This is a genomic window from Kordia sp. (assembly GCF_965283645.1).
In the GTDB taxonomy this organism is placed as follows: Bacteria; Bacteroidota; Bacteroidia; order Flavobacteriales; family Flavobacteriaceae; genus Kordia.
Genome location: NZ_CBDIPG010000001.1, coordinates 1,946,372 through 2,004,042 on the forward strand (window position 1 = coordinate 1,946,372; position 57,671 = coordinate 2,004,042).

General features: G+C 33.3%; 57 protein-coding genes (2 of these 57 running past the window's edge). 32 read left to right on the top strand and 25 right to left on the bottom strand.

Annotated elements, in window-relative coordinates; all coding sequences use genetic code 11:
• Nucleotides 1–1,295 carry the 5' portion of a Na(+)-translocating NADH-quinone reductase subunit A gene (locus ACQ654_RS08450; protein ID WP_430409884.1) on the bottom strand. 55 nt of this gene lie to the left of the window's left edge, so only the first 1,295 of its 1,350 coding nucleotides appear in the window; its start codon is at nt 1,293–1,295; its stop codon lies beyond the left edge, outside the window.
• 188 nt (nt 1,296–1,483) lie between these two features.
• Here ACQ654_RS08450 and ACQ654_RS08455 point away from each other — a divergent pair, with 188 nt between their 5' ends.
• Together ACQ654_RS08455 and apaG are read left to right on the top strand one after the other, a co-directional pair.
• Nucleotides 1,484–2,743, top strand: coding sequence for a DUF5103 domain-containing protein (locus ACQ654_RS08455; protein ID WP_430409885.1), 1,260 nt, complete (start codon nt 1,484–1,486; stop codon nt 2,741–2,743).
• 120 nt (nt 2,744–2,863) lie between these two features.
• Nucleotides 2,864–3,250 (top strand): Co2+/Mg2+ efflux protein ApaG, encoded by a 387-nt coding sequence (apaG, locus tag ACQ654_RS08460; protein WP_430409886.1) that lies wholly within the window; start codon nt 2,864–2,866, stop codon nt 3,248–3,250.
• Between the two features lie 14 nt (nt 3,251–3,264).
• Here the strand turns inward: apaG and ACQ654_RS08465 are convergent, their stop codons facing one another.
• Together ACQ654_RS08465 and ACQ654_RS08470 are read right to left on the bottom strand one after the other, a co-directional pair.
• On the bottom strand, nt 3,265–3,897 hold the full coding sequence (locus tag ACQ654_RS08465; protein WP_430409887.1) for an FMN-binding negative transcriptional regulator: 633 nt from the start codon (nt 3,895–3,897) through the stop codon (nt 3,265–3,267).
• A gap of 71 nt (nt 3,898–3,968) precedes the next feature.
• Nucleotides 3,969–4,931 (bottom strand): hypothetical protein, encoded by a 963-nt coding sequence (locus ACQ654_RS08470; protein ID WP_430409888.1) that lies wholly within the window; start codon nt 4,929–4,931, stop codon nt 3,969–3,971.
• A gap of 106 nt (nt 4,932–5,037) precedes the next feature.
• Between ACQ654_RS08470 and ACQ654_RS08475 the strand changes: the two genes are divergently transcribed.
• Complete coding sequence (locus ACQ654_RS08475) at nt 5,038–5,634, top strand: hypothetical protein (RefSeq protein WP_430409889.1); 597 nt, start codon at nt 5,038–5,040, stop codon at nt 5,632–5,634.
• An 18-nt stretch (nt 5,635–5,652) separates the two neighbouring features.
• Here ACQ654_RS08475 and ACQ654_RS08480 read toward each other — a convergent pair whose 3' ends face one another.
• A complete protein-coding gene (locus ACQ654_RS08480; protein WP_430409890.1) occupies nt 5,653–6,666 on the bottom strand; it encodes a DUF6695 family protein in 1,014 nt (337 codons plus the stop codon).
• The gene (locus tag ACQ654_RS08485; RefSeq protein WP_430409891.1) at nt 6,659–7,387 is read right to left on the bottom strand and encodes an NRDE family protein; all 729 of its coding nucleotides are present in this window, start codon (nt 7,385–7,387) and stop codon (nt 6,659–6,661) included. Before ACQ654_RS08485 ends, ACQ654_RS08480 begins: the two co-directional genes overlap by 8 nt.
• Nucleotides 7,388–7,587: 200 nt before the next feature.
• Between ACQ654_RS08485 and pruA the strand changes: the two genes are divergently transcribed.
• A complete protein-coding gene (gene pruA, locus ACQ654_RS08490) occupies nt 7,588–9,213 on the top strand; it encodes an L-glutamate gamma-semialdehyde dehydrogenase (protein WP_430409892.1) in 1,626 nt (541 codons plus the stop codon).
• A 100-nt stretch (nt 9,214–9,313) separates the two neighbouring features.
• Here the strand turns inward: pruA and ACQ654_RS08495 are convergent, their stop codons facing one another.
• Together ACQ654_RS08495 and ACQ654_RS08500 are read right to left on the bottom strand one after the other, a co-directional pair.
• Nucleotides 9,314–9,466, bottom strand: coding sequence for a hypothetical protein (locus ACQ654_RS08495; protein ID WP_430409893.1), 153 nt, complete (start codon nt 9,464–9,466; stop codon nt 9,314–9,316).
• Between the two features lie 167 nt (nt 9,467–9,633).
• Nucleotides 9,634–10,938 carry an Omp28-related outer membrane protein gene (locus tag ACQ654_RS08500; RefSeq protein ID WP_430409894.1) on the bottom strand — a complete coding sequence of 435 codons (1,305 nt, stop codon included), beginning with the start codon at nt 10,936–10,938 and terminating at the stop codon, nt 9,634–9,636.
• 229 nt (nt 10,939–11,167) lie between these two features.
• On the opposite strand from ACQ654_RS08500, the gene ACQ654_RS08505 reads away from it, so the two are divergent.
• Complete coding sequence (locus ACQ654_RS08505; protein ID WP_430409895.1) at nt 11,168–11,656, top strand: TlpA family protein disulfide reductase; 489 nt, start codon at nt 11,168–11,170, stop codon at nt 11,654–11,656.
• A 45-nt stretch (nt 11,657–11,701) separates the two neighbouring features.
• Nucleotides 11,702–13,381, top strand: coding sequence for a DUF6029 family protein (locus tag ACQ654_RS08510; RefSeq protein WP_430409896.1), 1,680 nt, complete (start codon nt 11,702–11,704; stop codon nt 13,379–13,381).
• Between the two features lie 85 nt (nt 13,382–13,466).
• Here the strand turns inward: ACQ654_RS08510 and rsmG are convergent, their stop codons facing one another.
• Complete coding sequence (gene rsmG / locus ACQ654_RS08515; protein WP_430409897.1) at nt 13,467–14,096, bottom strand: 16S rRNA (guanine(527)-N(7))-methyltransferase RsmG; 630 nt, start codon at nt 14,094–14,096, stop codon at nt 13,467–13,469.
• A 118-nt stretch (nt 14,097–14,214) separates the two neighbouring features.
• On the opposite strand from rsmG, the gene ACQ654_RS08520 reads away from it, so the two are divergent.
• Nucleotides 14,215–15,267: a fatty acid desaturase gene (locus tag ACQ654_RS08520; RefSeq protein ID WP_430409898.1), complete on the top strand. Its 1,053-nt coding sequence runs from the start codon at nt 14,215–14,217 to the stop codon at nt 15,265–15,267.
• 56 nt (nt 15,268–15,323) lie between these two features.
• On the opposite strand, the gene ACQ654_RS08525 is transcribed toward ACQ654_RS08520, so the two are convergent.
• On the bottom strand, nt 15,324–16,049 hold the full coding sequence (locus ACQ654_RS08525; protein ID WP_430409899.1) for a hypothetical protein: 726 nt from the start codon (nt 16,047–16,049) through the stop codon (nt 15,324–15,326).
• Nucleotides 16,050–16,149: 100 nt separating this feature from the next.
• Between ACQ654_RS08525 and ACQ654_RS08530 the strand changes: the two genes are divergently transcribed.
• Nucleotides 16,150–17,331, top strand: a complete 1,182-nt coding sequence (locus tag ACQ654_RS08530) for a pyridoxal phosphate-dependent aminotransferase (RefSeq protein ID WP_430409900.1) — start codon at nt 16,150–16,152, stop codon at nt 17,329–17,331.
• 575 nt (nt 17,332–17,906) lie between these two features.
• On the opposite strand, the gene ACQ654_RS08535 is transcribed toward ACQ654_RS08530, so the two are convergent.
• The 3 genes from ACQ654_RS08535 to trkA all read right to left on the bottom strand — a co-directional run bounded on the left by ACQ654_RS08535 (nt 17,907) and on the right by trkA (nt 21,118).
• A complete protein-coding gene (locus tag ACQ654_RS08535) occupies nt 17,907–18,164 on the bottom strand; it encodes a hypothetical protein (protein WP_430409901.1) in 258 nt (85 codons plus the stop codon).
• A gap of 104 nt (nt 18,165–18,268) precedes the next feature.
• Nucleotides 18,269–19,759 carry a TrkH family potassium uptake protein gene (locus ACQ654_RS08540; RefSeq protein WP_430409902.1) on the bottom strand — a complete coding sequence of 497 codons (1,491 nt, stop codon included), beginning with the start codon at nt 19,757–19,759 and terminating at the stop codon, nt 18,269–18,271.
• Between the two features lie 9 nt (nt 19,760–19,768).
• Nucleotides 19,769–21,118: a Trk system potassium transporter TrkA gene (gene trkA, locus ACQ654_RS08545; protein ID WP_430409903.1), complete on the bottom strand. Its 1,350-nt coding sequence runs from the start codon at nt 21,116–21,118 to the stop codon at nt 19,769–19,771.
• Between the two features lie 305 nt (nt 21,119–21,423).
• Between trkA and ubiE the strand changes: the two genes are divergently transcribed.
• Together ubiE and ACQ654_RS08555 are read left to right on the top strand one after the other, a co-directional pair.
• Nucleotides 21,424–22,152, top strand: coding sequence for a bifunctional demethylmenaquinone methyltransferase/2-methoxy-6-polyprenyl-1,4-benzoquinol methylase UbiE (gene ubiE, locus ACQ654_RS08550; protein ID WP_430409904.1), 729 nt, complete (start codon nt 21,424–21,426; stop codon nt 22,150–22,152).
• Nucleotides 22,153–22,157: 5 nt separating this feature from the next.
• Nucleotides 22,158–22,877, top strand: a complete 720-nt coding sequence (locus ACQ654_RS08555; protein ID WP_430409905.1) for a porin family protein — start codon at nt 22,158–22,160, stop codon at nt 22,875–22,877.
• Between the two features lie 102 nt (nt 22,878–22,979).
• Here ACQ654_RS08555 and ACQ654_RS08560 read toward each other — a convergent pair whose 3' ends face one another.
• Nucleotides 22,980–23,708: a TrmH family RNA methyltransferase gene (locus tag ACQ654_RS08560; RefSeq protein WP_430409906.1), complete on the bottom strand. Its 729-nt coding sequence runs from the start codon at nt 23,706–23,708 to the stop codon at nt 22,980–22,982.
• Between the two features lie 38 nt (nt 23,709–23,746).
• Between ACQ654_RS08560 and ACQ654_RS08565 the strand changes: the two genes are divergently transcribed.
• From ACQ654_RS08565 to ACQ654_RS08595, 7 genes are all read left to right on the top strand, one after another.
• Nucleotides 23,747–26,287: a BamA/TamA family outer membrane protein gene (locus ACQ654_RS08565; RefSeq protein WP_430409907.1), complete on the top strand. Its 2,541-nt coding sequence runs from the start codon at nt 23,747–23,749 to the stop codon at nt 26,285–26,287.
• Nucleotides 26,288–26,350: 63 nt separating this feature from the next.
• Nucleotides 26,351–27,445, top strand: coding sequence for a DUF695 domain-containing protein (locus ACQ654_RS08570; protein WP_430409908.1), 1,095 nt, complete (start codon nt 26,351–26,353; stop codon nt 27,443–27,445).
• Nucleotides 27,446–27,739: 294 nt separating this feature from the next.
• Nucleotides 27,740–28,807, top strand: a complete 1,068-nt coding sequence (gene fbaA, locus ACQ654_RS08575; protein WP_430409909.1) for a class II fructose-bisphosphate aldolase — start codon at nt 27,740–27,742, stop codon at nt 28,805–28,807.
• Nucleotides 28,808–29,162: 355 nt separating this feature from the next.
• Entirely contained in the window at nt 29,163–30,020 is an 858-nt protein-coding gene (gene accD / locus ACQ654_RS08580) for an acetyl-CoA carboxylase, carboxyltransferase subunit beta (protein WP_430409910.1), read from the top strand.
• 168 nt (nt 30,021–30,188) lie between these two features.
• Nucleotides 30,189–30,797, top strand: a complete 609-nt coding sequence (locus ACQ654_RS08585) for a hypothetical protein (RefSeq protein WP_430409911.1) — start codon at nt 30,189–30,191, stop codon at nt 30,795–30,797.
• A gap of 185 nt (nt 30,798–30,982) precedes the next feature.
• Nucleotides 30,983–31,252 carry a 30S ribosomal protein S15 gene (rpsO, locus tag ACQ654_RS08590; RefSeq protein WP_430409912.1) on the top strand — a complete coding sequence of 90 codons (270 nt, stop codon included), beginning with the start codon at nt 30,983–30,985 and terminating at the stop codon, nt 31,250–31,252.
• 165 nt (nt 31,253–31,417) lie between these two features.
• Nucleotides 31,418–33,658, top strand: a complete 2,241-nt coding sequence (locus tag ACQ654_RS08595; protein WP_430409913.1) for a polyribonucleotide nucleotidyltransferase — start codon at nt 31,418–31,420, stop codon at nt 33,656–33,658.
• 115 nt (nt 33,659–33,773) lie between these two features.
• Here ACQ654_RS08595 and ACQ654_RS08600 read toward each other — a convergent pair whose 3' ends face one another.
• Genes ACQ654_RS08600 through ACQ654_RS08615 form a run of 4 tightly spaced genes read right to left on the bottom strand, consistent with a single transcriptional unit; the run spans nt 33,774 to nt 37,603 of the window.
• Nucleotides 33,774–34,154: a GtrA family protein gene (locus ACQ654_RS08600; RefSeq protein WP_430409914.1), complete on the bottom strand. Its 381-nt coding sequence runs from the start codon at nt 34,152–34,154 to the stop codon at nt 33,774–33,776.
• A 39-nt stretch (nt 34,155–34,193) separates the two neighbouring features.
• A complete protein-coding gene (locus tag ACQ654_RS08605) occupies nt 34,194–34,787 on the bottom strand; it encodes a CDP-alcohol phosphatidyltransferase family protein (RefSeq protein ID WP_430409915.1) in 594 nt (197 codons plus the stop codon).
• A 1-nt stretch (nt 34,788) separates the two neighbouring features.
• The gene (locus ACQ654_RS08610; protein ID WP_430409916.1) at nt 34,789–35,238 is read right to left on the bottom strand and encodes a CDP-archaeol synthase; all 450 of its coding nucleotides are present in this window, start codon (nt 35,236–35,238) and stop codon (nt 34,789–34,791) included.
• 58 nt (nt 35,239–35,296) lie between these two features.
• A complete protein-coding gene (locus ACQ654_RS08615) occupies nt 35,297–37,603 on the bottom strand; it encodes a phosphotransferase (protein WP_430409917.1) in 2,307 nt (768 codons plus the stop codon).
• A 185-nt stretch (nt 37,604–37,788) separates the two neighbouring features.
• Between ACQ654_RS08615 and ACQ654_RS08620 the strand changes: the two genes are divergently transcribed.
• The 4 genes from ACQ654_RS08620 (at nt 37,789) to ACQ654_RS08635 (ending at nt 41,439) form a co-directional block, all read left to right on the top strand.
• Nucleotides 37,789–38,550, top strand: a complete 762-nt coding sequence (locus tag ACQ654_RS08620) for a 7-carboxy-7-deazaguanine synthase QueE (RefSeq protein ID WP_430409918.1) — start codon at nt 37,789–37,791, stop codon at nt 38,548–38,550.
• A gap of 135 nt (nt 38,551–38,685) precedes the next feature.
• Nucleotides 38,686–39,549, top strand: a complete 864-nt coding sequence (locus ACQ654_RS08625; protein WP_007096854.1) for a sigma-70 family RNA polymerase sigma factor — start codon at nt 38,686–38,688, stop codon at nt 39,547–39,549.
• A gap of 141 nt (nt 39,550–39,690) precedes the next feature.
• On the top strand, nt 39,691–40,350 hold the full coding sequence (rpe, locus tag ACQ654_RS08630; RefSeq protein WP_430409919.1) for a ribulose-phosphate 3-epimerase: 660 nt from the start codon (nt 39,691–39,693) through the stop codon (nt 40,348–40,350).
• 432 nt (nt 40,351–40,782) lie between these two features.
• Nucleotides 40,783–41,439 carry a sensor histidine kinase gene (locus ACQ654_RS08635; RefSeq protein ID WP_430409920.1) on the top strand — a complete coding sequence of 219 codons (657 nt, stop codon included), beginning with the start codon at nt 40,783–40,785 and terminating at the stop codon, nt 41,437–41,439.
• On the opposite strand, the gene ACQ654_RS08640 is transcribed toward ACQ654_RS08635, so the two are convergent.
• A complete protein-coding gene (locus ACQ654_RS08640; protein ID WP_430409921.1) occupies nt 41,436–42,182 on the bottom strand; it encodes a zinc-dependent peptidase in 747 nt (248 codons plus the stop codon). The genes ACQ654_RS08635 and ACQ654_RS08640 overlap by 4 nt on opposite strands.
• Before the next feature lie 202 nt (nt 42,183–42,384).
• On the opposite strand from ACQ654_RS08640, the gene ACQ654_RS08645 reads away from it, so the two are divergent.
• The 3 genes from ACQ654_RS08645 to ACQ654_RS08655 all read left to right on the top strand — a co-directional run bounded on the left by ACQ654_RS08645 (nt 42,385) and on the right by ACQ654_RS08655 (nt 45,559).
• Complete coding sequence (locus ACQ654_RS08645) at nt 42,385–42,903, top strand: hypothetical protein (RefSeq protein WP_430409922.1); 519 nt, start codon at nt 42,385–42,387, stop codon at nt 42,901–42,903.
• Nucleotides 42,904–43,020: 117 nt separating this feature from the next.
• Complete coding sequence (locus ACQ654_RS08650; RefSeq protein WP_430409923.1) at nt 43,021–44,346, top strand: aryl-sulfate sulfotransferase; 1,326 nt, start codon at nt 43,021–43,023, stop codon at nt 44,344–44,346.
• A gap of 199 nt (nt 44,347–44,545) precedes the next feature.
• Nucleotides 44,546–45,559 carry a hypothetical protein gene (locus ACQ654_RS08655; RefSeq protein WP_430409924.1) on the top strand — a complete coding sequence of 338 codons (1,014 nt, stop codon included), beginning with the start codon at nt 44,546–44,548 and terminating at the stop codon, nt 45,557–45,559.
• 110 nt (nt 45,560–45,669) lie between these two features.
• On the opposite strand, the gene ACQ654_RS08660 is transcribed toward ACQ654_RS08655, so the two are convergent.
• From ACQ654_RS08660 to ACQ654_RS08680, 5 genes are all read right to left on the bottom strand, one after another.
• Nucleotides 45,670–46,086 (bottom strand): DUF2452 domain-containing protein, encoded by a 417-nt coding sequence (locus tag ACQ654_RS08660; protein ID WP_430409925.1) that lies wholly within the window; start codon nt 46,084–46,086, stop codon nt 45,670–45,672.
• Between the two features lie 17 nt (nt 46,087–46,103).
• Complete coding sequence (locus ACQ654_RS08665; RefSeq protein ID WP_430409926.1) at nt 46,104–47,639, bottom strand: cryptochrome/photolyase family protein; 1,536 nt, start codon at nt 47,637–47,639, stop codon at nt 46,104–46,106.
• Nucleotides 47,640–48,938, bottom strand: a complete 1,299-nt coding sequence (locus ACQ654_RS08670) for a DASH family cryptochrome (RefSeq protein ID WP_430409927.1) — start codon at nt 48,936–48,938, stop codon at nt 47,640–47,642.
• Nucleotides 48,931–49,074, bottom strand: a complete 144-nt coding sequence (locus ACQ654_RS08675) for a DUF2256 domain-containing protein (RefSeq protein WP_430409928.1) — start codon at nt 49,072–49,074, stop codon at nt 48,931–48,933. Before ACQ654_RS08675 ends, ACQ654_RS08670 begins: the two co-directional genes overlap by 8 nt.
• A 101-nt stretch (nt 49,075–49,175) precedes the next feature.
• Entirely contained in the window at nt 49,176–49,307 is a 132-nt protein-coding gene (locus tag ACQ654_RS08680) for a hypothetical protein (protein ID WP_430409929.1), read from the bottom strand.
• Between the two features lie 92 nt (nt 49,308–49,399).
• Between ACQ654_RS08680 and ACQ654_RS08685 the strand changes: the two genes are divergently transcribed.
• The 7 genes from ACQ654_RS08685 (at nt 49,400) to ACQ654_RS08715 (ending at nt 55,149) form a co-directional block, all read left to right on the top strand.
• Nucleotides 49,400–49,903: a DUF2867 domain-containing protein gene (locus ACQ654_RS08685; RefSeq protein ID WP_430409930.1), complete on the top strand. Its 504-nt coding sequence runs from the start codon at nt 49,400–49,402 to the stop codon at nt 49,901–49,903.
• A gap of 66 nt (nt 49,904–49,969) precedes the next feature.
• Nucleotides 49,970–50,323 carry a YciI family protein gene (locus ACQ654_RS08690; RefSeq protein WP_430409931.1) on the top strand — a complete coding sequence of 118 codons (354 nt, stop codon included), beginning with the start codon at nt 49,970–49,972 and terminating at the stop codon, nt 50,321–50,323.
• Nucleotides 50,323–51,579, top strand: a complete 1,257-nt coding sequence (locus ACQ654_RS08695; protein ID WP_430409932.1) for an RNA polymerase sigma factor — start codon at nt 50,323–50,325, stop codon at nt 51,577–51,579. Before ACQ654_RS08690 ends, ACQ654_RS08695 begins: the two co-directional genes overlap by 1 nt.
• 99 nt (nt 51,580–51,678) lie before the next feature.
• Nucleotides 51,679–52,932, top strand: coding sequence for an SH3 domain-containing protein (locus ACQ654_RS08700; RefSeq protein WP_430409933.1), 1,254 nt, complete (start codon nt 51,679–51,681; stop codon nt 52,930–52,932).
• A gap of 21 nt (nt 52,933–52,953) precedes the next feature.
• A complete protein-coding gene (locus tag ACQ654_RS08705; protein ID WP_430409934.1) occupies nt 52,954–53,589 on the top strand; it encodes a hypothetical protein in 636 nt (211 codons plus the stop codon).
• Between the two features lie 21 nt (nt 53,590–53,610).
• Nucleotides 53,611–54,471, top strand: coding sequence for a GNAT family N-acetyltransferase (locus ACQ654_RS08710; protein WP_430409935.1), 861 nt, complete (start codon nt 53,611–53,613; stop codon nt 54,469–54,471).
• An 18-nt stretch (nt 54,472–54,489) separates the two neighbouring features.
• Nucleotides 54,490–55,149, top strand: a complete 660-nt coding sequence (locus tag ACQ654_RS08715) for a hypothetical protein (RefSeq protein ID WP_430409936.1) — start codon at nt 54,490–54,492, stop codon at nt 55,147–55,149.
• A 45-nt stretch (nt 55,150–55,194) separates the two neighbouring features.
• Here the strand turns inward: ACQ654_RS08715 and ACQ654_RS08720 are convergent, their stop codons facing one another.
• Nucleotides 55,195–56,721 (bottom strand): peptidoglycan-binding domain-containing protein, encoded by a 1,527-nt coding sequence (locus ACQ654_RS08720; RefSeq protein WP_430409937.1) that lies wholly within the window; start codon nt 56,719–56,721, stop codon nt 55,195–55,197.
• 7 nt (nt 56,722–56,728) lie between these two features.
• Nucleotides 56,729–57,079 (bottom strand): hypothetical protein, encoded by a 351-nt coding sequence (locus ACQ654_RS08725; RefSeq protein WP_430409938.1) that lies wholly within the window; start codon nt 57,077–57,079, stop codon nt 56,729–56,731.
• Nucleotides 57,080–57,298: 219 nt separating this feature from the next.
• Here ACQ654_RS08725 and ACQ654_RS08730 point away from each other — a divergent pair, with 219 nt between their 5' ends.
• A protein-coding gene (locus ACQ654_RS08730; protein ID WP_430409939.1) for a sulfatase-like hydrolase/transferase crosses the window boundary here: on the top strand, nt 57,299–57,671 show its 5' end (the start). Its footprint extends 1,166 nt past the window's final position; 373 of the gene's 1,539 nt are visible here — the first part of the coding sequence; the start codon lies at nt 57,299–57,301; its stop codon lies beyond the right edge, outside the window.

The following is a 57,671-nucleotide window of genomic DNA, read 5'->3' on the forward strand; positions in this document are numbered from 1 at the left end:
GGTTGTTTTGACACACATACAAATTCTGTCAATGCAAAATCTTCTGGAGCAACTTCGTACATTCCTAAAGCTTCCATTTCATCTAAATCTGCATACATACACGCTTTTAGTATTTGCATCGGATAAATATCTAATGGAAATACTTCTTCGTACGTTCCTGTAGTAACAAATGCACGATGTTCACCGTTTGTATTTGTATTTAGATCGTATTTTTTATTTGGCTTTAACCAAGAGAATGTAAGCGCTCTTGACACACTTACTTTATTGAAGATTGGCTTGTTCCAACCAAAGAATTCGTAATCGTCTCCTTCTGGAATTGCCGTTACTTGATTGTCATAATATCCTAAAAACCCTTCTTCTCCTTGTTGCTTACCACTCAATACGTTTCCGCTAATAATTCGCGTGTTTTCCATATTGATGTTCCCAGCAACTAAATTTTTGATAGAAGCGCCAGCAATTGCTGTAACGTATGTTGGATTTGTAATTTGAGAACCTGTAATTGCAATTGTTCGTGTAGCGTTAAATTTACCCGTAAGTAAAAGTTCACCAATGATTACTAAATCTTGCGCAGCTACTGTCCAAACAACTTCTCCTTTGTTAACAGGATTAATTTTGTTGATATGTGTTCCAACGTTTCCTGAAGGATGCGGTCCTGAAACCGTATGTGATTGTGTTCCTGTAACATTTGCTAACGGAGAGTTTCCGCCTTTTTTTGTTGCTACATGTACATTTCCTTCTGTTAGTTTTGTCAATGCTGTTAATGCCGCTTGCAATTCCATTTCTTTTCCAGCCAATACATAATCGTAGTCTGCCGCTAAAGGAGCACTGTTGTATCCTGAAACAAAAATTGCTTTGGGTGATTTGCTCGGGTCAGCAATAACATCATATGGACGTTGTTTGATAAATGGCCAACAACCTGTAGCTAACAAATGGGCTTTTACTTCGTCACCAGACATTTTCCCAGCATCTTTCTTGCCAAAATCGTGTTGTTCTTGAGTTGCAGTTGCTGAAATTTTAATTTCTAAAATTTTTCGCTTTGCTCCTCTAACGATTTCTGCAATTTCTCCACTAACGGGAGAAGGAAATAATAATGCTTCGTCTGATTTAGAATGAAATAGTGCCTCACCGGCTTTAATTTTATGACCAACCTTCACTAACAACTTAGGAATTATTCCGTGAAAATCTTCTGGCTTTATCACATAAACACTACTCGCTTTCGCTGCAATCGTAGTCGTTTCTGCTTCGCCAACAAGCTTAATATCTAAGCCTTTTTTTATGCGAATGTCTTTTGACATAGTTATGGATTTTTTTCTAAAAAACATGCAAATTTAAGCATTTATACACTCATCTAAAAACAAGTACTTAACTATAAAATTATTTATACTAATTCTAAATTAGAGTTTTCACTACTCCTTTTACAGCCATTATCTACGGAATCCTGTTTAGGCATGCATTTTGCGTATCTTTGTAAAAATCAAATTCAATGATGCTTCGTAATTTTTACATTTTTATTTTTCTGTTGAGCTTTTCATTTTCTGCAAATGCACAAGTTGAACCTTTGAAAGAAGTTGCTCCACCCAGTTTTATTAAAAGTATTATTTTATCGGGATCAAATGATGGCGATCAGTTTCCTGTATTGAAATTAGGAGATCCATTACGTATTACATTTGATGATGTGAATGGTGATGAAGTAGATTATTATTATAAAATTGTGCATTGCAATTACGATTGGACACCTTCAAACCTATCGAAAGCACAATACATGCGAGGTTTTGACAATCAGCGTATTATTAATTATGAAAATTCATTCAACACATTACAACTCTATTCTAATTACAGATTAACGATTCCAAATAATTTCACAACACTCTTACTTACTGGAAATTACATGCTTTCTATTTATAATGATGATGACGAATTGATGTTTTCGAGAAAGTTTATAGTGTATCAAAATGCTGTAAACGTAAGTGCGGCAGTACATAGAACACGTGATCTTTCTACTATTGATAAAGATCAATTGATTCAGTTTGAGATCAATTCGCCAAATTTATTTTTAAGAAATCCTGAACGTGAAGTAAAGGTTGCTATTTTACAAAATTACCAATGGAATAGAGCTATTATGAATATTAAACCTCAATACACATTGGGTTCAAAGCTAATGTATCGTTACAATACAGAAACGAGTTTTAGAGGTGGAAATGAGTTTTTTAATTTTGATAATAAAGAAATTAGAGGCGGAAATATTAGCATAGCTCGAATTGAATTACGAGATGTGTATCACAATTTTCTACATACCAATGCCACACGCGCAAACGAACCATATACCTTTAATCCGGATGTGAATGGTAATTTTTTAATAAATACAATTCAGGGTAACGATCCTTCTATTGAAGCAGATTATGCCAAAATACATTTTTCACTCAATAATTATATGAAATTGGATGGAAGTAAAGTATATGTGTACGGACGTTTTAATAATTATGCTTTAACAGAAGATAATCAGTTGTTTTATAATGCTGAAACAGATTTGTACGAAGCTGAAATTTTGCTAAAACAAGGATTTTACAACTATAAGTATGTAGTGCTTACTAGTAAGAACGAATTGCAGCATGCAAAAATTAGTGGTTCGTATTTTCAAACAGAAAACGATTATTTAATCATTGTGTATTTTAGAAAGTTTGGTGAAGTATATGATAGTATTATTGGAATTGGCACTACAAATTCGAGTGTAATTAAGAATTAAAACACAAATTATCTTACAAATACGTTAAAATTTCAGTTGGCTTTAAGAGAATAATTATAAAATTCGTATTTTTGAGAGTATTGCATTTATAACCACAATTTGCAGTTACCTTATATCGAAATGATTCAACAAGTAACCAGAGGTATTAAAATTTCAGTAAAAACTAGCTTTGAAGGCACTTTTTACAAAAACTACAAAATGCATTTCGCATTTGGTTACGAAATTACGATTGAAAATCAAAGTAAAGATTCTGTCCAATTAACTTCAAGACATTGGCAAATTTTTGATGCTTTAAATAGCATTGAAATTGTTGACGGCGAAGGCGTTATCGGCAAAAAACCTGTATTAAAACCAGGCGAATCACATACGTATCAATCGGGTTGCTTGCTTTCGTCACCAATTGGTGCCATGCGCGGTCATTATAATATGGTCAATTTCACAACGACTAAGAAATTCAGAGTTTTTATACCTACTTTTAAGTTGAGCGCGCCTTTTGCGTTGAATTAATCTTTAGTCTTACGTTACGGAAATAGTTTTTTTGCTCTTTTCTCCATTTCAGCCGCAATGACACGTCCATCTTCATCTTGCTCTTTAAGTTTGTTTATGATATTTTGATAGCTTTCAGCATCTCTATCTTGACTTAATTTAAAAATAGTATCTATTTCTTTTATTTCAATTTCAAACGCTACAATTGCGCCCATGGCTCTTTGTTTGAATGCTAAAGGTAAATTATCAAAAACAGTCGGCGACTCTTCATTTTGATCTTCAAAATACAACGATGTCATTCTAAGCACATCTTCCAACTCGTTATCTCCTAAAAATTTCACAATTCCTTTTACATGCACACTCATATAATTCCAAGTAGAAGCAATATTCGGATTGCTATACCAACTACCACTAACATAGGTGTGTTTGCCCGTAAAAACGGCTAGTACATTTTCATTGTGCAAAAAAGCTTTGTGATGATCGGTGTTTTTCATAATATGTCCTCTCAACACTTCTTTACCATTTTTCTCTTCAATAAAAACTGGTACTTGTGTCGCAATAGGTTTATTTTCTATATCGCATCCTGTTAAGAAAGCAAAAGGATATTGCCCAATAAATTCTCTAATTATTTGCTCATCATGTTCTTTGTAATACGGGAGATTGTACATTTTTTGTATGTGTTGTAAGCGTTTTAGTTTTAGTTTTAAAATTTTTCTACAGGATTAATACCTTCGTAAAACTATTCAAAATCTAATACATTTTCAGCTTGAATTAGATATATTAAAGCATCAATTTTTTTATACATTTTACTAAAAAAGATGCGTTGTTCTTTTTTTCCTGCACTTGATAATAATTTAGAATTCCGCATTTGTCGTTGCAAATGTTTATCAACTTGCAATAAAGTTTGCGTATCGCTTGTTTTGTAATACGATAGAATTGTATATGGCACAAACAACATTTTCATCATTGACGTTTTTACCAACACCGTATTATTCATCAACAATAATTCATTATAAAATAGCTGATAGTTTGCATCGTTTGCCACTTTATTTTCAATCGTTTCCACCAATTCTTTCAAATCATCACATAATTTGATAGCCAAATCACTAGTAAGCAATGTTGATTTGTAATAGAAATGAATTTGCTTTAGCGTGCTGTTAATGGTTGTAATATCCCAAATTTCGGTGACTTTTAAATTTGCGTACAATTCGCCCAAGCGTGAAGCGGCACTTACTAAAGAAACTGAAGGCGCAAAGTTTTCAAAGGCAATAACGTTGTTTTCTTCACTCAATAACTGTAGCCAAACATACATTTTAAAACGTGATAATAAATTGTCTGATGCGGTATAAAAAATTGGCAAATCTTTTGCAGAGTAAATGATCTCAGAATCTTCCATTGCCAAGATTTGCTTCAAGTTTTCATGAGAAGCTTTAAAGTAGGCTTCCAAATCTTCTTGCGAAGTAATCACTTGTGTTTTTTCAACTACAACAACATTTTGCAATCCAATTTCGTACAATTGATCAATAGACATATTGAAATAACGTGACAGTTTGATAGCTTCTTCTAACGATAATTTACTTTTCAAACTTGTTCGTCTGTGCGCAGCATCATAACTTATATCTAACACCTCAGCAACAATATCGATCAAAGAAGCATTTTTGGGTAATTGGCTTTTAATTTTTGACAGAAAAAACTCTTGCATCTTATTTGTGATTTTCACAAAAATAAATATTCCGAATTGCTATTCCTACGATTTATCTTGTAATTATTGCAATACTTTTGATTTAACACATTAAAACTGATTTGATATGAAAAAATTAATACTACTTATCATTACCGCAATATGTTTGAGCAATTGTGCTTCATTCTCCACCAAAATCATTAAAGAACAAATCACAAAACTAGACCGAGAAAATATTCAAAATATTGAAGGAAGTTATGCGCTTTCTTGTTATGACGCTCATTATTTAAGCACCTCTAAAAAGAGAAAGGTTGCACAATATGAGAATCATATTGATGTAGCAACTGTCAATTCTTTTACAAATACAATCATACCCAGAAGAGGTACAGATACAAATTATACTGTTGATATAAAACTATTGTCAGATACAGAAATTCAATTTACATATCGATCAGAAAATGCTATCGTAAATCAAACCACCTTAAGCATGAAACTTCGTAAAAACGGTATGATTCACCTTAAAAATAGAGAAACGAGTACTAAAGGAGTTCCTATGATTTTTGGAAATATATCTGTAGAAAGGTCTAGAATTGGCATCCGAAAAAATAGGGATCTTATTCTAAATAATGTTGAGTTTATTGCTGGTGGATTCCTTATTTTATTTGGGGATGGACGAAGATCGAATACTACATTTTATTTTAAACGAATAATTACTCCATCATAAAAGAGTTTATAACAGATATTACTCAATCAACAACGCATAATCTTCATGAAAACTAAAATAATAAATAGTACCATTTTGTAGAATGTTACAGTATAAGCAGTTTGAATTGTGTATGAATTGATACGGCTCTTGAATGTCAAAAGTAGGATTGTTCACTTTAAAAACACCATCAACATCAATATTTCCATACGGCGCAATTCTGCGAATTCGGTAACTAAATGAGGTAGCTAGAAGCGGATGAATTTCAAACCAAGATCCGCAAGCAATTCCAGGTAGCCATTGCGCATTCTTTGCAATTCCTTGAACATGTTTAGGCTCTAAAGTTCCTGTAAAATTAGGTGAATATCCTTTTAATTGATCAAGAAAACAACGCAATGTTTCTTTTCGGGAAGTTGATGTAAATATTCCAATGCCTTTTTCTGTAACTTCATATATATCTGTTTGTGTACTTGCCAATACAACATTTCCAACTGTACTTGGAGTAAACCATGTTGATTTTTTCAACGCTTTCCGAACGCGATTATCTGTTAAAGAAGCTATTAAAGTTGCTGTAACAAAGCGAGCACAATTGCAAGAATCTTTTTTGAAAGCCGCATAATACATAGAACCGCGACGTTGCATTATGGCAATATGCTCTAATGCTTTTTCGTAATTTACAGCATCACAAACAGAAGCTAACAACTTTCCATCACCATGTGTGAGTTTTGGATGTGTGGCTAAAAATTGTAGAATTTCATCAAGATTGGTAATTTTTCCACGAACAATATTCGCTTTCAAAGGAAAATCGAGTTCTCTGTCTCGCTTTTTCCCTCGAATTCGTCCATGTGGTTCTTTGGTAATATATCTACCAAAATCATGATACGACAAAACGCCTGTCTTGTTATCAATTAATACCAAAGCGGCATGACCTGCGCGCACATATTTTTTCTTTCCAACACCAATAAATCGCAGATACGGAGAATACCATTCGTCTGCGGTCATCACAATAGTATCAGGGTATGCTAGTGTTAGTATTGTACCTGTATTACTCATTCACAACTACTGCTGAATTTAATGAAATTATATTTTCAGAAGCCGCATTAAAATCTTTATATTTCATTGTAACTTCTTCTTGATTTTTCTCTATTTGTGTAATGCTCATCGTTTTTACAACACCTCTATCCAACATTATGTCAATAGTTGCATTACCGATTCCTGCATTTTGATGAAAATCTAATATAGATGTTGCATCAAGCGTATTTTTTTGTTGGAAATCTGCAAACCAATCGCGTCGTAATTGTTTCATTTCTTCAGTATATAATGTTGAAGATGACCAAATATGCGGCGTTGTTAATGGAAGCTTCTGAACGTGTTTCTGAGTTCCATCCCAAACCAATTCAAACAATTGAATTTCTTCATTCCAATCGACAATTACAATTGTAAACGGTTCTATCAAATTAAGATTGTACGATTCAATAGTTTCCTGAATAGTATCAGTTGCCAAAAAATCTTTTACAACAATTCCTCTACTGTGACGGTATTTTGGCAAACGTTTGTAAATTTTAAAACCGCCATTTAACAAACAAACTACGCGTTGTTTTTCACTCATTCCAATCCAAGTTCCGCCTGCAAAGACATCTTTTGGATAGATCATTTTTGTTCCTGTTATTTCATATGTGTCAGGCGATTTTGCAACTCGCATTGGCGATTCATCACGGCTTGATGTCAATACAAATTCTTGATTTTCTTTATAAATAAAACTAACTGTACACATAGAAGACTTGGTCTAACTTTGAGCAAGCAACTTACAAAAATTTTCTGGAGTTATTGCTTAATTATACAAATGTATGTTTTTTCGTAAAATACGACCAATAGAAAGTAATTTTATCAAAAAATGAACTGCTTTTTACGGTACATTTTTTTGTATCTTTGCAACGCAAATTTTTAATCAATACACAATTAAATAAATCACCTATGGGAAAAGGATTTTTTCAAGTTCCAACAGCTATCAATGAACCAGTGAAGTCATACGCACCTGGGAATCCTGAAAGAGCTGCGGTTACGGCACAATACGAAGCATATTTTAATGGAAACGTAGATGTACCAATGTACATTGGTAGTGAAGAGATAAAAACTGGGAATACCAGAACAATGACACCTCCACACGACCATCAACACGTTGTAGGAACGTATCATTTAGCAGAAAAAAAGCATGTAACACAAGCTATTGAAACTGCTTTAGAGGCTAGAGAGAAGTGGGCACAATTAGCGTGGGAACAACGCGCGGCTATCTTTTTAAAGGCTGCTGAATTAATCGCTGGACCGTATAGGGCAAAAATTAATGCCGCAACTATGATTGCACAATCTAAAACTGTGCATCAAGCTGAGATTGACGCCGCTTGTGAGTTGATTGACTTTTTACGTTTTAACGTAGAGTTTATGTCTCAAATTTATGAAGAGCAACCAGATTCAGCAGCAGGTATTTGGAATCGTGTTGAGTACAGACCGTTAGAAGGTTTTGTATATGCAATTACACCTTTTAATTTTACAGCAATTGCTGCAAATTTGCCTGCAAGTGCCGCTATGATGGGTAATACCGTTGTTTGGAAACCAAGTGATCATCAAATTTTTTCTGCAAAAGTAATTGTAGATATTTTTAAAGAAGCTGGTGTACCTGATGGTGTAATTAATGTTGTGTATGGTGATCCTGTGATGATTACAGATACAGTTTTAGACAGTCCAGATTTTGCTGGAGTTCACTTTACAGGTTCAACATATGTATTTAAAGAACTTTGGAAAAAGATTGGAAATAACATTCACAATTATAAAACATACCCAAAAATTGTTGGAGAAACTGGTGGAAAAGATTTCATCGTTGCGCATCCAAGTGCAAATCCTAAGCAAGTTGCTACAGGAATTACACGTGGCGCTTTTGAGTTTCAAGGACAAAAATGTAGTGCCGCTTCTAGAGCCTATTTACCAAAATCAATGGCTGATGAAGTATTAAATTATGTGAAAGAAGATGTTGCTACTTTTAAAATGGGTTCACCTGGCGATTTAGGAAACTATATTACAGCAGTAATTCATGAAGGTTCATTTGATAAATTAGCTAAATATATTGATGAAGCTAAAGAAGCTACGGACGCAGAAGTTATTATTGGTGGAGGTTATGATAAATCGAAAGGATATTTTGTAGAACCTACAGTTATAGTAGCAAAAGACCCAAAATATACAACTATGGAAACGGAATTATTCGGACCAGTTATGACAGTTTATGTATATGACGATGCTGATTGGGCTGAAACATTAAAGTTAGTTGACGAAACTTCTGAATATGCGTTAACAGGAGCTATTTTCTCTCGTTGTCGTTATGCTATTGAAGAAGCTACAAAAGCATTGGAAAACTGTGCTGGAAACTTCTATGTAAATGACAAACCAACTGGAGCTGTTGTAGGACAGCAACCATTTGGAGGTGCCAGAGCTTCAGGAACAAATGACAAAGCCGGTTCTGCTCAAAATTTATTACGTTGGGTTTCTCCACGATTAATAAAAGAAACATTTGTTACTCCAGTAGATTATAGATATCCATTCTTAGGATAATTCTAAAAAATTATATAAACTCAAAAGCCAGTATAAATTTTATACTGGCTTTTCTATTCTTTATAGTAATGTTATTTATGGTTAAAATCAGTTTACGGATTTAACATGGTCCAAAAAAAGTACAACATACGTAATACCCATCTTCATCTTGATGCCATAAATCACTAAGCGCTCCTCCTTTTAATTCTTCAACTTTAAAAGTTGAAACTACTTTTTTGTTTAAGCTAATTTTTTTTAAATTTCTTTTTTTCATGATATATAATTTTAGTTAATACTTTAAAAATACACACTCAAAATCATTTTACGCTACGGTTTTACCGTAAGAAACTTAAAGCCAAATATATGAACAAAAAAAAAGCGACTCTAGTGAGTCGCTTTCTATATATAAGAATTTTAAAAAATTCTAGCCAATTGTAATTATTAGTTTGCTTGGAAATCTCTATCTACTCCTACGTGTCCACCAATAACATTGATAACTTTGTTATCCGAACCTACGATTAAAGCTAAGATTGACATTTCTTGTCTGTTGTTCACTGTAGTTGGAACAGGAATACTAAATATTTGCTCATTCTTAGAACCAGCTGCTGTATTTGCTATAGCATCACCTAATACATTTGTAAGAGAATGTCTTAACGTATGATTGTGCTCATATTGTGGAATTGGATCAGCTCCTCCATAATAACTTGTGTAGTTAGCTTGAGAAGCGATGATTCCATCTTCAAGAATCATCACGACTAATTTAGCACCTGGTGTACTTGTAGCAAATGCAGTGCTTACGTATATATCTACTTCATTTCCTTTTAATAAAGAGTTGATAGATAAACCAGAAGTTGTTGTTCCTGATGCTAAATTTGTAGCTTGTGCAACATTATTTGGCTCTGGGAATGTCCATTCAACATCTCTATTTATGATAGCAGTTGGATATCCTGAAGTAACATATAAGTTATCTAAAGTAACTCCGTAACTATTCTGCATTGGATCACCACTATGTACAGCATTAAAAAATACTCTATCAGATGCATCTTCAACAAGTTCAATAGCGTATCCTACTCTAGGACAATATCCACACCACGTACCTGTGTAATCTTCAATCAATACATTTCTAGCAAATGTTCCTGGCGCAGTTTCGTCAACTACAGGAAGCATAAACGCATCTGATGTTATAGCTTCTTTCGTTGCTACAATTGTAAGATCTCCTGTTGAAGTAGCCATAAAACGACTTCCATCAATTGCCGTTCCATTTACAGAAAGGTTTGTGTCATTTGTAATTGTGTACTCATTTCCTAACGCATCTGTTCCGATAACTTCGAAATCAGCAGTATCTCCTACTTTTAAACTCGTAGAAGTACTTTCAACTCGTAACTCTGTAATAGGACCAGCTGTTACTTCAAGAAAAAATTGCACACTTGTCAATTGCTCATATGTAGCTTTAATTATATACGTTCCTGCCGTATTAGCTGTGTAAGAACTTCCAGTGATAGCTACATTATTTACTAATACTGTAGAACTAGAAGTTACATCAGTTCCGTCATTTCCTTTTACTGTAAAGGTAACCGCGTTCCCTACTTCTACTGAGTTACTACTTGCAGTAACAGTAATTGAAGTAATTGCGGATCCTCCTGGAGTTGGTGTAGTTCCTCCATCACCGTCTGAATCGCTACTACAAGAGTAAACGAACAAAGCTGCAATGGCAACTAAACACTTTAAAATGTTTTTTGTTTTCATAAGACTTTTTTTTTGTTTATAAAGTTTGGTTTGGTGTAATTGGGGTCTAATTTATATTAAATTTTTGTTAAAAAAAAGAAAAATCTAATAAACAGTAGATCAAATAAATAGCCTAGTATACATATAGATAATGTGTAGAAAATGCTAAAAACGAATTATTTTATTTTTCTTGCTTTTTTAACGACAGCTTTTATATATTTACAGCATTCTCACTATTAAACTAAATATTATGAAGTCAATTATGAGTATTGTTGCAGTATTCCTATTCTGCACAATGCAAGCAAATGCACAGAAAAAAATTCCGAATATTACTGTTGAAGAATTGAACGGATCTTCCATTTCCATGGACGAAATCACAAGCGAAAAAGGTGTGAAAATTATTAGCTTTTGGGCTACTTGGTGTGTACCGTGTATTAATGAGTTAGATGCTATTAATGATGTGTACGAAGATTGGAAAGATGAAACTGATGTTGAATTAATTGCAATCGCTACAGATGATTCAAGAACTAAAAAAAGAATCAAACCTTTAATTAATGGTAAAGGATGGGAATACAAAATTCTTCTAGATGAAAACCAAGATTTACAACGCTCTTTAAATATTTCTGTCATTCCTCATGTAATCGTGATTAAAGATGGAAAAATTGTTTGGCGCCATACAGGATATCAGCCTGGTGCCGAAGATCAATTGTATGATGTTGTTAAGAAAAATGCAAAATAATTTTTTCACTTAACCAACCAAAACTAAACTAACTAACACGAATACATGAAAAAATTACTATACTTTTCTTTTGCACTAGCTTTTTCTGTTGGAATTGCACAAGAACAGGATGAAGAAAAAAAGAGAGATTGGGGAACAGTTACGGGAGGATTTGAATCAAATATACAATGGTATAATGACGATACATCACTTGGAAAGTTTGCCGAAGATGAACACTTTAGATCTAACAATTATCTTAAATTAGATTACAATTACGGAAATTGGTTTGCAGGCATACAGGTTGAATCGTATGCTCCAATGCCATTATTAAATTATTCTCCAAAACTAGACGACACAGGCATTGCAACCTATTATGCAATGTACAAAACCAGAAAACTTGAAGTAACCGCAGGTTATTTTTATGAGCAATTTGGAAGTGGACTTATATTAAGAGGATGGGAAAATAGACCTTTAGGTATTAATAATGCTTTTAGAGGTGGAAGAATAAAATATGAACCGTCAAATGCATTAGAATTTACAGCCATGTACGCACAACAACGTGATGGTTTTAAAGTTTCTGATGGAGATATTTTTGGATTTAACTCAGAAATTGACTTAACAAATGCGTTTAGCTTAGAAACTGCTACACTTTCCGCTGGATTAAGTTATGTTGGAAGAAAACAAGACATTCCAGAAGAATTTCAAAATACTGGTTTTGACGAATTGACAAATGCATTTTCTGCAAGAGTAGATTATTCTGGAAACTCTTTCTATTCTGGAATTGAATACATTACCAAAGGAAAAGATATCATTGTAAACTCGCAACGATATATTGAAAATTTTGTAGAACCTGGAAATGCGCTTTTAGTAAATGTTGGATATTCTCAAAAAGGATTAGGAATTGATGCTACTTTTAGACGATTGGAAAACATGAATTTCTTTTCTGAAAGAGAAGCCGCTGGAAATGTTTTCAATGAAAATATCATGAACTATTTACCTGGTTTAACAAAGCAACACGATTATGCATTAACAAACATTTACGTATACCAAGCGCAACCTGCGATTTCTGTTCCAGATCCTTCTTTACTGAAGTTTGGTGAAATTGGAGGACAAATAGATATGTTTTACAACTTCAAAAAAGGAAGTGCATTAGGTGGTAAATACGGAACTAAAATTGCTGTAAATGCTTCATATTGGGCAGGATTAAGAGGAGATTTTAATTTTACAGATAGAGAAGCTGAAATAGAATACTTTGGATTCGGTCAAAAGTACTTTTCTGAATTTAGTTTAGAAGTACGTAAAAAGTGGAATCGTAAATGGCAAAGTATATTTTACTATGTAAACCAATATTACAACCAACGTTTTATTATTGACGAGCGTGGTGTTGTAAACTCAAATATTGCTGTTGTTGAATCAACATATAGAATCAACTCAAAAAGATCTATTCGATTTGAATTACAACATTTATGGACACCAGATGATGATAAAAACTGGGCAGGTGGAACTTTAGAGTTCAACGTAACACCAAGATTGTCATTTTATGCAACTGATATTTACAACTACGGAAACGACGTAGAAGATGAACAAATACATTATTACAATGTTGGAGGTAGTTATGCACGAGGTGCTACAAGACTTGCCTTAAATTACGGAAGACAACGTGGTGGACTTGTATGTGTTGGAGGAGTTTGTCGTTTTGTTCCACAAAGTACAGGATTGACCGTAAATATTACCACCGCATTTTAAAAAGAAACTAAAAATTCTCAATAACCAAACCAACCACAACTAAACACGAAAAATCCCTTGCAAAATTTTGTAAGGGATTTTTAATTTACGGTTTATATTTTAATGGCAAATAGACCACTTTTTTAGTTTCAAAAAATTCTTCTTCAAAATACTCTGGAATTGGAAACAACTTTGCTTTTATAAAATCTTTCAGCTCTTCGGTTAAATCGCCACCTTTTAAATACAAGATTCCGTTTTTAAGTTCGTGATTTTGTTTTTTTGCTACTTTTTTTCGAACCCATTTTACAAAATCGGGCATATTTGTTACGGCTCTACTTACAATAAAATCGAATTCACCTTTTACTTTTTCAGCGCGCATGTGATGTGCCGAAACATTTGTCAATCCAATACGATCAGCAACAGCTTGTACTACTTTTATCTTTTTCCCAATAGCATCAACCAAAACAAATTGAACTTCTGGAAATAATATTGCCAATGGAATTCCTGGAAATCCACCACCAGTTCCAACATCTAAAATTCGTGAACCTGCAGTAAACGGTTGCACTTTAGCAATTGCCAATCCATGCAACACGTGTCGTATATATAATTCGTCTATATCTTTTCGTGAAATAACATTAATTTGCGCATTCCATTCTTTATATAAAGCTTCCAATTGACCAAATTGCTCAATTTGTTCATCAGTTAAATCAGTAAAATATTTTTGTATAATCTCCATATCTGAGACAAAACTAATCTTTATTTACGATTATGTAAATTTATTATTTTCAAATTACGATATTTGCAATATCAAGTAACATATTTCGTTACCTTTTTAAAGATTAAATAGTTCCTCCATGACGCATCAAAATGTTGATCAAGAAATTAAAGACGCTCTAAGTAATTGGAAGTCTATCATTGCAAAATATAAGAAAAAAAGTACTAAAAAAGCTATTGGACAAATGGCTTCTTCTTTTTTACCATTCATTGCCGTTTGGGTTTTAATGTATTTTACGCTTGAGTTCTCGCTTATTCTCACCTTTCTATTAGGAATCGTAAATGCTTTCTTTTTAGTTCGAATTTTTATCATTCAACATGATTGCGGACACAATTCATTTATCAAATCGAAAAAAGCAAGCGACACCATTGGATACATTTGTAGTGTATTTAGTTTTTTACCTTTTAAATATTGGGCAGAAACACATACATTTCATCATGGACATAATGGACAATTAGAAGAAAACATTAGGCAAGTTGGTGATTTACCAACATTAACGGTTGAAGAATTTAGAGCTAAAAATTGGTGGGGAAAGTTTAAATATAAAGTATTTAGAAGCCCAATTGTAATTTTTGTAATTGCGCCAGTATACTATTTAATCATTACCACAAAATATCCTTTTTTAACATTTAATAACTGGAGAAGAACTACGTATCTTTTATTAAAAGATAATATTGTCATCATAGTTCCGTATGTAATTATTGGCTATTTAACAGGTTGGGCAAGCTTTTTTGCAGTTCAATTTATCATTTTATTTTTCTTCGGAATTATTGCTTTTTGGTTTTTCTACATTCAGCATCAACATGAATTTTCATATAAAAAGTGGAAAAAAGATTGGGATTTTGTACTATCAGCAATCAAAGGAAGTTCGTATTTAAAGCTACCAAAAATCATGGAATGGTTTACAGGACATATTGGAATTCATCACATTCATCACTTAAATAGTAGAATTCCAAACTACAACTTAAAAAAGTGCTTTACCGAAAATAAAATCTTATCAAAATACGTAACAACTTTATCGTTTAAAGATGGCATGAAAATGATGTTCCACAAATTGTGGGATGAAGACCAGCAACGTATGATTACGTTTAGAGAATACTATAAACTAGAAAAGATGCGCTTTTCGAGCTAAGTCAAAAAAATATATAATTTTAAAAAAGTCTACTTTTATGTAGGCTTTTTTTTATGCTAAATAGTATATAAAATAATTAAAACAATAATTGCAACAATCGCGGAAGCTACACAAAGTATAAAACCTGCATCTGCAAGTTTAGCTCTATACTTTCGAATAGAACTTAAAAAACCAGCATACAAAACAACATACAAAGCTCCTAATACAATTGCTCCGACATAATCATACATACCGTCGCAAATTTGCATAACGTGAACTACAGAAACCGCATGTGCAAACATAAAGATGCTCATCAATGCAATGGCAGATGGTAATCGCAAATCTTTTTTTGAGATAAATAACGTGTAGAAAAACTCATAAAACGAACTAGGAACCACAGTTCGTGAAATATAATGCAACTTATTAAACGCTATTTCTTCATCTGAAACTTCTTCTGGAAAAGGCACATATCCAGTTTTGTAATTTTCAGCCAGAAAATGATTTTTGTATAAATAATCATCAATTTTTCTTCTTTTGGTGATATAATCAATAAACTTGGAGCCAATCAAAGCAAACACGCCTAACAAACCAAAAATAATTCCTAAATGATATCCTAACGGCGTAATTTCAGAAACTAAGAAATTAAAGCTTTCAGGTGGTTTTTTGTAGTAAATAGCTCCAATAGCACTCATCAAAATTAAAAGAAATACCAAGCGATCGAGTCGTTTCTTTGTTTCAGAAACCTGAATTGTTACAGTTTCCACAAAATACTCTTCTGAGTTCAACTTTTCTTCGTTTTGCATTTCTTATTGTTATTATTGATAACTATTTTTTGTCCTTAGCCAAAAATAACTAATTTCGCACAATTCAGTTATTTAAATACAGATTAAACACAACATAACAATGGCACTATTATCTGAGCGCGTATTAAACATGGCTACATCTGCTACATTAGCAATGGCGGCAAAAGCTAGAGAGCTAAGAAATGAAGGGAAAAACATTATTGGTTTAAGTTTGGGTGAACCAGACTTTAACACTCCTGATTTTATCAAAGATGCGGCAATTAAAGCAATTAATGACAACTACAATAGTTACACTCCTGTAGATGGGTATGCTGAATTGAAAAAAGCCATTATCAATAAATTTAAGCGTGACAATCAATTAAGCTATGAAGCTTCACAAATTGTAGTTTCAACAGGCGCAAAACAATCGCTAGCAAATATTGCAATGGTGTTACTAAATGATGGTGATGAAGTAATTCTTCCCGCTCCTTTTTGGGTAAGTTATAGTGATATTGTAAAACTTGCGGAAGGTGTTCCTGTACAGGTTGCAACGTCTATTGAAACAGATTTCAAAATGACACCTGAACAGTTAGAAGCCGCCATTACTCCAAAAACTAAAATGATTTGGTTTAGCTCACCTTGTAATCCAAGCGGTTCGGTATATAGCGAAGCTGAATTACGAGCGTTGGCTACCGTTTTAGAAAAACACCCAAATATCTATGTCGTTTCTGATGAAATTTACGAACACATCAATTTTACAAAAGAACATTTCAGTATTGCAAGAATTCCGTCAATGTATGATAGAACAATAACCGTAAATGGTGTTTCTAAAGCATTTGCTATGACTGGATGGCGTATTGGATATATTGGTGCTCCAACTGCAATTGCGAGAGCGTGCAATAAAATTCAAGGGCAAATAACAAGTGGTGCAAATTGTATTGCGCAACGTGCAACCATTGTTGCTTTGGAAGCTTCTAAAGATAAAATTCAATACATGATAGATGAGTTTTTAAAACGAAGAGATCTTGTTTTAGAACTTTTAAGAGACATTGAAGGATTTAACGTAAATACACCTGAAGGTGCTTTTTATGTATTCCCAGATATATCTTCATACTTTGGAAAAACATTACAAGGAACAACTATTAACAATGCTACAGATTTTTCAATGTATTTGTTAGAAAAAGCAAATGTTGCTACGGTAACTGGAGTTGCTTTTGGAAATCCAAACTGTATTCGTATTTCGTATGCGGCTTCTGAAGAAGAACTGAGAACTGCAATTCAGCAAATTAAAGATGTGCTTTAAAAAATAAGCTTACGTTATATACAAAAAGCTGTTTTCTTTGAGAGGAAAACAGCTTTTTTTTAGTTCGATAAACTAAAAGGATTTTTCACTTTTTTTCACATTACCCAAAAGTAACATGAAGAAATTTGATAAAACAAAAGGCGTTTGATAAGGACGCCTTTCGTTTTAATTGAGACTAACTATATAATATTAAGTATTAAAAGTGAAATCGTTAAAATGATACCACTAGATAAAATAATGGTATTTGGGAACTTGCGTTCATATCGCCAAAAAAACTCTTTAATTCCAAAGAACAAAAATAAATTGAAGGCATAAAAGATAACAACGCAATAATTTAAATCGATACCGAACAACGTTCTTGATAGTGGCGCTTCTGCTGAAACGTCCATATTTGTAAAGATCATAACTACGGTACTTGTTAGTAAAAGTATACTTGCTAACAAACAAAATTCCAGAAAGTTAAATGTTTTTCGCATTGTGTTTTAATCTCTTTTTTTACTGATGTAAAGATGCTTAAAACATTTGAAGTTAAAAAACCCTTTTGCAGGGGATTTTTCCCCTTTTTTTAAAACGATTTATACGAAAGCGATGACATACGCAATCACAAATACTGAAATTTTTAGAATGGTTCCTGTTACAGAAGTCAATTGGTATTGATTTGTTTTAACGCGTTGTTTTAAACCGAATAATGAACGTCCAGTTAATTTATCAAAACCTGATTGAATTTGTTGTTTGTAACGTGACGTTAATAAACCTCTGTGAAAGTCATTTGTATCTTCTTGATACGTTTCAATAGGAATTGAATTTACGTGTAATTGATGTGTAGTTTTCATAATATTGCTTTTTGATTGATTTACACATATATGACGTATCATAATAAAATTTGTTACAACATTTTTAAAAAAATATAAAAAACAACTTTTTAAACTACTGTAAACTAACGATTTCTCCAGAAAAATGGCGTTAAGAGAATTAATACGGTAAATAATTCCAAACGTCCTAAAAGCATTAAAAATGTACACCACCATTTCCCAAATGAAGGAATTGAGTTGTAATTTTCTAGCGGATTTAATGAACCTAATGCTGGCCCTACATTTCCTAAAGAAGAAGCTGCGCCACCAACTGCCGATTCAAAATCTAATCCTACAAAACCTAATACCAAAGCTCCAATTATAAACAACAACATATACAGAATAAAGAATCCTAAAATGTTGTATACAATATGTTCTGAAACTGATTTGTTATTGTATCGAACTGGAATAATGGCTCTTGGATGCAAGGTTCGTTTAAATTCTAACAAGCCATTTTTGATCATCAGTAAATGTCGAACCACTTTTACACCTCCAGAAGTTGAACCTGCTGAACCTCCGAGAAACATTAAACCAAAAAAGGAAATCGTTAAAAATGTTGTCCACGAAGTAAAATCTGCCGTAACAAATCCTGTGGTGGTAATAACCGCAATAACTGAGAATAACGAATGTCTAAAATCACTTTCCAACTCTCCCCAAACCATCGGATGGTATTCAGAAGGTTGTACGTTGGTCTGTGTATAAATAATTACCGTTGCTATGATGGTAAATATAAATATTAGAATTGCATAGACTTTAAATTCTTCATCTTTTAGTATTTTCTGAATTTTCCCTTTGAATGCAAAGTAACTTAGGACAAAGTTTGTTCCTGCTAAGAACATAAATAAGATGATAATATACTGAATAATTGGTTGTCCATTCCAATGCGCCACACTTGCATCTTTGGTTGAAAATCCTCCTGTAGATAACGTACATAATGCATGGTTTATAGCATCAAAAAAGGACATTCCTGCTAAATTTAATAGAATGGTTTCAGCAATGGTATATCCAACATAAATCAACCATAAACGCTTTGCTGTATCGGTAATTCTTGGGTGTAATTTATCCGCACTCGGACCTGGTGCTTCCGCAGCAAATAATTGCATTCCTCCTATTCCTAGTAATGGCAAAATAGCAATGGCTAATACTATAATTCCCATACCACCAATCCAGTGTGTTAGACTTCTCCAGAATAATATACCTTCTGGCAAACCTTCTATTTTTTCAAGAATGGTGGCGCCAGTTGTGGTATAACCAGACATGGTTTCAAAAAAGGCATTGGTGAAATTTGGAATCACATCTGTAAATAAGTACGGAAACGTTCCCGAAAGGGACATAAAAATCCAACCGAAAGTTACCACAATATACCCTTCTCGTTTTTTGATTTCTTTTTTATGATCACGTGTGGTTAACATAAATAATGCTCCTGCAATAATGGTTACCAATCCTGCTAAAAACATTTCTAAGGTTACGCCGTCTTTGTAGATAAAACTTACCAACGTAGCCAAAAACATAAAACCACCATTACAGAGTAATAATAGTCCCATGAGGTGAAAAATGATTTTGTAATTTACTCTCATTGGTAACAGTTACAGAAACATACGTTCTACTTTATTAATAGATCTTGGAAGACTGCATACAACAACTCTGTCGCCTTCTTGTATTTTAAAATCGCCCAAAGCAATCAAGCCTTCACCTTCACGAATTACACCTCCAATAATGGCAGATCGTGGAAAATCGAGGTCTTTTACTTTTTTACCACATACGTGCGAAGTTCGCTTTACGATAAACTCTAGCAATTCGGCATTCATATTGTTGAGTCGTGTCATATCAACAACTTCACCTTTACGAATATGCCTAAATATATTGTTTGCCGCTAGTAGTTTTTTATTGATTAATGTATCAATTCCAATAGATTGTGATAATTGGAAATAATCCATATTTTCTACCAACGCAATTGTTTTTCGAATATTTTTTGATTTTGCTACCAAGCACGACATGATGTTCGTTTCTGAGTTTCCTGTCACAGCAATAAAGGCATCCATATCGTACACACCTTCTTCTTCTAACAGTTCTACATTTCGTCCATCACCATAAATAATTAAGGCATTTGGAAGATCGTCAGCCAATTCAAATGCTTTCGATTTGTCTTTTTCAATCAATTTTACATTGAATCGATTTTGACATAAATCATTGGATGTTTTGATTCCGATATTACTTCCACCAAGAATCATTACATTTTTAATTTCTTCTTTTATTTTTCCAATCAACTTATACAATTCTTCCACACCACCTTTTGAGGTGATGAAATATACCTGATCGCCTTCTTTAAAAAGTGTATCTCCACGTGGAATTAACGTGTATTGAGTTCCAAATCGCTGAATTGCAATTGGCACAAAGTGTAGTTCTGGAAAAATATTTGCTGCTTCTTTTACGCTTTTTCCAACAAATGGTGCTGTCCGTTGCAAAGTTGTTCCAACCATGGTTAACGCGCCATCTTCAAACTCATAACTATCATTAAATGCAGATTGATCTAATAATAATTTTATTTCGGCAGCAGCCAACTTTTCAGGAGAAATTAATTCATCAATTCCTAAGTCTTTAAAGCGCAGTTCCTCTTGATTATCAATGAATTCAGTATTTGAAATACGTGCAATTGTTCGTTTGCAACCCAATTGCTTTGCCAATACGCAAATAGTAATGTTTGTTGTTTCTGAGGAAGTCACTGTAATTACCAAATCGGCAGAATCAACTCTAGCTTCTTTTAAAATATTAATTGAAGTTGCATCACCTCTGATCACACGAATATCTAAATGTGTATCTGCATATGCAAGATTGTCCTTGTTGCAGTCTATCAGTGTTATATCTTGGGATTCGTATGAAAGGAGTTTTGCTAAATGATATCCTACTTCACCAGCTCCAGCAATAATAATTCTCATTGAATAATCTATTGAAAAAAGAAGACAAATATACGATAAAAAAGCCAGTATCAGCATATACTTTCTGTATTGAGTATCAGAATTGTATATCTATCGATTGCAAATTATAGCAAGATAAAAGAGTTAAAACCGCTTTGTGTGTAAAATATTGATGCTATTTATACGTGTACAACCAAATAAACGTTAAAATAAAACGAATAATTAGCTTCTGTATCAAGCTAGTATTTCTTTACATACATTCAAAATATAGCCGTAAGCTATCAACATTCAATGTAGGAATGTCTATATTTGCCAAAATTTCCTATATGTCGAAGAATGTAACACCATACAAAGAGTCAAATCTGGGTAAAAAAGAACAGGTTACAGAGATGTTTGATACGATTTCAAAGAATTATGATGGACTGAATCGTGTAATTTCTTTTGGTATTGATATTAAATGGCGCAAAAAAGTAGTCAAATTAGTTGGTGCACAACAGCCTACAACTATTTTGGACATTGCTACCGGAACTGCTGATTTGGCAATTAATTTAGCAGAAACAAGTGCTACACGTATTGTTGGATTGGATATTTCTCCAGGAATGCTTGAAGTCGGAAAACAGAAAATTAAGAAGAAAGAATTGCATGAGAAAATAGAAATGGTTTTAGGTGATGGAGAAAAACTTCCGTTTAAAGATAATTCTTTTGATGCCATTACAGTTGCTTTTGGTGTCCGTAATTTTGAAAACCTAGAACAAGGATTGCAAGAAATTTTAAGAGTTTTAAAACCGAAAGGAATTTTTGTTGTTTTGGAAACTTCTGTTCCTGTAAAAACACCTTTTAAACAATTCTATAATTTTTATACAAAAAACATTCTACCACTAATTGGAAAACTCTTTTCTAAAGACAATTCTGCCTACGGATACCTATCAGAATCGGCGGCGGCATTTCCTTATGGTGAGAACTTCAACAATATTTTACGAAAAATTGGGTTTATAGATGTGAATGATAAACCACAAACGTTTGGTGTAGCGACTATTTACACCGCAACAAAATAGATTTTATGAAGAAGATTTTAGTAATCATATGTTGTGTTTTTGCGCTTCAATCTGTTTCTGCTCAATTATTTAGCAAGAAAAAAGTCTTAAATGACGCAAGTGGAGGAAAAGGGCAAATTGATAATAACTTACTGACTTGGGGTTATTTTTTAGGATTTAATAGTTACGATTTTAAATTTACATACAACAACAATGCAGATGCCATTCAGCTAAAACCATCCACAGGTTTTAATGTTGGATTGGTAGGTGATGTAAAGTTGAATAATTATATGAATTTACGCTTAGAGCCAGGAATTTTCTTTTCTACACGTAATATAGAATATCCCGAAAGTTACGGACTTATAGATCCTGTAGATCGTATACGTGAAATAAAATCGAGTTATGTACATATTCCACTTTTACTAAAGATTGGAACCAAACGAATTAACAACATTAAACCGTTTATTGTAGGTGGATTTTCTACTTCATTGAATTTATCGAGCAATCAAGATAATCCGGATGATAATAGCAACAATCAGTTCCGTATGAAAAAATCGACCTATTATTACGAATTAGGTTTTGGAGTTGATTTCTATTTATACTATTTCAAATTTACACCTTCTATTCGTGGAGTTTTTGCATTGAATGACGAATTGGTTCGAGATCAAGATCCAAATAGTCCGTGGACAAGTAACATTCAGAAAATGCAATCACGTGGAATTTTTATCAACTTTACGTTTCAGTAGCATTCAATGTAATGCATCTTCGTTTCAGCATATTAGAAGAATCTTGTGTATTTAAGATGTCATACTATGTTTGTACAAGGATAATTTTATTAAATCTTAAATTTAAAGAGTTGCTCGCTTAAACTCATTCAATAAAATTCCCGTTGCCATTGCCACATTTAAACTTTCGGTTTGTTGTGTTTCCCCAAAACGTGGAATCGCTATTTTTTTTGTGATGAATTTTGAAACTGCATCAGAAACGCCATTTGCTTCATTTCCCATAACTAAAACTCCGTCAGTTGGCAAATTAGTTTTATACACATTACTTCCATCCATAAACGCACCAAAAACAGGCAATTTCGTTTCAGAAAGATAATTTTTCAAATCTGTATACACCACATTCACACGCGTTAACGAACCCATAGTTGCTTGAATCACTTTCGGATTGTAACAATCAACAGTAGCTTCAGAACATACGAGATGTTGTACACCAAACCAATCACACAAACGAATAATAGTTCCTAAATTCCCAGGATCGCGCACGTCGTCTAACGCAACAAGTAAACCTTCTGAATCAATTTTTAAGACATCTTTACTCTTAAATAATGCTAAAGCTGTATTAGGCGTTTTTAAAAAACTTACTTTTTTGAGTTCTGCTTCAGAAATTAGTGTTATTTTTCGATCAGAAGCAAACAAATTAGCGTCCGTGGTAAACAAAGTATCAAGTTCAAAATTTGAGTTTAAAAACTCTTCAATGACTTTTTTACCTTCTGCAACGAACAGTCCTGTTGATTTTCGGTACTTTTTTTGATGTAAGCTCGTTATTGTTTTGATTTGTCTTTTGCTAATCATGCAAATAGTTTAATTTTGAATTCGAAAAACACCTCTTATTGAAATCCTTTTTAGCAAAAATATCATTATTTATTATAATTCTCACATTGATTAGCGCTTGTAATTCGATCAAGCGTGTAAAAGATGGTGAATTGCTGCTTGTTAAAAACAACTTGATTGTCAACGACGAGAAGTCAAATGATGTAGATGCGCTGAGTCAAATGTATCAAAAACCAAACAGCCGTTTTCTAAATTATCCATTACGACTCAATATTTATAATTTGGCTGGAGAAAATCCTGATTCGGTTTTTAATGCTTGGATTAATAGAGATCCTAAGCGTTACGAACGTTTAAAAAGACGCTACTCTAATAAACAAATTAGAGAAATGACAAATTACAAAAGAGGTTTTAATAATTGGTTAAAAAAAACAGGAGAAGCACCTGTAATTATTGACGATCGAAAAACGAAAAAAACGACCAATCGTTTAAAAGTGTATTATCAAAATAAAGGATTTTTCAATGCAACTGCGAATTATAAAATTACGCCTTCCGAAAAGGAAAAAAGAGCAAGTATTGATTACACTGTAAACACAGGAAATCCGTATATAATTGACAGCTTGCAAGTTACCATTAAGTCGCGCGATTTAGACTCTATTTACAACCTAAGCAAAAATAAATCTTTTATAAAAGTTGGCAAACAATTTAACACAGGTGATTTTTACAATGAACGGGAACGTTTGACGGTTTTATTTCGAAATTCAGGAATTTATAACTTTCAACTAAACTCCATCAAACCAACTGTCGGATTGGACACAATTAATAAAGATTACGACTTGGCAGTTGCCTTAAAAATCAACAACTTACAAGTTAGGCAAAATGATTCCATTGTTGAAAAAGAATACAAAGTTCATAAGATTAAAAAAGTAAATATTTACACAGATTATACCTATGAAAATTCTAAAAAAACATACATAGACTCTGTAACGTATAAAAATTACACCATATATTCGAATGATAAATTACGGTTTCGCCCAAAGGCAATTACGGATGCAATTTTCATTAATCCGGGCGAAATTTACAGAGATAATGATCGCACGTTAACCTATAAACACATTAGTAATTTACGAACGTTTAAATATCCAAACATTCAATATCAATACGAAAATGATAGTCTGACGGATTTGGTCACAAATATTTACTTAACACCAAGAAAAAAGTTTTCACTTGGTTTTGATATTGATATTACACATTCCAACATTCAAGATTATGGTTTTTCGTTTAGTACATCATTAATAAGTAGAAATGTATTTCGTGGTGCCGAAACGCTTGAAATTTCGGCAAGAGGAACACTTGGAGCTTCCAAAGATGTTGCCGATTCTGAAGATCAATTTTTTAATATTTCTGAAATTGGAGCTGATATAAAGTTAAACTTTCCACGTTTCTTTTTTCCGTTTAATACTGAACGAATTATTCCAAAATACATGCTACCTACAACCGTAGTTTCGTTAGGAACAAGTGTGCAACAAAATATTGGTCTCGACAGGCAAAACTTTACAGGATTAATTCGTTACAATTGGACGCCAAGTAAAAAGAATTCGTTCAGTTTTGAACTTTTCAACTTACAATTTATTCGAAACCTAAATGCTAGTAACTATTTCAATGTATATCAAAGTTCGTACGATCGCTTAAATGCGGTTGCGCTTAGTTCTGACTATATTGATGATGATGCTTCGTTAAATATCGCTTCAGGCGAAACAGACGCATTTATTGCAGATGTTGTATCTAACGATTATCCTGTAACGGATAGCGAACTTTCAACAGTATTGAGTGTTGCACAACGACAATTCCGATTGACGCAAGATAACCTAATTGCTTCCTCAAAAATTAACTTTACACACAACAACAAAGAAAGTCTTTCCGACAATAATTTCTATCAATTTAGAACCGAATTAGAGTTGGCAGGAAACTTACTATCTACGATTGCAAGTACGGCAAATCTTCAAAAAAATGATCGTGGAAAATACAAGCTATTTGGCGTTCCGTACTCTCAATATGTAAAAACAGAGTTTGACTTCATTAAACATTGGGAACTTTCTGGAAAGCGAGATGTTTTGGCTTTTCGTACCTTTTTTGGAATTGCCATTCCATATGGAAATTCAGATAACATTCCGTTTGCACGAAGTTACTTTGGTGGTGGATCAAATGACAACAGAGCTTGGAGTGCATATCAATTAGGACCAGGACGATCGGCAAGTATTTTAGACTTTAACGAAGCAAACTTAAAAATAACGTCAAACGTAGAATATCGTTTTGACTTATTCGGAAGCTTCAAAGGTGCGTTATTTGCAGATGCAGGAAACATTTGGAATGTGTTTGATGACATTGAAGACGAAGATCGAAAATTTAATGGTTTGGAATCGTTACAAGACATTGCTTTAGGAACCGGATTTGGATTGCGATACGATTTTAGTTTCTTCGTATTGCGTTTTGATGTTGGTTTCAAAACCTACGATCCGGCATATGAGCTTGGCAATCGTTGGTTTAAAGATTACAACTTCGGAAACGCGGTATACAATATTGGAATTAATTATCCTTTCTAATAAGTAGTTCTGCTTTTTGATCTAAAAACAGTATCTTTTTCACAATCAATTCAAGTAAAACACATGAGTTTCTTCAAATCATTATTTAGCAAAAAAGAACAACCAATTCATTCCTATGCTGATTTCTGGAATTGGTTTCAACAACACGAAAAGAAATTCTTTAAGGTATTAAAAAATCAAGACGATATTCATACACTATTTTTTGAGAAACTATCGCCCAAACTCAATGAACTAAGAGAAGGATTTTGGTTTTTAGCAGGAATGTACGCAGATACAACTGCCGAATTAATTCTTACCGCAGATGGCGTCACTAAAAATATTGTTTTTGTAGAAGAATTAGTAGCTGCTGCGCCAAAAATAAACAATTGGAAAATTACGGCACTCAAACAACCTTCTGACGTTAGCAAATTGGGTGTAAATATTGATGGTTACAAATTTGATGCGACAAGCTTACATTTTTATGCAATAAATCATCCTGAAATGCCCGACGAAATTGATATCATCATTACACACGATAAGTACAATGAAGAAAATAGAACTTCCATGCTTAACGGAATGTACATTGCCTTAGATGTATTTTTGGGAGAATTAAAAACAGTGACTACTATTGACAACCTTGACATCATAAACACCATAGATGCCACAGAAGAACTAATTCCATTTGAAAAACTCAAAGACTTTCTCATTTGGCGCGAAAAAGAATTCATTGAAAAATATCAAGGAACGCGTCACAATACGAAAAACGACAACTATGCAGCAATGGAGGGAACGCTACAAAATGGACTGCCGTTACTTGCCATCATCAACGCCGAATTACTCCATTGGGACAGCAAAGCTTCACATCCTTGGATTGTACATGTAGAACTCAACTATGATAGAGCAAACAACAATGGACTGCCAACTGATGACGACTACGAATTGCTAAGCGAAATAGAAGACAACATTGTGGCACAACTAAAAGATGCCGAAGGATATCTTAATATTGGAAGACAAACGGCAGATTCTGTACGTGAAGTTTACTTTGCGTGTATTGACTTTAGGAAACCTTCAAAAGTTTTAGATAAGATAAAGAAAACGTATCAGGATAAAATTAAAATCGATTTTGAGATCTACAAAGACAAATACTGGCAATCGTTTCATCGATTTATGCATGAATAATCAATTTCTGCTGTATTTCTAAATCTAACATTAAATCTGTAAAATACAGAAACACTAAAACGTTTGCGCTTTCAAACCATTCGAAAACAAGCATTTATTTCTTCAAAAAACCATCAACAACAAATCAATAATTTTCCAAAAACACAAACATTTTGACAGGATTACTAGCCTGAAAACGATTAAAATTATCAAATTCGTAAAAGTAGCTTCTCTTCTACTCCTAAAATTACCAACTACGTAAAAACTCATCACATTTTTAGTACTTTTGTAATCCAAACAAAAAAACTAAAGACGATGAGTCACAATATCAAAGCAGGAGTTGCTACTGGAGACGAAGTACAAGAAATATTCAAATTAGCCAAAGAAAAAGGCTTTGCGTTACCAGCAGTAAATGTAGTTGGTTCTAACTCTATCAACGGAGTTTTAGAAACAGCTGCAGAGTTAAATGCTCCTGTCATAATTCAATTCTCAAACGGAGGCGCACAATTCAACGCAGGAAAAGGATTGAGCAACGAAAATCAAAAAGCCGCTATCGCAGGTTCAATTGCAGGTGCAAAACATATTCATGAAATGGCAGAAGCATATGGAGTTCCTGTAATTTTACACACAGATCATTGCGCAAAAAAACTATTACCTTGGATTGATGGTTTATTAGATGCAAGCGAAAAACATTTCGCTGAAACTGGAAAATCATTATACAGTTCACACATGATTGATCTTTCGGAAGAACCATTAGAAGAAAACATCGAAATCTGTAAAAAATACCTAGCGCGCATGAGCAAAATGGGTATGACATTAGAAATTGAATTAGGAATTACTGGTGGTGAAGAAGATGGTGTGGACAATAGTGATGTGGACGATTCAAAATTATACACGCAACCAGCAGAAGTTGCGTATGCATATGAAGAATTAATGAAAGTAAGCCCACGATTTACAATTGCGGCAGCTTTCGGAAACGTGCATGGAGTATACAAGCCAGGAAACGTAAAACTGACGCCAAAAATCTTAAAAAATTCGCAAGAGCATATTTCAGAAAAATACAATGTTGGTCACAACCATATTGACTTTGTATTTCACGGTGGATCAGGTTCTACACTAGAAGAAATTAGAGAAGCTATCGGATACGGAGTTATCAAAATGAACATTGATACAGATTTACAATATGCGTTCATGACTGGAATTCGTGATTATATGCTTACAAAACAAGGATATTTAGCGGCTCAAATTGGAAATCCTGATGGAGACGACATTCCAAACAAAAAAACATACGATCCAAGAAAATGGTTACGTGAAGGTGAATTAACGTTCAAAACACGTTTAAAACAAGCCTTTGAAGACTTAAACAACGTAAATACGTTATAAAACTTGAATTTGGGCGTTACCCTTTGGGTCGGGCTTTTACAACTCGCTTTTCACAAACTGTCATTCCTGCGTAGGCAGGAATCCACTTTGTAAAAGAGCTCAGACAAATTGTGCAATCCCTAACGCAGAACTTCCCACGAAAGTGAAAATCTTATAAAAACAACAAAACCTCGTTAACACTGAAAGACAATGTGTTAACGAGGTTTTTTGCAATCAAAAAGATACTAATTAGTAGATAGCGGAATCAAATTTTGAGTTTCTTTAATAAAAACAGTAATTTTGTAGGCTAGTGAAAAAACAAAACTAACTAATTGATCACAATCTAATACATTGTAAATCATAACTCATAAATCATATGGCTTGGTTTAAAAGAAAAGAAAAAGGAATTCAAACTTCTACGGAAGATAAAAAAGATACACCCAAAGGACTTTGGTACAAATCACCAACGGGGAAAATTGTTGATTCAGATGAATTAGCAAAAAACTACTACGTAAGTCCTGAAGACGGTTATCATGTTCGTATTGGAAGTAAAGAATATTTTGAAATACTATTTGACGAAGGAAAATTTAAAGAACTAGACAAAAATCTAACTTCAAAAGATCCTTTAAAATTTGAAGACAGTAAAAAATACGTTGACAGATTAAAAGCTGCCAAAGAAAAAACTGGATTAAAAGACGCTGTAAAAACGGCCGTTGGAAAATCAAAAGGAAAAGATATTGTCATTGCCTGTATGGATTTCTCTTTTATTGGAGGTTCAATGGGAAGCGTTGTTGGAGAAAAAATTGCACGTGCGGCAGAATATTCGTTAAAAAACAACGTTCCATTCATGATTATTTCAAAATCTGGTGGCGCACGTATGATGGAAGCAGCTTTATCACTAATGCAATTAGCAAAAACATCTGCAAAATTAGCACAATTAGCTGATGCTGGAATTCCATACATTTCACTATGTACAGATCCAACTACTGGAGGAACAACAGCTTCATTTGCAATGCTTGGAGACATCAACATTGCTGAACCAGGTGCATTAATCGGATTTGCAGGACCAAGAGTTGTACGTGATACAACTGGAAAAGATTTGCCAGAAGGTTTTCAAACCTCAGAATTCTTATTAGAACACGGATTCTTAGACTTTATATCACACAGAAAAGAATTGAAAAACAAAATCAACTTATACATCGATTTAATTCAAAATCAACCAATACGAGCATAGTTTTGTTTTAAACATATTTATAAAAAAAGGCTTCCAAATTGGAAGTCTTTTTTTATACACCTCAATCATATAACACACTTAAAAACAGGTGTTAATACGCTATTCTTCTACATATAAAACAATTACATTCGTCATATAATACAGGTAACTAATTTTATTGTTAACATCATGGCGACCAATTTCGAGTTAATCTTTAAAAATAATAGTGGCAAATCAGGAGACGTTTGCATATTCCTACAAGAGCCAAACGAAGATGACTTAAAATCATTAGTGTGGCTCTCAAAAGATGCCAACCCAGATACAACCGTCACATTTCAATGGGCTGCTGAATATAGTGTAGTATGGTCTGAAACAGAAGTGAAAAATGGAGTCACAATTACATCTTCTCAGGTTTTGCCTGCAGGTTTAGATCAAGATAATAAAATCACACTTACAAAAATAGATGACGCATATCAATTCATAAATCAAACTACAGATCCAGATAGTAATGGATCAATTACAATTTTTTGTGACAATAGTGTAGTGTCAAATCAAGCTACTATTGGAATAGAGATATCTGGGGTGATAACAACTAATATTCCTGCAAGTCCTGGATTTAGCAATATGATTACACCTACCAACAAATATTGGATTGCTTTTGGTAATTTTACGGAAAGAGAAATTCTTGATACAGAAACGTTTACTAAAGCTGCTGAAATTGATTTTTCTTCAGGCATTAATAATATGACAGCAATATTAAATGCTGATGATACATGGACAATTGAACCTACAAATTAAAAACTACTCAATATCTAATCTAAAAACAGACCATTTGTGCTTTGATAATAATTCAATATAATCTTAGAACTTTCAATCATCAAAAAGGTTTCATTATTAATTTGGTTTCTAAAAAATAGTAGTATATTTGCCGCTTGATACGAGATACGTATTGATACATAAAAATCATTAAAATTAATATTGGCATGTACTTAACTAAAGAAGTTAAAGCGGAAATTTTCGCAAAGCACGGAAAAGCTGCAAACGACACTGGAACATCAGAATGTCAGATTGCATTATTTACACACAGAATTAATCACTTAACAGAGCATTTAAAGAAAAATCGTAAAGATTATAATACTGAGCGCTCATTAGTAATGTTAGTAGGTAAAAGAAGAAGCTTACTAGATTACCTAAAGAAAAAAGAGATCAACAGATATCGTGCGATCGTAAAAGAATTAGGATTAAGAAAATAAAACTAAAGAGGCTTCGTGCCTCTTTTTTTAATTTATAAAAGTACACTTCCAACAATAGTTGGAAGCAATAAAAAGTATTATTACTGGTTTTTCATTGGGTCAAAAACAACAACTACACACACAACAACACAACGACCTTTGTTTAATTAGAATTAAAAAAAATTTATGATTCCAAAAGTTTTTAGAGAGGTCATTGACCTTGGTGATGGTAGAGAAATTTCTATCGAAACCGGAAAGTTAGCAAAGCAAGCGCACGGTTCAGTCGTGGTACAGTCAGGAAAATGTATGTTATTATGTACAGTTGTTTCTAACTACAAGCAAAGCGATGTTGACTTTTTACCATTAACAGTTGATTACCGAGAAAAATTTGCAGCGGCAGGTCGTTACCCAGGTGGTTTCTTCAAAAGAGAAGCAAGACCAAGTGACGGTGAAGTATTAACAATGCGTTTAGTAGATCGTGTATTACGTCCATTATTCCCAAAAGATTATCACGCAGAAACACAAGTGATGATTCAGTTAATGTCTCATGATGAAAATGTAATGCCAGACGCAATGGCTGGTTTAGCGGCTTCAGCGGCAATTCAATTATCAGATTTTCCATTTGAATGTGCAATTTCTGAAGCTAGAGTTGGACGTATTAATGGTGAATTCATCATTAACCCAACAAGAGCACAATTACTAGAGTCTGATTTAGACATGATGATTGGAGCTTCAGCAGATTCAGTAATGATGGTTGAAGGTGAAATGGATGAAATTTCTGAAGAAGAAATGGCAGACGCTATCAAATTTGCACACGAAGCTATTAAAGTACAATGTGCGGCTCAAATTCGTTTAGCAGAAGCTTTCGGAAAGAAAGAAGTACGTGAATACGATCCTGAAAGAGAAGATGCAGATTTAGAGAAGAAAGTATATGACATGGCATACGATAAAGTATATGCTATTGCTAAAGCTGGTTCTGCTAAACATGAAAGAAGTACTGCTTTCGCAGAAATTAAAGAAGAAATCAAAGAAACATTTTCAGAAGAAGAATTAGAAGATTTTGGTGACTTAGTTTCTAAATATTATAGAAAAGCTGAAAAAGCGGCAATTCGTGACCTAACCTTAAATGAAGGATTACGTTTAGATGGTCGTAAAACTGACGAAATTAGACCAATTTGGTGTGAAGTTGATTACTTACCATCTACACATGGTTCGTCAATCTTTACTCGTGGAGAAACACAAGCATTAGCAACGGTTACTTTAGGTACATCAAGAGAAGCAAACCAAATAGATATGCCATCTTTTGAAGGTGAAGAGCGTTTCTATTTACATTATAACTTCCCTCCATTTTCAACAGGTGAAGCACGACCAATTCGTGGAACATCTCGTCGTGAAGTTGGACACGGAAACTTAGCACAACGTGCATTAAAAGGTATGGTACCAGACGATTGTCCATACACAGTACGTGTGGTTTCTGAAGTATTAGAATCGAATGGTTCGTCTTCAATGGCAACAGTTTGTTCTGGAACAATGGCATTAATGGACGCTGGTGTTCAATTAAAGAAACCAGTTTCTGGTATAGCAATGGGATTAATTTCTGATGCCGATTCTGGAAAGTATGCCGTATTATCTGATATTTTAGGTGATGAAGATCACTTAGGAGATATGGACTTTAAAGTTACGGGAACCGCTGACGGAATTACTGCTTGTCAGATGGATATTAAAGTAAAAGGATTGTCATACGAAATTTTGGTAAATGCTTTACAACAAGCACGTGACGGACGTTTACACATCCTAGAGAAATTAACAGATACAATTGCTACACCGAATGCTGATGTAAAAGATCACGCGCCAACAATGGTAACACGTAGAATTCCTAACGATTTTATTGGAGCCTTAATTGGACCTGGTGGAAAAGTAATTCAAGAGATGCAAAAAGAAACTGAGACAACAATCGTTATTAACGAGGATCCAGTGACTGAAGAAGGTATCGTAGAAATTTTAGGTGTTGGTAAAAAAGGTATCGATGCTGTAATGGCAAAAATAGATGCTATATTATTCAAACCTGAAAAAGGAAGTATTTACGAAGTGAAAGTTATAAAAATGCTAGATTTTGGAGCCGTTGTAGAATATACAGAAGCACCAGGAAACGAAGTATTATTACACATTTCGGAACTTGCTTGGGAACGTACTGATAATGTAAGTGATATTGTAAAAATGGGAGATATTTTAGACGTGAAATATTTTGGAATAGATCCAAAAACACGTAAAGAAAAAGTTTCTCGTAAAGCAATCTTGCCAAAACCAGAAGGATATGTTGCAAGACCGCCAAGAGACGACAAACGTTCTGGTGGACGTGACAACAGAGGTAGAGATAATCGCGGACGTGATAATCGCAAACCAAGAGAAGACAAGAAAGAAGATTAATTTCTTTAGTCATATATAACAAAAAACGCCTCGAAATTTCGAGGCATTTTTTGTTGTATACATATTATTTTCACATATTTTACGGCAATCCTAAACTTAGATTAAAACTATTATACTACTCTGAATTTGCAGGAACTTTAAAAATATACCTTTTAAGAAGTATCAAACTAAACAAAGCTGTTGATAGCAAACAACAAATCCAAACAATTCTGTGATTCAGATTTACAATTTCTGACAAAAACCAATTCAATCCTGTACTGAAAAACAACGCACCAATATCAACAATATACGCTCTGTATAAACTTTTAAAATACGCTGTTTTATGTTGAAACGTAAAATGTCTGTGAAGCGCATGTTGTCTTGCAATTCCAATTAAAAAAGCAACAATCCAACTTACGGTTGCTTTTGGTGAAAACGGATTTAGATAGTACACAATTTCATAGCTTATAAATCCAGAAATTACGCCAATAACAGCAATGACAAGCATTCGGATCATTTCTGATTGTTTGTAAAACCTAAACACCATTATCTATTTTTATGAAGTTTGATGTGCTACGTGTTTTCTTTCTTTCAAAACCCAATACAATCCTTTTGCGTCCGTTTTCATTTCTTTTGAAGTGAGTAAAATGATGATTTCTTCAAGATGTGAAATGTATCCAATAATCATTGCGACGTAAAATAAATGTTCGTAATAATTCCACGCGAATAATACAAAAATGAAGATTCCTTGTACATAACCGCCAATTTTTGTGGTATATAAATGTAAGCTTGGATATTGCTTAAATTTGAGAAAAGAAACCACCAAACCCAACACAAAAAACGCAATGAAGAGCCAAAGCATCCAAATGGATTCTGATAATTCGTTTATTTTGAACGTAAATATTCCTATAAAAGCCGCTATAAATGTTCCATTGTCGGCGAGCGAATCTAGTTTTGCGCCAAATTCGGTTTTCAAATTGAATGCGCGTGCTATCAATCCGTCTAAAATATCTGTGACTAAATTTATACATAAAAATATGGCAAATAAATCTGCTTTTCCTGCGTATATAAAACACAAAATCAACGGGAATGTGAGCAATCTGTAAAAGCTTAAAAAATTGGGAACGTTGTATATATTTTCTTTTTTCATCTTAAAATGTTTTTTTAATGTTTAATTCTACTAATAACTGACTGATGATAATATGTGTAAAACTGCTACACACACATAAAAGTAACGCCGTTTGGTAATTGACAAAACCCAATAAAAAATACACCAGATTTACGCCAAATGCAGCATCCATTTTGTCAATAAATGCGAAAAGGATTTTATTTGAATTTGCTTGTGCTCCAGGTTGAATTCCTAAACGCCGTTTCATGAATGAGTTTGGCAATTCAGACATCATGTAGGCAACGCCAAGTATAAAACCCAAGCTGAATGAATTTGATAATTTGAAACCAAAAATTAAATTTATAATCCATAGTACAAAAGCGTTTGTAACTGAAACAAATACAAATCCTCTCCATGTTTTGTTTGCGCCAAATAGTGTTACTGAAATTGGTTGTTTCAACCATTGAAAACAATCTTTTTTAATGACAAACATATGCATGACATTTGAAATGAGCAACGGTATTAAAACGATAGCCATATGTTGTAAAAAACTAGGCATTGTCACGTAAGCAAGTGAGCATTTTTAAAGCGGTATGTAAAACACGTTTCGAAAAATCATACGGAATTAATATTCCAGAAACTTCATAAAACGAAAGTCTAGTTATAATGTACACCTTCAACGAATATTGATACGCTTTCAACCATGCATCCCAATTTGTGGAATCATATAATTGATAATGTGCTTTTAGATAAAAATAAAGTTCATCTCTTGTAAAATTTGGCAGTAATACGAAACTCAAAAACTCAATAATATCTCTATGCGGAACATCAATTACGGCCAATTCCCAATCGTAAATAATAGGAAAACCATTATTCTTAATCGCAATATTTCGTGAATTGAAATCGTTGTGAATGATTGTTTTTTCAACATTCAAAGCAATTGCTTGATTTTCTAAATCATCAATTTCATTCCGCAACGCATGCAGCGAAAGTAAGTGTTCATCAGCTACACATTCCGTAATTAAAATTTGCAGTAACTTTTTATACAATTCTTTAGATTTCCATGGTTTGAATTCTTGAACATGTTTAAAATCTGCAACAGATGCGTTTTGATGAAACTTGGTAATTGTGGTAATTACAGAAAGAATTGTTGCTGGTTTCCAGTATTCTGGATGATTTTCAGAATTTAAAATGTTTAGCTTGTCACTATCCAAAAATTCCTGAATCAACATGAAAATCTCTCGTTTCGAATTTACATGTTTTCCAAAATACGCAGGCATATGTTTAAATCCACTTTTGTTTAAATATTCGTACAATTCAATTTCTTTCAAGTGACATTTATGGTATTCCAAATTCCGTTTTGATGTTCGCAACAAATCAGAAAGCTCAGGGTTTATAGAAGCCGCAATCGTATGCAAACCTTTGACAACTTCGTCATCTAATGGTTTCGATTTGATTAAAATATCTTGAGTTTGTAAGATTCCATGTTGTCGGTAACCAACTTGAAACGGCATAAAACCAATAATTTTTTTATTCACTTTGGATGCGATATTGGTCAGAATTCCATTCTCCAGCAAATCACTTTCTTTCGGCTGAATTCGCTGAATGTCTTTATCTTGAAAAAAACCATTCAAGCTAGCTTGCACAAAATCTGGCGTAATTTCAGATTTCAGCAACCATTTTACAGGTTTGTTTCTTCCTAATTTTTCGTGCGCTTTTGCAAATTCACCACTTACAATTGCCGCATACGTTGATATTTCTAAACCCAATGCAAAACCTGCAATTAGTTTGGCAAAGCGGTTTACTTTTCCTGTTCCGTAACAGTTCATAATCTCCAAAGCCTGCGACTGTTTTGGCAATGAAGTTCCGCCACCAACACTTCCAATCACTAAATTTGGCAATGAAAGTTGCATGTACAAACCACCGTTTTTTTGTTCTAAATGTAAAATTCCAATACTTGATTCGTGAATTGACGCCAAATCTTGTCCCGTAGCTACAAAAATTGCCGCAATAGCATTTGCTACATTAATATTATACCCAACCATTCCGTCTTTTTTAGCCAATTTTTTAGATGGATGAAAGCAATTCATCAACTTATCAGAAGTCGTTCGCAATACTTGATTGATGATTTCTTCTGGAATCGTACATTCGGCAACTACATAAATTCCTCGTCCGCAATCAATATTATATTGTGACACTTTTTTGTCAGAAGCGCCATTTCCTTCAATCACAAAATCAACAGGAACAATACCCGAAGTATTTTTAAATTGCTCCACTATATACAACATAGCATGCCACGTACATGTGGTTGTCATATTTTGCCCAGACGCGTCACCTGTGTGATATATAAACTTTAAATGAATGACTTCATCTTGCTGAATGCTATCAATTGCAACTAATTTCCCATGATTGGAATGTGCTTCAGCGGCTTTTTTAATAGCTACAAACGTATCTTTAACATACTGTTTAAAAAATGTTGCTTCGTTTTCCGTTTCAAAAATAAACATTGGCGAACGTGTCATTTTTTGCCATTTTACGTTCGCAACAAAACCACCACTTTTGCTAATTACTTTTGCGCCTCTATTCATACTTGCAATCAACGCGCCTTCTAAAGTTCCTGCAGTACAATACGTTAATTCTTGTGTTTCGTTATCATTAAAAAGTAACGGGCCAACAATTCCCAACGGAATTTCGGTACTTCCTATATACGATTCAATATTATTCCGAATGTCTTGAAAATTTAATCGTGCATTTGAAATCAAATTGGTTTGAATATTGTTTGTTTCCAAAAAGTCCAAACGCATATTTGTTGCTGTACTTGTTACAAGTCCTCTTCCTGGTATAATCGGTATTTCCATAAGTTCTAAGTTTTAATACTATCAAAACTATTGCAATAATCACATCAAAATTCCCAATCAACACAAATAAAGAATTTATTTTTTGCGATAATCACAAAAATAAAGTTCAATCTGATTCAATTCAGCATAGTTTTGTCACTCAGACAATAATGGTTTAATTTTGCATGCTACTTTTTAAAATAGTTATGACGAAACTGAAAATTGCAAATCTTGACGGAAAGCCCGAAATTTTTCATTCCATACAAGGAGAAGGAAAAAATATTGGGCAACCAAGTGTGTTTATTCGAACATCACTTTGCAATTTGCATTGTATTTGGTGCGATACCGATTATACGTGGAATTGGGAAAAAACACGTTTTGCACATGTAAAAGACGCTGATCCTATGTATAAAAAGTATAAGATGGATGAAATGATTATTTCGCTTACGCTGGAAGAAATATATGCCGAAGTTTTGACCAGTGGTTGTAAAAATATTGTATTAACTGGTGGCGAACCGATGATGCAACTGGAAGAATTATCAAGTTTGATGAACTATTTCAATACGAAAGCGGATGATTATTTCTTTGAGATTGAAACCAACGGAACCTTATTACCCGATGCAACTTTTGAATCATTGATACATCAATATAATGTATCGCCAAAGTTGGCAAACTCAAACAATCCTAAAAAATTACGTGAAAAAGCGGAAGCCTACAATTACTTTTCTACGAATGAAAAAGCTGTTTTTAAGTTTGTAATTGCATCTGAGGACGATCTCACGGAAGTGTTGGCTATTTGTAAAACTTACAACATTCCATACCAAAAAGTATATTTAATGCCCGAAGGAACCAATCCGGAAGCATTGCAAAAAAAGCAACAATGGTTGATTGAAATTTGCAAAAAGTATCAATTTAACTACACAGATCGTTTGCACGTACATATTTATGGTGATAAAAGAGGCGTGTAATTCATTAATTATGAATTATTTACACTTTTATGTAAACTTTATTTTAAATAATTTGTAAACTTCTGTAACATTTTAACGACTTCATACGTATAACTAAGAGCGTAAGCATAATGATTAAAATCCCAAGCAGATTACATGAGACAACTTAAAATTACCAAGCAGGTTACCAACAGGGAAACCGCGTCCTTAGACAAATATCTTCAAGAAATCGGTAAAGTTGACCTTATTACAGCAGACGAGGAAGTAGAATTAGCACAAAGAATTAAGGCTGGAGATCAAATAGCTCTAGAAAAATTAACAAAAGCTAACCTTCGTTTCGTAGTATCGGTTGCAAAGCAGTATCAAAATCAAGGATTAACACTTCCTGATTTGATTAATGAAGGGAATTTGGGTCTTATTAAAGCCGCGCAACGTTTTGATGAAACACGTGGTTTTAAATTTATTTCGTATGCTGTATGGTGGATTAGACAATCTATCCTTCAAGCATTAGCTGAACAATCGCGTATTGTTCGTTTACCATTAAACAAAATTGGTTCTATTAACAAAATTAATAAAACCTTTGCATATTTAGAACAAAGTCATGAACGTATTCCTTCTGCAGAAGAAATTGCAAAAGAATTAGACATGACAGTGAATGATGTAAAAGAATCGATGAAGAATTCTGGAAGACACGTATCAATGGATGCGCCACTTGTAGAAGGAGAAGATTCTAACTTATATGACGTATTAAATTCTGGTGAATCGCCAAATCCTGATAAAGAATTATTACATGAGTCTTTAAAAACAGAGATTGAGCGTGCATTAGAAACCTTAACACCAAGAGAAGCAGACGTTATTCGTTTGTATTTCGGACTAGGAAACCAACATCCAATGACATTGGAAGAAATTGGTGAAACGTTCGACTTAACTCGTGAGCGTGTACGTCAAATTAAAGAAAAAGCGATTCGTCGTTTAAAACACACTTCACGTAGTAAAATATTAAAAACATATTTAGGATAATCTCCTAAAACCGCACAGCAGTTTAGTTTTTATAACATAACTGTTCGTTTTTTGATTGATGAATGACGCTCTCGCATTGCGAGAGCGTTTATTTTATACTACTTTTGTCGGCAAACAACAACACACAACAAATTATAGATTATGTCTACAAAACGAATTGCGCCTTCTATCCTAGCCGCAGATTTTGCCAACTTACAACGTGATATTGAAATGGTAAACCAAAGTGAAGCAGATTGGTTTCACATTGATATTATGGACGGCGTTTTTGTTCCGAATATTTCTTTTGGAATGCCCGTTTTAAAAGCCATTAGCAAACATGCTACCAAAACGATTGATGTTCATTTAATGATTGTTGATCCTGATCGTTATATTCAAACATTTGCAGATTTAGGTGCGAATGTACTAACGGTTCATTATGAAGCGTGTACACATTTACACAGAACGTTACAAGCTATCAAAGCTGCAGGAATGAAAGCTGGAGTTGCCTTGAATCCGCATACAAATGTAAATCTCTTAGAAGATGTTATTAACGATATTGATTTAGTTTGTATTATGAGTGTGAATCCTGGTTTTGGCGGACAATCATTTATTGAGAATACTTATGATAAAGTTAAAAAGTTAAAAGCGTTAATTACTGAAAAAGGTACTTCAACTGAAATTGAAATTGATGGTGGTGTAAATGACAAAAATGCAAAAGCATTGGTTGATGCTGGCGCGGATGTTTTAGTTGCAGGAAGCTTTGTTTTCAAATCTGAAAACCCTACACAAACTATTCAAAATTTAAAGAAAATTGTTTCTTAAAAAGTTTCAATTCATTCAAAAATATAAAGGTAGTATTTAAAAAAATACTGCCTTTTTTTATGCTTTCATTCTATTGAAATGATCTTATTTTTTCTACTTACTTCATAGTGATTCGCTTTTCTTAACAATTTTTTAATAAATCTCAAGACTTAAATTCATGAATTTAGTGTGCGTTTTCACGGAAAACGCACCTCCTTTTTTCGAATTCTACGTTTTTTGGACAAAAACACAAAAATAGATTCAATTAACTAAATATCAAATAGTTATATAAAAAACTAGGTTTCTACTTTCCGTGAATGTAGAATGCTAATTCATGAATTAAGACTACTTGTAGTTGCCTACAGCCTGTAACAACACTACATTTACATATACCCATTAAGCAGTCAACCAAACCAAGTAATAGGATTTTTTAACTCTTAAATTTATTCGCTTATGTCTACACACGAATTAGCATTAAAATACGATCTTCTGAATTCACAGATGAATCCGCATTTTATAAATAATGCTATTCAGAGTATCTGCAACTCTATCACAAAAGGCAATGTTGCACAGTCTATTAATTGGCTTAATAGACTTTCACATTTGTATCGTTTGGTTCAAAAATCGACCAAAACAAAATTGATCACTTTACAAGAAGAAGTTGAAATCTCGAAACTCTACATTGAGTTGCAAAAAGATTTGTTTGATCATGGTTTTTTGTATTCTATAAAAATCAATAACGTATTAAAAGACGAGTTGCAATACACAAAAGTTCCACCATTAATTTTACAACCATTAATTGAAAATGCAATTTTACATGGTTTAAAAAGTAAAAAGAAAACAGGAACAGGAGAATTGAACATCACAATTGATGTGGAAGACGAAATGCTATACATTTGTATTACTGATAATGGAGAAGGCATTTCTGAAGTGAAAAAAGATGCTTATGAAGCTTCTGGAATTTCTCTTGAAAACATTAATGAACGATTGAAAATTATTAACGGAGACGTTTGCGAAAAAGAGCTTTTAAAAGTTCAAAACATCACAAATGATACAGGAATGACACTTGGAACGAAAAGTTGTCTTAGAATACCGCTAATTCAGCTTTAGAAGTGTGCAACATTCATGTTCAACATTATTTTAACACGATTATATATGTTTGGTAGTTTTGCACGGAACTCTTCGGGAGTTTCGAAAAAATGTTCTACCAATACCGATAAAAACTCATATTGATTTTCAAATGCATAATCACGTAAATAGTCCATTTCAATCAATCGTTTCTGCGCTTGTTTATTCTTCAACGAAAGTAATAATAGTTTGTAATGTTTTAAAAAATGTGACGCACTATAACTTTTTTCGGTAAGAAAACTAAAATGAACTGCATGTGTAAGTTCATGAATTCCTAAATTAAGATTGTCATCTTCAATTTTAATTCCTTCCTCAAAATCTTCCCAAGAAAATACAATTGTTTTGTACTTTGGATTTGCTTCTCCTTTGTGATATTGCTGTGTTACATTAGAAAAATAATCTTCTGGATACACTAAAATCGTTTCAAATTTAGAAAGTAAATACCGATCAAACCCAAAAGTAATCATAATTGCTGTTGCCGAAATTAACAATTGCATACGTTCAGTAACGTATAACTTTTCGCGTCCAACAAATGTGTGATACGCTATAAAACGCAATACTCTATGTTCAAAAACACATTGTTCTTTTGACGTTAATTTAGTGTAAAAAGAAAAATCTTTAACAAGAATTGCGCGTTGATTTTCTGTTAGTTTTTTCGGAAACAACACAAAACGATACAACGTTGTGCTTTTATATAAGAAACCTTTGATTAAGTGTGCAAGCAATAGCAATAGTTTGAATTAGTAGCGAAGTAGTATACTTCAACAAATGGTTTGTAAAATTATCGATTTTAGCTAAAATAATTATTCTTGCGTACAAAACGTAAAATACTTTCATTAATTACAAATAGAATAAGGTTTAAAAAAAATTAAACTTCAAAATACTATACTAAGTTGAACAATCGTTATAAATAAAACCGAAAATACCATGCAAACCAATACTGTACTTATATTTTTCCTCTTTCTTGTGTATAGTATAAGTAGTTTTAGTCAAGATCATCGCGCTTATAATATGTACACTTCTACCAATATCGAAGCAGGATATTCGTATAATTTTGGCAAACCAAACAATCGTAACTTTCACTTTCTTTCTGTCGGAATTAATAAAACTACGTATGGTGGAAGACATGGCGGTGGTTTTGCATACGGAATTGGAACTGATGTAGGAATCAACACAAAAAATGTTACTATTGGCCCAAAAATTAATGCTTTTTTATACTATCAATTCATTGTCATAGGCTCAGAAATAGTAACCTATACCAATTTTAAAAATGCAAGCATTCGGTACATTCCAATTATTGGAATTGGTGGTGAAAAATTTAAACTAACATTTAATCCGCATATAGTTTTAGCTAATAAAAACTTTGAATCTGTAAATAAAGGAACTGTACAACTTACGGTTAACTTTTCATTAGATCGAAAACAAAGAAAACACACTCTAAAATAGTAAGGTTTTTACAAAAATTAGACTAAAGTAAGAAGTACATTCATTGAAAAATGAAAAGCCTTTTTTGAGTGGAATTTTCTCAATAATTCCATACATTTATAAAATCAAAAAAAGACCATGAAAATACAATCAACTATTAAATACTTTCTATGTGCGTCTATATTCGCATTTGTAAGTTGTTCGGGAGACGATACTATAGTAACACCTACCAATCCTACAGCAAATCCTGATCCAGCTCCAGATCCAAATCCAATAGTGCTTGCGGATGAAGTAGAAATTTATGAAGCTGACAAAATTCATAACAATCTTACATTGGCAATTGTAAATGGTGGAGACAATGCTTTTTTGATGGATAAAACTGGTGAAAAACTACACGAATTCAATTTCCCAAATCAATTAGGCAATGATTTTGAAATTTTACCAAACGGAAAATTATTAGGAATCTTCAAAGATGAAAATGCTACCATTATCTTCGGTGGTTATGGAGGAATTGCACGTATCATGGATTTTGAAGGAAATATAGAATGGGAATATTCACTCAGTACAACTAATTTTGTAATGCATCATGATGTAGAAATGTTACCAAATGGAAATGTATTAATACTTGTTTGGGAACGTATTACTGAAGCAACTGCCACAACACAAGGTTCAACAAATACTGGTGATATTTATCCAGAAAAATTAATAGAAATTAACCCAACAACAAACACAATTGTTTGGGAATGGAGAAGCTTTGATCACATCATTCATGACAGTGATGCAACGCTTCCAAATTATGGAGATATAAGTCAAAATCCACAAAAAATTGACATCAATTACAATGCGCAAGAAATAGCAAATGGCGATATCATGCATGCAAATGGTTTTGATTATGATGATGACAAAGATGTAATTTATTTAAGCGTAAATTACTATGATGAAGTTTGGGTTATTGATCACAGTACAACAACTGCCGAAGCCGCTACAAATACAGGTGGAAACTACGGAAAAGGTGGCGATTTAATATACCGCTTTGGAAATCCGTTAGCATATGACAACACGGTTGGAGAAGTTAGAAGTGATCGTAATCACTATCCAAATTTACTAGAAAATGGCGTTCCAGGTGAAGGAAACATGTTGGTTTACGTAAACGGATTGAATGCAAATGTTTCTAAAATATTAGAACTTGAAATGCCACAAAATTTTACGCTTACACCAGATGCTGATAACGAACCAAATTTGGTTTGGTCTTACGAAAATCCAGATTTATTTTCTAGTAAAATATCAGGCGCAGTTCGTTTAAATAATGGAAACACATTAATTTGTGAAGGTGATTTCGGGTTTTGGGAAATTACACCGCAAAAAGAAATTGCATGGCGTTACAATGGTGGCGACGGCGCAGGTTTTTGGAGATGCTACGATTACGAATCTGATGATGAAGCCATCAGCAGTTTAGGTTTGTAAATACAAGAATTACAATTCGAAAACGATTTAAAATACAGCCTTCAATACTACTAAAATTGAAGGCTTTCTCTTTTTATAAACATGCTGCGGTAAGGCGTAAATTTATATTTCAAAATTGTAGAAAAATAAACTTCATTTTGTGTAACATCATCATACTTTTTTACACTAACCATTAGTACCAAAGCTAAAAAAGAGACGTATGATTAACACAACGCTATTCAACCGCAACTTGGTAAGATTCGGAGTTCCTATTGCATTGCTTGCAACGCTTATTCTTTTTGTAAAATCATCGTATTTTCAAGCAGATTCAACTGCGATAAGTTTAGGAATTACACTCGATTTATTACTTACGATTCCTTTTATTTACTTCTTATTAATTCGAAAAACAAACATTCCAAAAACGACAATTGTTCCCGTGATGATTCTTGGATTGCTTGTCGGAATGTACATTTTGCCTGAAAACAATCAACATTACTTACAACTATTCAAAACATGGTTTCTCCCAATTATAGAAATTAGTATTGCTTCATTTGTGATTTATAAAGTTCGAAAAGCTATTCTATTTCATCGAACACAAAAAGACACTTCATTAGATTTTTTCACAGCATTGAAAAAGACCTGTGCTGAAATTTTACCAAAACCAGTTGTTGTCCCGTTTACAACTGAGATTGCCGTTTTTTACTATGGATTCATCTATTGGAAACGTAGAAAATTAGCCAAAAACGAATTTAGTTATCACAAAGAAAGTGGTTCGGTAGCGTTATTTTTTGTATTGATTATGCTTATCGCGATAGAAATTACGCCAATTCATCACCTATTAGCAAAATGGAATATAATTGCCGCTTGGATTTTGACTATTGCAAGTATTTATTCTGGTTTTCAAGTATTTGGATATGCAAAATCATTAATGAAACGACCAATTGAAGTCACAAAAGATACATTGTTGTTACGCTACGGAATCATGCAAGAAGCTGAAATTCCATTAAACGAAGTCAAAGAAATAAAGCTTTCTAAAAAATCATTTACAAAAGAAGACGGTATTGTTCGTTTTGCTTTATTGGGCGAATTGGAAAGTCATAATATCATCATTGAAACACACACTGAACAAACACTTCACGGTTTATTTGGCATTAAAAAACCGTTTACAAAATTAGCGTTACATGTTGATAAACCTGCTACTTTTAAGAAATATGTAGAGAATACTAAATTGTAATATGCACGTCAAACCGAACCTGATTCGGTTTCACAAAACAATAGACAATTAGCTTAGTGAGATTCTGAATCAAGTTCAGAATAACCTTTTAAATGTCACATCTTACATGATTATTCTCCGACAGTTTCCCACATTTTGTCCGCATTCAAACGGAAACTACCAACAAAGTCAAAATTACATTGTGTTGGCGCAATAATAGATAAAAACGGTTGTTGATTCTTATCGCGATACAAATGATAAATTTCGCCAACAATAGGTTCAAAGTTAAATTTTGCACTGTAGATTAAGTTGTTGTATTCAAACTTTTCCATCAACGCGTCATATTCCGCTTTGAGTTCATCATATTTCGCTTTGACTTGCTTGTTGACTTTATCAATACTTACATTTTTCCACGTAACTGTATCAGGTGTTGTAATTACAGGCGCGCCAACATTCGTTGCATATGGCATTAATGCCGCATTGTAGCTATTCGTTTCTTCGTCAAAAACGACGTTATCGGGTCTTTTATCTTCTTCTTGCTCTTGCATATTTCTTTCTTTTTCTATTAGTAATCATCAGGATTTGCAATGATTGCTTGTGCTCTATTTTTTAATGCTTCTAGTTTTGTTTTGTCCATTTTATTCAACAAACTCATCATCATATTCATTCGTTGATTATCTTTGAAATGCTCACGTTTTTCATCTAAAAAATTCCAATATAACGAATTGAATGGACACGCATCTTCCGTTTCTTTTTTAGATATTTTATACACACAATCTTTGCAATAATTGCTCATTTTGTTAATGTAACTTCCGCTAGAAACGTATGGTTTTGTTGCGACCAATCCGCCATCAGCAAATTGACTCATGCCGCGTGTGTTGGTAATTTCAACCCATTCAATGGCATCAATATAAATTCCTAAATACCATGCGTCAACTTCGTCAGGATGCATTTGTGTCAACAATGCAAAATTTCCTGTAATCATCAATCGTTGAATGTGATGCGCATACGCGTTTTCTAAACTTTGTGTAATGGCATGTTTCAAACAATTCATTTTCGTGTTTCCTGTCCAGAAAAACTCTGGAAGCGAATTTGTATTGTTTAGCTTGTTCAAAGTTCTATAATTTGGCATTTCTTTCCAATACATTCCGCGCATATATTCACGCCAACCTAAAATTTGCCGCACAAAACCTTCTACTTGCGAAATATCAATCATTTCTTTGTTTGATCGCCAAAAGGAAACAACCGTTTCAATCACTTCTTTCGGGTGCAACATTTTCGAATTCATTGCAAATGACAAACGACTGTGAAATAAGAAACGTTCTTCTGTGTGCATTGCATCTTGATAATCACCAAAATGAACCAACAATTCCTCACAAAAATAATCGAGTAATTGTAAAGAATCTTTACGGTTTGTTGGCCAAGGAAAGTTTGCTACATCAATACTTCCAATCGTTTTAATTTCAGCTTTCTGAATCATTTTGTGAATTTCAGCAACTGAATTTTTAATATTTTTTTCTGGTGGAATTTCAGGCGAGCCTTTCCACTTTTTACGATTACTTTGATCAAAATTCCACTTTCCTCCTTCTGGATTTTTATCTGAAATCATCATTATATCATATTTCTTTCGCATATCACGGTAAAAATATTCCATAACCATTTGTTTTTTTCCTTTGAAAAAAGCAACAAAATCAGTTCTAGAAGTCAAAAAATGTTCTGTATCAACAGCTTCCGTTTCTATATCAATTTTCTTGCAGAAATCGTTCAATTGTTCATCCAAACGATATTCATCTGGCAATTGATATTCAAACTTTTCAATGTTATGATCTTTAATGAGTTGCTTCAAATTTTCAACCAAATCATGTTGATTTTTTTCATCATCCAATTGATAATAAATAACTTGATGATTTTCACTTTTTAGCCAATCAGAAAACGATCGCATACTTTTAAAAAACGCCACAACTTTTTGAATGTGATGTTTTACATAGTTTGTTTCCTGTTTCATTTCCGCCATAAAATACACAACTTCATCATTGGTTTTTCCGTACCAAGAATGTTCATAATTGAGTTGATCGCCAAGAAGTAATCGTACTGTTTTCATCTAAAATAAACTTGTTTGTAACCAAAGATTTTGAAATTTTTTGTTTGTATCATACCGTTCTGCTTGAAGCTTCACGTTAAAGGTTCTGTTTCGCGGATCGTTTCCAACGCCTGACACATACATCCAATTTCCATAATTGCTATGCACGTCATAATCTAATAAAACCGATTCAAAGTACGCGGCGCCAATACGCCAATCAAGTTGCAACGTTCTGGCAAAGTACGAAGCTACGTTTTGGCGACCGCGATTGCTCATCCAACCTGTGCGCTTGAGTTCGAGCATGTTTGCATTCACGAAAGGTTCGGCAGTTTCACCATCAATCCATTGTTGAATTAATTTCGGATCACTGTTCCAATCGTACTGCTTGTGCAAAATACCTTCTAACTTGAAGATATCGTTTCTATACTTAAGGGAAATATATTTAAAAAAGTCGCGCCAAATCAATTCGAAAATCATCCAATACGTAGATTGATTTTTGACAATTTGCGACTCATATTTTTGTATTTCATGATAAATCATGCGTGGCGATAAACTTCCATTTGCCAACCAAGCTGAGAATTTTGAACTGTAATCTGTTCCAACCAATCCGTTGCGCGTTTTTTTGTAATACGATAACTTTTTAGTGTCCCAACTATACTGTTTCAAACGTTCCAAACCTGCTTTTTCGCCACCTTTGAATGGAAAAGCCGATCGTGTATCTTTTTCAAAATCTGGTAAACCTAAGTCTTGTAACGTTGGAACTTTCGTGAGTTGCTCAACACGGTTTTTTTTAGGCATTTTAGAAATCGTTTCCAATTCGCGAATGCTTGCATATTTTTCACATTTTTTACGAAACCCTGTGAAAACCTGTGGAATTTTAGCAATTTCATACGGAATGTCTTCTGGATGGTATAAAAACTGATCGTAGGTTTCTATCCAATCTACAGTATTTGAAACTGCATTTTTTACGTTTTCAAAAACGTTTACTTCTTCCGAAGTCCATTCTTTTTGCAAGTACACAGACGTAATAGTATGAATCTTCACATACTCTGGAATGATCTCTTCTGGATTTCCAATATGTACAAAAAGTGGAATGTTGTATTCACTTAATTCTTGCTGTAAAGCATTCACCGTTTCAATTAAAAATTGTGCACGATAGTTTGCAGTTTTAACAAAACCAAACCGATCTTTTTCGTACTGTCGTGGATCAAAACAATAGATTCCCATTACAAAATCGTTTTCTTTAGCGGCTTTCACCAAAGAAATTTGATCGTGGATACGCAAATCATTTCGAAACCAAACCAATCCAGTTTTAGTCATACTTTTTGTTTTTATTTCTACGACAACGTTCACTACAGTATTGAACTTCGTCCCAAACACGTTCCCACTTTTTACGCCAATTGAAAGGTCGTTGGCACACTTTACAGATTTTAGATGGAAGCTGTGTTTTCTTCATAATTAATTTTGTTTAACAAATATACAAAACTATTAAACAAAATAATTTTATGCTATTGAAAATTGTATCTTTAACATGCTAATTTGAAATGATTATGAATATTAAATATACGTTTGGCGCGATTGTTTCCGTTCCGTTGTTGCCGTTTTTGTATTTTTAGGGAAGAAGATTCGGAAAACCATTCCGCAATTACCAGAAGCTACAGGAATGGAAGCAATTATAAAAGTTTCCAATATGGAAACGTTTTAATTTTAAAGGAATTAAAAGTAATAAATCGTAACTTTATGCTACTTTATGATTATAAACTTTTAGAAAGCAATTTAGAATGTCGAACGTAAAAGAAGAAGCCGTTTTTATCTCCGAAAAAGCGAAGCAATTGTTTCCAAAAATTGATTTTTCAGATACATTTTCTACTACAAATCAAGAAAATTCTATTGAAGAAATTACCAATCAAATTTTTAATACTGCACCAAAATGGGTTGAATTTCTATTTAAGATGAGAAATAGTATTGTAAAATTTTTTGGACTTAAAACTGGAATTCCTGACGATTATTCGGAAGATTTTAAAGTTGGTGGTTATGTAAAATTCTTCAAAATTTATACGATTACAGACAACGAAGTTATTTTGGGTGCAAATGATAGTCATCTAAATTTTAGAGCTATTGTACACAATACAAATACACCGATGTATAACATAAAAGTTACTACCTTAGTTGAGTATAATAATGTGAAAGGAAAAATATATATGGCAATTGTAAAACCGTTTCACCGATTGGTTGTGAAACGCATGGTTGAACAAGCATTTTATCAATCAACAAAAAATAATTAAAATATTTGTCCTCTTTTGTCTTTTGTAAAACGTCTTAGAGGTATAACAATATAAAAACATACTATTATGAAAGAATTTATGATGATTTTCGTCGGAGCAGATTACGCTGATTTAGGACTTTCGCCAGAAGAATTACAAAACCGTATGGGAAAGTGGTTTGCTTGGGGAAATAAAATGGAACAAGCTGGAATTTTGCGTGGAGGAAATGCTCTGAATCCGCAAATTCGTAGAATTGTTGGAGAAAATCGTACCGTAACTGATCTTTCTTCGGCAGAAGTAAAAGAAATTATTGGCGGTTATTATTTAGTAGTTGCCAACGACTTTGATGCTGTTGAAAAAATTGCGCAAGATTTTCCAGATTACGATTTAGGCGGAACAGTTGAAATTAGAGAAGTAACTGTTTTTGAAGATCATAAGTAATGGAATCAAAACTCATAGACCATTTATTCCGCTATCACAGTGGAAAAATGGTCTCTGTGTTAACTCGAATTTTTGGGCTTGCACATCTTGAAATTATTGAAGATGCCGTTCAAGATACGTTTATCAAAGCCAGTATATCTTGGCGACAACAACAACCTCAACATCCAGAAGCTTGGCTTACACAAGCCGCAAAAAATAGAGTTTTAGATATCTTTAGAAAACTCAAAGCTGAAAAAAAACAGCTTCCAAATCTTCAACAAAGTCGCGATTTTATTGCCGTTAATGAACTGTTTTTAGATACCGAAATTGAAGACGCTCAATTGCGCATGATTTTTACAGCATGTCATCCAAACTTAGATCCAAGAGACAGAATTTCATTTGCATTAAAAACGGTTTCAGGATTTAGTATCAAAGAAATTTCTTCCGCATTATTAACCAAAGAAGAAACCGTAAAAAAGCGATTGCTACGCGCTCGAAAAACCATCAAAGAATCACATATAAAGTTTCATATTCCACAAGGAAACGCATTGCCCGAACGTTTGGAAAGCGTCATGGAAGTCTTGTATTTAATATTTAATGAAGGTTTTCACTCCAATTCCAAAGAAAATTTAGTGCGAAAAGAATTGTGCGGAGAAGCCATGCGATTGTGTAAAATGTTGCTTAAAAATACGCACACACGAACTTCCGCAGCATATGCTTTATTTGCATTAATGTGTTTTCATTCGGCACGATTGGAAGCAAAAACAAATGCTGAAAATGAACTTCTCGATTTAAAGCATCAAGATCGTAGTTTGTGGCACTTTCCGTTAATTCAATTGGGAAACACTATGATGACCAAAGCCGTTTCGGACACTGAATATTCGTGTTATCATTATGAAGCCGCAATTGCCGCCGAACATTTGCGTGCTTCAAATTTTGATGAAACCGATTGGACAAAAATTTTGTATTGGTATCAATGTTTATATGCCATTCAACCAATGCCAATTTACAAAGTAACGATGGCAGTTGTGTGTTTACAGAACTTAAATTTCGCGCAAGCAAAAAACCATTTAGATCAAGTTGAAGCAAACGATTTGTCGCAACGAAGTTATTTGTATTATGGAACACTTTCCGACTATTATTACGCTATAAAAAATCTTGAAAAAGCGATTCTCAATATAGATTTGGCATTAGAAACTGTGATTAATTCGTTAGAAAAAGAGTATTTGGAGAAGAAGCGAACTGTTTTAATTCAGCGAAAAGAAACCATAAAATAAAATTAAAGCTTTTTTCCACCTCAAAAATAGACCGTTGTAAAAGTATTTTATTTTTATAATATTTCATACTTTAGAAAACTTAATTCTAGCCGTAACAACATGAAGCTTTATTCCCTTTTTTCAACGTTGAGTATCTTTTTTATAGTTTTCTTCCTAGTTTCTTGTGAGGAAAAAGCAACGAAAGAAACTCCTAAAACCAATTCAGAAACTTCGACGAAAGATTCAAAAGATGCCACGAAAACTTCCAAAAATGATACTACTTACTTTGCTTGGGTAACGAATATTAATATGCGTGATTCGCCAAGTACGAAAGGAACTATTGTAGGAACGTACACAAACAAAGAGCCTTTAACATTTACTGGAATTAGGTCTGATAATCGAGATATTATTGTACTCCGCGGTGTTGCGTATCAGGAAAATTGGTTAAAAGTGACTACAACAGATAATACTGAAGGTTGGGTTTTTGGTGGCGCTGTTAAAAAAGAAAATGAGCGTAAAGGAAATGCAATTATCACGAAAGATCGATTTGACTTCACTCATTTTGGGAATTTTGATTTGACAACTTGGGAAAATATTGGAGTTCGGAATCGAGAAGCTGGCGATGCAGATACTACCACAACTACATATCTGAAAAATGGACAAACTTTAGAGATTCAACATACTGAAGTTGGCGAATATGGATATTATCATACCTACACACTTAAAAATGATAAAGGGGAAATTCTAAAAGAACGCTTCTTTAATTTTACGGTTGATATTTATGAGAACGAGCGTAATTTGGAACTTTCAGAAACGGTAAAAGATTATCAAACCAACAAATTATACGAACGCAAGCAAAGAGTAGACAAACATTTTATGCAATTGAATGCAAAACCTGTCATGGTGAATGGAGTTTGGACCACGACTACACTCCTAGAAAATGACAAAACAATTGCGGCACTTAACAAAAAAATTGCGTTTGCAAAACCACTACAAATTATTAGTGATTTTTCAGCGTTACCGCAAGAAGTAGATATTAATAGCGGTTGTAGTTGTTCATTCAGAACGCATCCTAACGACTATAAAACAATCGTTTTATTTTCTAACATTGAGGAAGCTCCAAAAGCCAAAGCTTCTATTAAAGTTGATGGAGAATATATACTTCTCAACAGTAAAAAAGTAGCGAATCCTGATTATAAGCGTGGAGATTATCATGCACATTATTACAATGATACGTATGATTTAAAAATTGTTGCTTTTAAAGATGGAGAAGCCAAAACTGAAGCACAATCGTATGCGGGCACGATGAAACTGACATTAAAAGATGGAACAGTACTTTCTAATATAAATATTTTCGGTACTTGCGGCTGTTAATTTCAATCAAAAAAAAATACTATGAATTTCTTCAAAAAACTATTCTCTTCAAAAAAACAAACGGAAAAGCAAGTGCCAAAACATCCTCAAGAAGCGTCAAAAACAGTCTCAAAAAATAACGATCAGACCAAAAAAGGAGAAGTCAAAGAAATTTTCACAACAGAATATTTTGACAAAAGGTATACAGAAGATCGTATTGACGAGTTCATTTTAGACGGTTGTTTAAAAATCATAAAAGGGTTTTATATTGATACTAACATTGAGCAAAAAATAGAAAATCCTTTAAACCATCCAATCAACTTAGATCAAGTTATAGAAGATGGTATGGGATTTCATATGTATTGCAAAGCCTTTAATTTAGCAGATAAAGAAACGACAATGTATTTAGCATTGGCATTTGCAGATTATATGATCAAAACATTTGATTTCAAGTTATATCAAGATAGTGAACCTGAATTCCCATTGCGCGCTATGACGATAAAATATGATAAAAATCAAACAGTTATGTCATTGTATCCAATTGAATATGCTTTGAAAGTTCTCAACAATCAAGCTACGTTTGAAGACATGCACTCAAAAGTGAAAACCCATCTTGAAAGTATGCCAGATATGAATGATTTGCTGAATCAATTTATGAACAAGGACAAAGATTCGTAATCATTAATTAATAATTTAGTTATGAATATTGACGAATTAAAATTTGAAAAGCTCGATTTAAAAGGTGTAAAAACACTCGCTTCTTGGGCAGAAAAAGAAGGTTGGAATACAGGTTCGCATGATGCCGAAGTGTATTATGCAACCGATTCTGATGGTTTTTATGGCTTTCATTATAATGGAGAACTTATTGCTGGCGGCTCAATTGTTTCATATGATGGGAAATTTGGATTCATGGGATTTTTCATTGTAAAACCTACATACAGAACACACGGAATTGGTAGAAAATTGTGGTATCACAGACGTGATTTATTGCTTTCGCGATTAGACAAAAACGCAACTATTGGACTTGACGGCGTTGTAGACATGCAATCATTTTATCAAAAAGGTGGTTTTGAAATTGCTTTTAGAGACGTGCGTTATGAAAAAAAAGGAACCGATTTTACAATTGACAAAAATATCTCCGAAATTAAAGAAGATGATTTTGAAAGTATCGCAGCCTACGATCAACAATGTTTTGGATTTCCACGTCCTCAATTTCTAAAACCGTGGTTGCAACTTCCATTGACAAAAACATTTAAATATGTTGAAAACGATCAATTAAAAGGGTTTGCAATTATCCGAAAAGCTACTAAAGGTTATAAAGTTTGTCCGCTATTTGCCGATAATCCAGCAATTGCAGAAGCGTTATACAAAGCGTGTTTAAATGCAGTAATTGGCGAATCGTTATTTATAGACATTCCTATGATAAATGAAGCCGCAAAATCACTCACACAAAAGTACGAGGCAACTTATGTTTTTGAATGCGCACGCATGTATTTAGGAACGCCACCAACAGTTGACAGTGCTAAAATTTTCGGAATAACCACTTTTGAACTTGGATAAACGTATCTAACAAAACATATGGAACACACACAAATTGAAGAAGCATACAATGAAACATTTTCTGGACTTACCATGTATTACAGAGATTGCAATTTAAACCCAAATTACATTGCTAAATACAACAATTTTCAAATTATACAAGAAAGAGGTTTTACAGATGTTTCCTCTTTTGCGGCTGGACTCAATACAAATTTAAGATATGCAATTGCCACTAACAAAGCCGTAAACATGGCGCAAGTAAATCCGGATGTGCAAAAATATGGTTTTCACTTAATCGCAGCGCCTTCATGTTACAAAGTGTTGGATATTTATAAAATTGGAGATCAAACACAAATTCTATTGCTTCATTTTGATGAAAAATTCAAAGCTATTTTTGAAGCATCAACATCTAATATTGAAGAAAAAGTGATTGGAATGGGTCGCGATAGTTTTGATAAAAAAACACAAATGCCTCCAAATGCTATTTTAAACGAAATCGAATGGAAACAACGAACTGAATTTCCAATTGGAATGTCCGATACAGGTAATTTTTTCCTAAATTCTACTTCCGTAGATAAAACTCAGGCTACAACTACAAAAGCACAAACAACAACGACTACCGAGACTTTGCATACGGATAAAAAAACGAAAAGTAAAATAACAGAAAAGAAGAGTTTTTGGAAACGATTGTTTGGGTAAAACAACTTATTATTTTGAACTTTTCATGTAAAAATCAGAAACAAATCAACTCGCAATAAATTTAAAATCGTGGTATAAAACGCGGAGTTCTTTATAACTTTTAAGCAACGAAAATAGAATTTTTGCCCAGCCAAATAATCCAAGAGTTAGGTTTTTGAAAAAGAAAAACAAATAACCAACCATTTTACATCCAAGCTTAAATGCAGTAGTTTGTTTCAATAATGCTAAAGAACCAGCTTCAGAATCTGTTACACTTATATTTTCATTTGTATAAACTGACGTATCAAAATCTTTCGAAAACTTAAAAAACATGTCTTTCGTCACCATTCCACCTTTTACATAAATAGCAACAGATTTTACAATGGCGCCAATTCCTTTCATGACAATTTTTAACGACTTGGAAACAAATCGATAAAAAGCTTTAAATAAATTGTTTTGCACAAACGCTACAACCTTTCTACCTATCTTTTTAATCCAGCGCCAAACGCGTTTTAATCCATCCCACAAACGCATGCCTTTTTCTTTGATATAATTCCATGCATATTCTATGTTACTTGTGGTTTGGACAACGTTATCTTTGATAAAAAGTTCCTGTGCAATTTCTTCGCTTGCATCATCATCTTTGTATGCTTCTTCAGATTTTAAAGCATTTCCCAAACTTACAAATAGTTTTGGTGTTACATGACGTGCCAATTCTTCCGCTTTGTGCGTGCTTCTTCCTTCAAACTCTCTGTGAAACTTGGCAAGTGCATTCCAAATATCACTTCCATATGCATAGTCATAATTCTTTCGTCCATCAATTCGAACCTCAAATCCAAGAAGCCAAAGTTCTATTTTGGCACAGTTTACCAAAAATACCTTGGACAGTATTTCGTACTCGTCTTTGTTTTCAACGGATAAATTTAATTTAAAACTATTTTTTCTAACCATGCAACGCTTTTTTATAGCATGCACTAATCCTTCTTGATTAAAAAGAAGTCCTAACGTTTCTGGATTAAAATCACCTGCAAAACTCTTTTTACGCATTAAAAATATATGAAGAATACGCGTAAACGCAAACAAACTTTTTCTAGTTAATAACTTAAATTTCGGTCTTGGTTTACGACTAAACAAGCCCAAACACCAAAGTCGCAACTGAATGGCTCTGTGCATTGCATTTTTAACTTCTGGTTTTATGTGTCCGTCTACAAACCATTTTTCATGTGTAAATGTTGATTCAAAACTTACCAATTCATCAAGCGCATACCAAGTTTCATTGCCAACCCAACTATCTTGTGTTAAGTTTGCATCTTTTTGAAATGCTAAGACAGCTTCCTTAATCTTCTCAATTTTTCTATGGATGCGCTTCGGATTAAATTTTCTTCGTAAATATCCTAATAAATACAATCGACCAGCAATCGTTTGAATTCTGATTTTTTGATGTGTCATATCAAAAGCTTCTGATTTGTTTTCAGGAACTTTATTCGCAAAACCATTGTTTTCAACACCTTTCAAAATATCTTCAAAATCACCCAACTGCTCTATTTCAGTACCTGAAGTTTCAGCTAAAGTATATACAGGAAATCCACTCATACATTTTCTATTTGACTAATAAACTTTTAAACAAGCCTAACAAGCCAATACGTGTTTCAATACCAGCTTTTACTGCATTTTTGTGTACTTCTAATGTAATTGTTGGAATATCGTCTAAATCTTTCTTTACAAAATTATACGAATCACCGTCAAATTGCGCCAACGTTTCAGCAACCAAATCGAGTTTGCCGTCAGCTTTACTTTTTTCAATTTGCTCCTTTATACTTTTATATCCTTTATCACTATCAATTGTAATTCCTACTTCTCCTGAAAAAGTTTGTACGTGTAATGATGATAAATCTTTAACGGCTTCATTTAAATCGTTTAATGCTTTTTTAAGCCCTTTTTCTTCTGCCATGATGTAATTTGGTTTATGTTGTTATTAATATATATTTTTCTAAAATTGAATACAAAATTTCACTTCGAAAAGATAGGAAAAAACCATAAATCAACCAATACGAATCAAGAAAGTAATTATATCTTAAGTACTTTCACTCGTTTTTAGAGTAACGTACTAGCACGCTCACACGAATTAAAAATTTATTAGATATTCAGTAATTAAATAAAACTAAATCCTATGAATTTTTCCAAACAAAGAGCCAAATTACCCGAAAAACCTGACATGATTTTGATCATAACAGATCAAGAACGTGCAACTCAAAATTTTCCGCCAGATTGGGAAACTGAAAACTTAAAAACCATGACATTTTTAAAAGATAATGGTTTTACGTTTAACAAAGCATTTTGCAATTCTTGCATGTGTTCACCTAGCAGAACTACCTTATTTACAGGAATATACCCGTCACAACATGGTGTAACGCAAACGCTTACTTTTGGTGGACGTTATTCAGATGCGGAAACACAACTTGATCCAAGAATTTACAATATGGCACGCATGCTTTCAAGTGAAGGTTATGATACGCAATATCGTGGGAAATGGCACTTGAGTA

Coding starts and splice junctions, on each gene's coding strand:
- ACQ654_RS08600 (WP_430409914.1), bottom strand. CDS start 34,154: ATGATCCGAATGCTTGTCATTGCTGTTATTGGCGTAATTTCTGGATTT.
- ACQ654_RS08455 (WP_430409885.1), top strand. CDS start 1,484: ATGATGCTTCGTAATTTTTACATTTTTATTTTTCTGTTGAGCTTTTCA.
- ACQ654_RS08615 (WP_430409917.1), bottom strand. CDS start 37,603: ATGGAAATACCGATTATACCAGGAAGAGGACTTGTAACAAGTACAGCA.
- ACQ654_RS08470 (WP_430409888.1), bottom strand. CDS start 4,931: ATGCAAGAGTTTTTTCTGTCAAAAATTAAAAGCCAATTACCCAAAAAT.
- ACQ654_RS08645 (WP_430409922.1), top strand. CDS start 42,385: ATGCAAACCAATACTGTACTTATATTTTTCCTCTTTCTTGTGTATAGT.
- ACQ654_RS08485 (WP_430409891.1), bottom strand. CDS start 7,387: ATGTGTACAGTTAGTTTTATTTATAAAGAAAATCAAGAATTTGTATTG.
- ACQ654_RS08710 (WP_430409935.1), top strand. CDS start 53,611: ATGAATATTGACGAATTAAAATTTGAAAAGCTCGATTTAAAAGGTGTA.
- ACQ654_RS08505 (WP_430409895.1), top strand. CDS start 11,168: ATGAAGTCAATTATGAGTATTGTTGCAGTATTCCTATTCTGCACAATG.
- pruA (WP_430409892.1), top strand. CDS start 7,588: ATGGGAAAAGGATTTTTTCAAGTTCCAACAGCTATCAATGAACCAGTG.
- apaG (WP_430409886.1), top strand. CDS start 2,864: ATGATTCAACAAGTAACCAGAGGTATTAAAATTTCAGTAAAAACTAGC.
- ubiE (WP_430409904.1), top strand. CDS start 21,424: ATGTCGAAGAATGTAACACCATACAAAGAGTCAAATCTGGGTAAAAAA.
- ACQ654_RS08510 (WP_430409896.1), top strand. CDS start 11,702: ATGAAAAAATTACTATACTTTTCTTTTGCACTAGCTTTTTCTGTTGGA.
- ACQ654_RS08495 (WP_430409893.1), bottom strand. CDS start 9,466: ATGAAAAAAAGAAATTTAAAAAAAATTAGCTTAAACAAAAAAGTAGTT.
- ACQ654_RS08605 (WP_430409915.1), bottom strand. CDS start 34,787: ATGAAAAAAGAAAATATATACAACGTTCCCAATTTTTTAAGCTTTTAC.
- ACQ654_RS08560 (WP_430409906.1), bottom strand. CDS start 23,708: ATGATTAGCAAAAGACAAATCAAAACAATAACGAGCTTACATCAAAAA.
- ACQ654_RS08480 (WP_430409890.1), bottom strand. CDS start 6,666: ATGAGTAATACAGGTACAATACTAACACTAGCATACCCTGATACTATT.
- ACQ654_RS08535 (WP_430409901.1), bottom strand. CDS start 18,164: ATGAAAACTACACATCAATTACACGTAAATTCAATTCCTATTGAAACG.
- ACQ654_RS08540 (WP_430409902.1), bottom strand. CDS start 19,759: ATGAGAGTAAATTACAAAATCATTTTTCACCTCATGGGACTATTATTA.
- ACQ654_RS08520 (WP_430409898.1), top strand. CDS start 14,215: ATGACGCATCAAAATGTTGATCAAGAAATTAAAGACGCTCTAAGTAAT.
- rpe (WP_430409919.1), top strand. CDS start 39,691: ATGTCTACAAAACGAATTGCGCCTTCTATCCTAGCCGCAGATTTTGCC.
- ACQ654_RS08720 (WP_430409937.1), bottom strand. CDS start 56,721: ATGAGTGGATTTCCTGTATATACTTTAGCTGAAACTTCAGGTACTGAA.
- ACQ654_RS08685 (WP_430409930.1), top strand. CDS start 49,400: ATGTCGAACGTAAAAGAAGAAGCCGTTTTTATCTCCGAAAAAGCGAAG.
- ACQ654_RS08620 (WP_430409918.1), top strand. CDS start 37,789: ATGACGAAACTGAAAATTGCAAATCTTGACGGAAAGCCCGAAATTTTT.
- ACQ654_RS08570 (WP_430409908.1), top strand. CDS start 26,351: ATGAGTTTCTTCAAATCATTATTTAGCAAAAAAGAACAACCAATTCAT.
- fbaA (WP_430409909.1), top strand. CDS start 27,740: ATGAGTCACAATATCAAAGCAGGAGTTGCTACTGGAGACGAAGTACAA.
- ACQ654_RS08650 (WP_430409923.1), top strand. CDS start 43,021: ATGAAAATACAATCAACTATTAAATACTTTCTATGTGCGTCTATATTC.
- ACQ654_RS08715 (WP_430409936.1), top strand. CDS start 54,490: ATGGAACACACACAAATTGAAGAAGCATACAATGAAACATTTTCTGGA.
- ACQ654_RS08585 (WP_430409911.1), top strand. CDS start 30,189: ATGGCGACCAATTTCGAGTTAATCTTTAAAAATAATAGTGGCAAATCA.
- ACQ654_RS08665 (WP_430409926.1), bottom strand. CDS start 47,639: ATGAAAACAGTACGATTACTTCTTGGCGATCAACTCAATTATGAACAT.
- ACQ654_RS08475 (WP_430409889.1), top strand. CDS start 5,038: ATGAAAAAATTAATACTACTTATCATTACCGCAATATGTTTGAGCAAT.
- ACQ654_RS08555 (WP_430409905.1), top strand. CDS start 22,158: ATGAAGAAGATTTTAGTAATCATATGTTGTGTTTTTGCGCTTCAATCT.
- ACQ654_RS08465 (WP_430409887.1), bottom strand. CDS start 3,897: ATGTACAATCTCCCGTATTACAAAGAACATGATGAGCAAATAATTAGA.
- ACQ654_RS08610 (WP_430409916.1), bottom strand. CDS start 35,238: ATGTTTGTCATTAAAAAAGATTGTTTTCAATGGTTGAAACAACCAATT.
- ACQ654_RS08635 (WP_430409920.1), top strand. CDS start 40,783: ATGTCTACACACGAATTAGCATTAAAATACGATCTTCTGAATTCACAG.
- ACQ654_RS08655 (WP_430409924.1), top strand. CDS start 44,546: ATGATTAACACAACGCTATTCAACCGCAACTTGGTAAGATTCGGAGTT.
- ACQ654_RS08700 (WP_430409933.1), top strand. CDS start 51,679: ATGAAGCTTTATTCCCTTTTTTCAACGTTGAGTATCTTTTTTATAGTT.
- ACQ654_RS08660 (WP_430409925.1), bottom strand. CDS start 46,086: ATGCAAGAGCAAGAAGAAGATAAAAGACCCGATAACGTCGTTTTTGAC.
- trkA (WP_430409903.1), bottom strand. CDS start 21,118: ATGAGAATTATTATTGCTGGAGCTGGTGAAGTAGGATATCATTTAGCA.
- ACQ654_RS08675 (WP_430409928.1), bottom strand. CDS start 49,074: ATGAAGAAAACACAGCTTCCATCTAAAATCTGTAAAGTGTGCCAACGA.
- ACQ654_RS08705 (WP_430409934.1), top strand. CDS start 52,954: ATGAATTTCTTCAAAAAACTATTCTCTTCAAAAAAACAAACGGAAAAG.
- ACQ654_RS08670 (WP_430409927.1), bottom strand. CDS start 48,938: ATGACTAAAACTGGATTGGTTTGGTTTCGAAATGATTTGCGTATCCAC.
- ACQ654_RS08625 (WP_007096854.1), top strand. CDS start 38,686: ATGAGACAACTTAAAATTACCAAGCAGGTTACCAACAGGGAAACCGCG.
- rsmG (WP_430409897.1), bottom strand. CDS start 14,096: ATGGAGATTATACAAAAATATTTTACTGATTTAACTGATGAACAAATT.
- ACQ654_RS08500 (WP_430409894.1), bottom strand. CDS start 10,938: ATGAAAACAAAAAACATTTTAAAGTGTTTAGTTGCCATTGCAGCTTTG.
- accD (WP_430409910.1), top strand. CDS start 29,163: ATGGCTTGGTTTAAAAGAAAAGAAAAAGGAATTCAAACTTCTACGGAA.
- rpsO (WP_430409912.1), top strand. CDS start 30,983: ATGTACTTAACTAAAGAAGTTAAAGCGGAAATTTTCGCAAAGCACGGA.
- ACQ654_RS08530 (WP_430409900.1), top strand. CDS start 16,150: ATGGCACTATTATCTGAGCGCGTATTAAACATGGCTACATCTGCTACA.
- ACQ654_RS08695 (WP_430409932.1), top strand. CDS start 50,323: ATGGAATCAAAACTCATAGACCATTTATTCCGCTATCACAGTGGAAAA.
- ACQ654_RS08595 (WP_430409913.1), top strand. CDS start 31,418: ATGATTCCAAAAGTTTTTAGAGAGGTCATTGACCTTGGTGATGGTAGA.
- ACQ654_RS08725 (WP_430409938.1), bottom strand. CDS start 57,079: ATGGCAGAAGAAAAAGGGCTTAAAAAAGCATTAAACGATTTAAATGAA.
- ACQ654_RS08525 (WP_430409899.1), bottom strand. CDS start 16,049: ATGCAAAACGAAGAAAAGTTGAACTCAGAAGAGTATTTTGTGGAAACT.
- ACQ654_RS08690 (WP_430409931.1), top strand. CDS start 49,970: ATGAAAGAATTTATGATGATTTTCGTCGGAGCAGATTACGCTGATTTA.